Source organism: Streptomyces sp. NPDC002577 (genome assembly GCF_053594815.1).
In genome coordinates, this window is the sequence record NZ_JBSFWK010000007.1 from 1 (window position 1) to 56,057 (window position 56,057).

The window sequence follows — 56,057 nt, forward strand, 5'->3', positions numbered from 1 at the left end:
ACAAACGCTCACCCGCAGGCGACTTGACCTGCCCCACCCTCGCCACACCACAACCAACGAGGGCAGGACATCTAAGTCACCGGCATTGGGCCTAGGCCTCGGGCTCACCATGGCAGCGCAGAAGTGGGCCCGGAGGCGGAGGCTGTGGTGAGGGTCGTCAGCTTCCGGTCTCCGGGCCTATGGGCGTCGCTGTGTGGGCCTGAGCATCGTGTCCGCCAAGGGCATCTCCCTTCGTCGGGCCTGTGTGCCGTAGCGGTGTCGTCAATCGCACTCCCTTCTTCGCCGGTGCGTCCGAATCCGCTACCAATCGCAACTCCCTTCGATACGAGCTCCCTAGGCGACAGCGGCGCCCGCGAGCAGTTCGAACCGCACGACCTCGTCGAACCGCACGACCTCGCCCACGGCCGTCGTGCTGCTGCCCCAGCAGTGGGAGAGCAGCTCCAGGCAGGTGCAGGTGGCCCACTGGGGGGCCGGGCCACGCTGCGGGGTGCGGCGACGCGGTGCGATGGTGAGTGTCGAGTTCATGCCGTCGGTCCGTGATGCGTCCGAGGGGCCGGGATGACGCGCCCGTCGGGTTGGATCTCGCCGTCATCGGTGAAGACCACCACGCCGTTGCACAGCAGGCTCCAGCCCTGCTCCGGGTGGGTGGCCATCATCCGTGCCGAGCCGTGGTCGGGGGCGTCGGCGCGTGGGCACGGAGGTAGGTGGTCGCACATGGAACGGGCCTTCGTGGTCCTCCGCCGACCGGCGGAATCTTCCGGGAACGCAGTCAGCATCGTCCGCGCCGCGGAGCCCGGGGAGGGGAGAAATCCCCGAATGGGTACCTGACCCGCCGTGGGTAGATCATCCACCGTCGTCGACGCGGAGTCACGCACCTCTCACCCTGGGCTTCCGCATCCGGTCGGTCGCCCCGCGGTCACGGGTACGAAGGAGCAGCGTCGTGCAGCGCCCGTCCGACGGCCGCGTCCGGCGCCAGCTGCGCCCCCGACCGGAACACATCCTCGTACGCCTGCTCCCCGAGATCGTCGAGCAGCCGCGCCGCTGTCTGCTCGTGCCCGGCGGCCAGATGCCGGAAGCCCGACAGCGACGTGCCGATGGAACGCCACATCGCGGCAGCGGAGCCCAGCATCCGGGCGCTGGATTCGGGCTGCCCGGACGAGGCGGCGAACCAGGCAAGCACCTCCAGGCACTGCGCCATGCCCCATCCGTCCTGCACGGACCACCGCGTGCGCAGAGCGTCTCGTACGAGATCGGTCCCGCGCCGCGACTCGCCCTGGCTCCAGGAGTACAGACCCAGCGCCCACAAGGCGTACGAGCGGGCCCACTGGGCGCCGGCCTCCTCGCACAGCGCCAGACACTCCTCGCCGAAGAGGGCGGCCCGGTAGTCGCCGTTGAGGGCGCAGGCCATGGTGAGCTGATAGAGGCAGGTCATCACGCCGTTGCGGTCACCGGCCGCCCGGTGGCCCGCCAGCGCCTCCTGCAGGAGGCGCCCGGCCCGCGGGAAGTCGCCCTCGTACAGTGCGAGGACGCCGAGGTGCTGTGTGCACCTGGTCCGGGTCGGGGCATGGTCGAGGCGGAGCGCCAGCGTCCAGCACTCCTCGAGCCGCGGCTGCGCCGATGCGGTGTCGCCCTGGGCCGTCGCCAGCCAGGCGTCCACCCACAACGCCCGGCCGCGGGCCACGGTCTCCTCGGGCGCGAGCCGCAGCAGCCTGCCCAGCCAGTGGCGGCCCTCGCTGAGATGTCCGCCGCAGATCCAGTGCGGCCACAGCGCCGCGGCGATCTCCAGACCCGGTCCGGCCTGTGTGGGATCCGAGCAGCAGAAGTCCAGGGCCGCCCGGATGTTGGAGTGCTCGCTGCGCAGCCGGGCCAGCCACTCCTGCTGGCGCGGGCTCAGCCAATCGGCCTCCGCCCGGCGGGCCAGCCGGTGGTACCAGTCCCGGTGGCGGCGCTGCAGTGCGGGCCCGAGGCCGAGCCGGGCGAGGCGGTCCGCGCCGTACTGCCGGATCGTCTCAAGGAGCCGGTACCGCACCCGCTCCCCCTGCTCCTGCCGGACCAGGATCGACTTGTCGACCAGCCCTGACACCAGGTCGAGGACATCGTCGCGGGCGATGCCGTCCCCGGAGCAGACCTCTTCCGCCGCCTCCAGGTCGAATGTCCCGGCGAACACCGAGACCCGCGCCCAGAGGGCCCGCTCACCCGGGGAGCACAGGTCGAAGCTCCAGTCGATGGCCGCGGTGAGGGTCTCGTGTCGCGGCGGCGCCGCGGCCGCACCTGTCCCCCGCGCGGGCTCCAGCCGCTGGTCCAGACGGTTGAGGATCTGCTCGGCGGTGAGCGTCCGCAGTCCGACGGCGGCCAGTTCGATGGCGAGCGGAAGGCCGTCCAGCCGTCTGCAGAGCCGCACCACCGTGTCCAGGTTCTCGGGGCCCAGTACGAACCTTCGTACCGCCTCCTCGGCCCGCAGTGCGAAGAGCCTCACCGCTGCATAGTCGGCGAGGCGCTCCGGGCGGTACGGCACGTCGGGCGCAGGTACGGGCAGGGGCTCCACGCCCATCACCGACTCGCCCTCCAGGCGCAGGGGCTCGCGGCTGGTGGCCAGAACGCGCAGCCCTGGCGCCTCCCGCAGCAGCCGGTCGGTGAGCAGCGCGCAGCCCGTCAGCAGGTGCTCGCAGTTGTCCAGCACCAGCAGGGCCCGCTTGTCCCGCAGGTGGTCGACGAGCAGCCGCGTCGGGTGCGGCGCGGCCTGGTACCCGAGGCCGAGTGCGGCTGCGACCGTCTGCGGCAGCAGGCTGTCGTTGTCCAGCGGCGCGAGTTCGACCAGCCATACGCCGTCCGGGAAGGCCCCGCGGATCTGGTCGGCGACGCGGCGCGCCAGCCGGGTCTTGCCGACGCCGGCGACGCCGGTGAGGGTCAGCAGACGCGCGTCGGCGAGCAGCCTCCCGGCCTCGGACAGCTCCTGTCGGCGGCCGACAAGATCGGGTTCGCCGGGGAGGTTGCCCCTGTGCCGCATCGGCGCGTGCTCCGCCGCCATAGTGGTTTTACGTTAGGTCCGCCCAACGGACCGGGCAAATTCCGGTCAAATGGGGCAGAGCTTCGCTGGGACGCCTCCCAGGGCGGTGCGTGCCGGGCGGCCCGGGCATAGCCTTGAGGTGTCAGCCCGGCCTGAGCGGAGGAAACCCGCTGGCCGGGGCTGGTTAGAGGCATTCATGGGCACGGCGGCGACGAGCACTTCGGCGGGCGTACAGCCAGGCAGGCTCCCGGCCGAGTTGACCAGTTTCGTGGGACGTCGGCACGAGGCGGCCGACGTGAAGAGAATGCTGGGCACGTCCCGGCTGGTGACGCTCACCGGAGTCGGCGGGGTCGGCAAGACCCGGCTCGCGCTCCGCGTCGCCGACGATGTGCGCAGGGCGTTTCCCGACGGCGTATGGCTCGTGGAACTCGCCGCTCTGGGCGGTCCGGAGCTGCTCGTCCAGAGCGTCGCCGAGGCCCTGGAGATCCGGGACCACTCGTCCCGGCCGGCCATCGACGTCCTCACCGATCACCTCCGGGACAAGCAGGCCCTGCTGGTGCTGGACAACTGCGAGCACATGGTGGACGGCTGCGCGCTGCTCACCGACCGCCTCTTGCGGGAGGCGCCCTGGCTGCGCGTCCTGGCCACCAGCAGGCAGCCGCTGGGCATCGCCTGTGAGCAGAGCCTGCCGGTACCGACGCTGGAGCTTCCCAACCCCGGGGGCCGAGGGCTGTCCGCCGCCGCCCTGGCCCAGTGCGACGCGGTGCGGCTCTTCGTGGACCGTGCCGGGGCGATCCTGCCCGGCTTCACCGTCACCGAGGCCAACCGTGACGCGGTGGAACAGGTGTGCCGCAGGCTGGACGGGATTCCGCTGGCCATCGAACTGGCGGCGGTGCGGCTGAGAGCGCTCTCCGTGCAGCAGCTGCTGGACCGCCTGGACAACCAGTTCCGGCTGCTCACCACCGGTTCGCGGGCCGTGCTGCCGCGTCATCAGACGCTGCGTGCCCTGATCGGTTGGAGCTACGACCTGTGCACCGAACGGGAGCAGCTGCTGTGGGCCCGGATCTCGGTGTTCGCCGGGAGCCTCGATCTGCAGGCGGCCGAAGCGGTCTGCGCCGTGGACGGCCTCGCGGGCGAGGAGGTCCTTGACCTGGTGACCGGGCTGGTGGACAAGTCGGTGCTGCTCCGCGAGGAGCACCCCTCGGGAGTGCGTTACCGCATGCTGGAAACCCTCCGGCAGTACGGCAGGGAGAAGCTGGCCGAGGACGGCGAGGAGGCTGCCCAGCTGCGGCGGCACCGCGACTACTACCGGCGTCTGGCGGCGGACGCCCGCGCGGAGCTGTTCGGTCCGGGACAGGTGGCCTGGTTCTCCCGGCTCCAGCTGGAGCACGCGAATCTGCGGATCGCCCTGGAGTACAGCTTCGCCCAGCCCGACGAGGCGCCGGTCGGCCTGAGCATCGCCACCGACCTGCTCTACCACTGGATCACCAGCTACTACCTCGCCGAGGGGCGCCGCTGGCTGGACGAGGGGCTCACCGCATGCACCGAGCCCACCGAGGTTCGTGCCCGGGCACTTTGGACGGACGCCTGGCTGGCCATCATCCAGTCCGACACGGACGCCGCCGCCGCCATGCTGGAGGAGAGCCGCGACCTCGGGACCCGGCTCGGCTCGGACTCCCTCCTCGCCTACGTCGCGCTCTACTCCGGCATGGTCGCCATGTACCGGGGCGAGATCGAGTCTTCGATCAGGCTCTACAAGGACGCCGTGGCACGCCATCGGGCCACCGGCGATCCCGTCGGGCTCGCGCTGGCGCTGATCCGGCTCTCGCTCGCCTACTCCTTCTCCGGTGACTCACCGAGCGCCATCGCGCTGGGCGAGGAGTCGCTCCAGGTCTGCGACGCATACGGGGAGGGCTGGCACCGGGCGTACACGACGATGGCCCTCGGGATCGAGGTGTGGCGCCAGGGCGACACCGAGCGCGCGGCCGCGCTGGAGAAGGAGAGCCTCGCGTTCAACCGCTCGCTCGACGATCCGCTCGGTGTCGGGGTCAATCTGGAGGTGCTCGCCTGGATCGCGGCCACCGAGAAGCAGTACCGGAGGGCGGCGGGACTCCTCGGAGTCCTGCAGAGCATCTGGCAGGCGATCGGCGCGCCGCTCTCCGGATACGGGCACCTGGTGCACTACCACGAGGAGTGCGAGGCGAGCACGCGCCGCGGGCAGAGCGCGTCGGCCTTCGAGACGGCGTTCAGGCAGGGAGCCGGGCTGTCCTACGAGGAGGCGCTGGCCTACGCGCTCGAGGACAGGCTCCCGGCGACGGAACCGTCCGACGAGGCGGAGACGCCCTCACCGCTCACTCCCCGGGAAACCGAGATCTCCCACCTGGTCGCACAGGGTCTCAGCAACAAGGAGATCGCGGCGACACTCGTGATCGCCCAGCGCACGGCGGAGGGCCACATCGAGCACATCCTGAGCAAGCTCGGTTTCAACTCCCGCGCACAGATCGCGGTGTGGGCAGCGGAACAGCAACGGGCCACGGTCCCCGGCGACAGCTGACGGCCGGTGCCGGCTGACACGCCGGGTGCCAGGCCGCGACACGATGTGCGTGACCGCGTCCGGCAGGGCCTGACGTGCGGCGGGGCGGGGCCGGCCGGTGTCCGGCGGGCGCCGGGTGAGAAGACGATCACCCATCGGACAGGGGCGCGTGTGGACGCTGCTCTCCGAAGGCTGACGGGCGAGCCCCGCCCGACACTCATCCTTGTGCGATCTTGACGTTATTGCAAGTTAATCGCAATAAGCGAGTCGGGTGAAGCGCGCGATCAGACAGCCGCGAGGAAGCTCACGATCAGACAGGCCGCGACTCTGAGGACGCCCGCTGCGTGGGAATGAGGTGCGCCGGTGAGCGGCCCTCGTACGGTGTGCGCGCGGTGACCCGTGTCTGCGGGCCGCCAGCGGTGAGACGCTGCCACGCGGCGGGCAGCAGGACGGATCCCGCTGCCGCCGCCAGGCCGATCGTCCACCCCGCCGGGCCGAGCGGCCGGCTGCCGAAGAACTGGCTGAGGCCGGGGACGGCGACCACCAGCACGAGCGCCGCCAGCGATCCCACGGCCGCGGCGGCCACCACCGGGTCGCGGCCCGCGTCCGCGAGCGTCTGCAGCAGCTGCGACGCGACGAGGGCGACCAGGGCGACGGTGTCGGCCCGGCCTCGGGTACCGGTCGTCCGGGCGACGATCCAGGCGCTGCCCGCCGCGGCCGCGGTGATGGTGGCACGCAGTCGGATGTGGCGCGTGAGTGCCTTGCCGAGCGACGCCTCGGGGCCCTCCGCGAGCAGCCTTTCGGCACGGCCGGCCGGGGGCCGGGCCGCGATGGCCATCGCGGGCAGCATGTCCGTGAGGACGTTGACCAGCAGCAACTGACGCGCGTTCAGCGCGCTGCGTCCCGTCAGCAGGCTCGTCGCCAGGGTGAAGGCGATCTCCCCGAGATTCCCGCCGAGCAGGATGCCCAGTGCCTTGCGGACGGAACCCCACATGGCCCGTCCCTCGACGATGGCGTCGACGATGGTCTCGATACGGTCGTCGGTGACCACCACGTCGGCCGCCGCGCGCGCGGCGGGCGTCGCCCGGGAGCCGATGGCGATGCCGACGTCCGCGATGCGGATGGCGGGTGCGTCGTTGGCGCCGTCGCCCGTGACGGCGACGACCCGCCCTGCCGCGCGCAGTGCGGTGACGATACGTACCTTGTGGGCCGGCGTGACCCGGGCGAAGACCGCGACGTCCGGCAGTGTCCGGGCGAGGGCCGCGTCGTCGAGGGAATCGAGCTCGGCCCCGGTCATCATCCGCAGTTCCGCGTCGGGTTGCAGTTCGCCGGCGATCGCGGCGGCGGTGCTGGGGTGGTCGCCCGTGAGCATGACGATCCGTACTCCGGCCGCGGAAAGGCGGTTGACGCTCTCGGCGGCCGTGGCCCGCACCGGATCCGCCAGTCCGAGCAGGCCCAGCAGGCACAGCCCGTCGACGGCCTCGTCGACGAGAGCGGTCTGGTTCTGCGCGGCCTCCGGGGGCAGGATGCGCTCGGCGACCGCGAGGACCCGCAGGCCGCGCCGGGCATGGCGGTCGATCTCCTCGTCGATCCACTCGCGCAGCCGGTCGTCGAACGGTTCGGTGGTGTCGTTCCGGCGGACCCGGTCGCAGCGGGCCAGCACGACCTCCGGCGCTCCCTTGACGACCATCCGTGCCTGTGTGTCCGCCCGGCCGAGCACGGCGTGGTAACCGCGTCCCGGTTCGAACGGCAGCTCCGCCGCTCTCCGCCAGGTGTCCGAGGGCAGCCCGGCCGCCAATGCCGGGCTGGTGCCGAGCAGTTCGGCGCCTGCGGCGATGGCGCGGTCTGTGGGGTGCGTGAGCGTCTCTGCCGGACCCTCCGGACCCGCGAGAACCGCCGTGGCGACCACGCGGCGCAGCGCGGGTGTGAGCCGCTCGGGCGGTCGCCGTTCGAGACCGTCGGACACCTGCCGGAGGGTGATCCGCCCCTCGGTGAGCGTGCCGGTCTTGTCGAAGCAGAGCGCATCGGTACGGCCGAGCGCCTCGATGGTGGGAGCGCTGCGTACGAGCGTGTTGCGGCCGGACAGACGGCGGGCCGCAGCCAGTTCGGCGACCGTGGCGACGAAGGGAAGCCCTTCCGGTACGGCCGCGACGCACAAGCTCACGGCATTGCCGAGGGCTGCTCCCAGGGGCCGCATGCGCGAGAGATCGACGAGGAAGAGGACGACGCCCGATGCGATGGACAGCGGCAGGAACCAGCGGCCGAGGGCGTTCAGGCGGCGTTCCACGCCGCTTTCCGGGACCCCGGCCTCGGGCACCGCCTCCGCGGCGCTGCCCGCCTCGGTGGCGGCGCCCGTGGCGACGACCACGGCGAGCGCGCTGCCGGCCGCCACGGTGGTGCCCTGGTAAAGCATGGAAGTCCGGTCCGCGACCGCCCGAGCAGCCGTCGGCGCAGGCGACTTGGTGACGGGCTGGGACTCGCCGGTGAGGCTGGACTCGTCGACCTCGAGGCCCGTCGCGTGCACCACCCGGCAGTCGGCCGGGACCGCGTCACCGGCCAGCAGCTCGATCACATCGCCGCGTACCAGGCGGTCGGCGGACGTCTCCGTGACGCCGGGACGTCCGGCTCGGCGCAACCGCACCCGTGCCGCAGTCGCTTCGACGAGCCGGCCCGCCGCGCGCTCGGCCCCCACGCGCTGCGCCCCACCCACGAGTGCGTCGACACCGAGCACGCCGCCGATGAGCACCGCGTCGACGACGGAGCCGAGCGCCGCCGAGATGCCGCCTCCGATCGCGAGGATGGGTGTGAGCGGGTTGGCCAGCTCTTCCACGACCCTGCCGATCAGGGTGACGGCACCGGCCGGCCGTTCCGTCCCTTCGAGCTGGCGGCGCCGCGCGGCCTCGGCGTCGTCGAGTCCCCGGGACGACGTGCCGAGCCTCGCGATGACCTGGCGTACCGTCATGGCATGCCAGGGTGTGCGCTCGACACCGGCCGGGGCCGGACGGCCGCGCAACCGCCAGCCCACCCACGTCCCCGCCACCAGTCCGGCGATGGTCACGCCGTCCGCCACCAGACGGGCGCGCTCCCAGGCCCCGCGGCGCGGCACGGCAAGCGCGACGGTGGCGCCCACGAGCGCCCCGGCGGCTTCCATGCGGGCGCAGAGCAGGCTCAGTCTGCGCGCCTCCGGCATGGCGCTCAGCAGCAGGTGCGCCACCTGGGGCGGTGCGGCAACGTCCGCGTCCCACGGCACCTGGCGGGCTCCGGTCGTCACGCCGATGCCGAAGTCCGCACAGCCGAGGGCGCGGCGGGTCCGGGTGGTGACCACGGCGACACCGTGGCCCTCCTCCTGGAGGGAACGGACCAGCGCGGCCGTGCGGGTGCCGCCGGTGGGAACAGCCTCGTCCAGTCCGAACCTGCGGTGCAGCCCCGGCGCCCCTCCCACGAGCACAACCCGGCCGCACGCACGTGCCGCGTGCACCAAGTGCTCGGCGAGCGGGTGCAGTTGAGGGACCAGTCCGGCGACCGCAAGGGGGCTGCCGTGCCGGAGGACGAGCAGCACCCGCGCGCCCTCCTCGCCCCACTGTCTCGCCGATGCGGCTGCCTCCTGGGGCAGTTCGGCGTATGGCGAACCGGTTTCCTCGGCGGCATACGGCTGCAGCGCCCAGCCTGCGCGCTCCTGCGGCTGCGACGGGTCGGCGCCCTCTATCAACTCATGGACCCACGCATGGATTTCGTCGACGTCGGGACTGCCGGCCTCGCCGACGTCGGGATGACCGGCCGCCGCCCCTTCGGGCTGCTCTCCGGGCGGCGGCAGGCGTATCAGTGTCCCAACCGTCCAGGTGCCTGTGGCGAGCAGCCGGGCGTCGAGGACGACCGTGTCGATACGGTCGAGGCGGCGCAGCGCTTCGGGCCGCAGAATCAGCGCTCCGCGCGTGGAGGCGGTCTGTGCCACGGCGCACGCGAACGACTCCCGGCCGAATCTCGGGCTTCTCGGTGTGCCGGCGATCAGCAGGGCCAGCCCCCGGTCGTGGCTGAGCGTGCCGACGGCGGTGAGCCCGTACGCGGCGAGGGCGGCGGGGACGGCCACGTTGGCATAGCGCTCCCCCGGCCCGGGCGGCAGTGGAGCAGGCCGCTCGTAGGCCGGCGCCGCGTCATGGCGGTACGCACCCTCGCGGCCGGCCAGCCGCTGCGCCCAGTCGTGCCAGGCCTTGCGCCGGGCCTGGACCTCGACGTACCCGGCCCAGGCCAGGGCGGTGGCTACGGCGACGCCCAGCGGGCGGAACATCAGCGTCGTGGTGATCAGGTTCGCCGCGGCCCAGCCGCTCTCCGCGGCCGCGGAGCCGACTCTGCGGGCGACACCGTCGCGTACTCGCGGCGTGGCCTCGGCGAGCTGGATCGCCGCCGACGCAGCCGGGGGCAGGCCACGTATACCGATCGTCCGGCCCACCGCCGCCACGCCGAAGGCCACCATGCTCGCGCCGAGTTGGACGGCCGCACCGATCGCGGCCCGTGGGGCGCCGGGGTACCCGACGGCGCGGGGTGCCCGCTCGGCGTCGGCGCCGGCCTCGGGCCGGCCTGTTCCGTCTGCCGCCTCCGTGGCGGTGTCGGCGTCGGCTTCCGCGACGAGGCGGACAACGCCTTCAAGGTCGATTCGAGCCGGATCACAGCCGACGTACACACACCCGAGCGTCCCGTTGACCTCGGCGCGCCTCACTCCCGGTACGCCGGCCAGCCCGCTCTCCAGGTCTCGGGCCGCCTCGACCGTACCCGGCCGCCCCAGGTTGCGGACCTCGATCTGCACGCCGCCGGGGGTCTGCCATGCCTGTGCCGTGTGCGCCATCAGGCGCCCGAGCGCGGTCAGGCCCGCGGGCGCGGCTGCTGCCGCCCCCGTGACGCTCCGGACCGTCCCGGAAAGAAGTGACCGGATCACGCGGCCTCCATGGGCCGGCTGTGGTACCCCTCAGTGCCGCCCAGGGAGCGACACCCTCTCCCACCAGTATGACCTCGTCCCATCGGCACCGCCCTCCGACGGCACCGTCCTGCGCGGGCCGGACCGAACAGGCCGCTACTCGACCTTGGCCCAGTTGAGAGTGCGTTCCACGGCCTTCTTCCAGCCCTCGTACCCTTCCGCGCGCTGCGCGTCGCTCCACTGCGGATCCCAGCGCTTGGACTCCTGCCAGTGGGAGCGCAGTTCGTCCTCGTCCCGCCAGAAGCCGGTGGCGAGTCCCGCGGCATAGGCGGCGCCGAGCGCGGTGGTCTCGGCGACGACCGGGCGGCTGACCGGCACGCCCAGGGTGTCGGCCTGGATCTGCATGCACAGGTCGTTGGCCGTCACGCCGCCGTCGACCTTGAGCACGTCCAGATGGACACCGGAGTCCTGTTCCATGGCCTCCACCACGTCGCGGCTCTGATAGCAGATGGCTTCCAGAGTGGCCCGGGCCAGGTGGCCGTTGGTGTGGTAGCGGGCGAGGCCGACGATCGCGCCGCGCGCGTCGGAGCGCCAGTACGGGGCGAACAGCCCGGAGAACGCCGGGACGAAGTAGATGCCGCCACTGTCCTCCACGGTGGCGGCGAGCCGCTCGCTCTCGGCGGCATCGCTGATGATCTTCATCTGGTCGCGCAGCCACTGCACGGCGGAGCCGGTGACGGCGATGGAGCCCTCCAGTGCGTAGATGGGCGCACTGTCGCCGAACTGGTAGGCCACGGTGGTGAGCAGGCCGCTGCGTGACCGGACGAGTTCGGTGCCGGTGTTGAGGACGAGGAAGTTGCCTGTGCCGTAGGTGTTCTTGGCTTCGCCGGGTGCGAAGCAGACCTGGCCGACGGTGGCGGCCTGCTGGTCGCCGAGGACGCTCGTGATGGGAATGGCGGCCCGGAGCGGCCGCTGGGTGCGGGTGTGGCCGTACGCCTCGGCGTGGGAGGACGGATTGATGGTCGGAAGCATGGCCCGCGGGATGCCGAAGAAGGACAGCAACTCGTCGTCCCAGTCGAGGGTTTCGAGGTCCATCAGCATGGTGCGGCTGGCGTTGGTCACGTCGGTGGCGTGGATACCGCCCGCGGGCCCGCCCGTGAGGTTCCAGAGCACCCAGCAGTCGGTGTTGCCGAACAGGGCGTGTCCCTGCTCGGCGGCCTCGCGGACCCCGTCCACGTTCTCCAGAATCCACTGGATCTTGCCGGCGGAGAAGTAGGTGGCCGGCGGCAGTCCCGCCTTGCGGCGGATGACGTCTCCGCGGCCGTCGCGATCCAGCGCGGCGGCGATGGAGTCGGTGCGGGTGTCCTGCCAGACGATGGCGTTGTAGTACGGGCGTCCGTTGCGCCGGTCCCATACTACGGTCGTTTCGCGCTGGTTCGTGATCCCGATGGCGGCCAGGTCGGACGGCGACAGGTTTCCGTGCCGCAGGGCGTTCTGCATCACCGAGTTGGTCCGCTCCCAGATCTCCACGGGATCGTGCTCGACCCAGCCCGAGCGGGGCATGATCTGCTCGTGCTCCAGCTGGTGCCTCGCCACTTCGCCGCCGTCGTGGTCGAAGATCATAAAGCGGGTGCTGGTGGTGCCCTGGTCCACCGCGCCGACGAAATCCGCCATGGGTTACCGCCTCTCATCGGAGGATGCGCCGGATCCGGCGCCGACCGCTCAGGGAACCTCGTCAGGGACCCTCGTGGCTGGGGACGCTTCCGGTGGGCTGCCCTCCGGTGCCCTCGGGTTCTTCGGGGGGCGGCACGCGGCCCGGAGGCATTTCCTCCTCGTCCGGCAGGAAGCGGCCGACGACGGTCTTGTAGAACCAGGCGCCGATCAGGCCTCCGATGAGAGGTGCGACGATCGGCACCCACCAATACAAGACGTGGTATTGATCTCGCCACGCCAGGCTGTACCCGGTCATGTAGCTGGCGAGCCGCGGTCCGAAGTCACGTGCCGGGTTGATGGCGTACCCCGCCAGGGCGCCCCACGCCATGCCGATGGCCACCACGATGAGGCCGATGATGAACGGGGCGAGGTTCGCCTTCGGGGGCGTGTTCAGCAGATCCGTCACGGCGAAGATCAGCAGTACCAGGATGGCCGTGCCGATGATCTGGTCGCGGAAGGCTCCCCAGGTGCCGATCGGCAGGTTCGTGTTGCCGTTGGCCGGAAGGGTGGAGAACACGATCTGAGTCTTGAAGGTGTGGCCCGGGTCGGCTTTCGCCAGCGCCTCGGTGTAGTTCCAGCGCACGATCAGGGCCGCGATGAAAGCGCCCGCGGTCTGGGCGATCATGTACGGCGCGACCTTCTTCCACGGGAACCCCTTGAAGGCGGCGAGGGCCAGCGTCACGGCCGGGTTGATGTGTGCACCGCTGAGCCGCGCGGCTACGTACACGCCCAGCGTGACACCGAGACCCCATGCCCAGGCGATGCTGTCGTGGTTGCCCAGCCCGCCCGGCGGATTGGTGAGGGCCCCGGCCGCCACGACCTGGGCCACGACACCGCACCCGAAGAGGATAAGGACCATCGTGCCGGCGAACTCCGAGGCGAGCTCCCCCACAAGCCCTGACTCGCGCGATTTCTCAGCCATGGGACCACTTCCCGCCGGCCCGGTGATGGGACCGGCTTACTGCGTGCCAGAAAGATCCCGTGTATCACCATAAGTTGGTGGAGACCGATCTGCATACGCAGTGACTTCTGTGCCCCATGGGGCGGTTGGTGCAACAGCGCCCACTCGCCCCACTGCTCACCGGTCGCCCGCGGCAACTGGGCAGACCCGCCCCGAAAGGGCGGGCCGGGCCTGCTGCGGGAGGGCGCCAAGGGCTGGCCGAGGCGGCGTCCCCAGCCAGGTGAGCTTGCGAACGCCGCAGAACGGGCGTTACCTGGAAGTATCCGGCGGTGAACCACATATCACACCCGGGGCCACGGCGCAGCCCGACGGCCCTCGCCGGCCGGCGTCGCACGCTGCCTGTCCCGTGGCCGCGGTCCTGTCCGTCGCCGCCGGTCCCCATGCGTTCGGCGCGGAGGTGACCGAGGTGAAAGCAGTCGTCTACGAGGAGCCCTTCAAAGTAGCCGTGAAGGACGTCCAGGACCCTCGTATCCAGCACCCGAACGACGTGATCGTACGCGTCACATCGAGCGCGATCTGCGGTTCGGATCTGCATATGTATGAAGGCCGCACAGCGGCCGAATCCGGCATCGTCTTCGGCCACGAGAACCTCGGCATCATCGAGGAGACCGGCGAAGGCGTGGCCTCCCTGTCCAAGGGAGACCGGGTCGTCATGCCGTTCAACGTGGCCTGCGGATTCTGTAAGAACTGCCTTGCCGAATACACCGGATTCTGCCTGACGGTCAACCCCGGGTTCGCCGGCGGCGCTTATGGATACGTCGCGATGGGCCCGTACACCGGTGGCCAGGCCGAACGGCTGCGGGTGCCGTTTGCCGACTTCAACTGCCTGAAGCTGCCGCCAGGCGAACAGTTCGAGACCGACTTCGTGCTGCTGGCCGACATCTTCCCGACCGGCTACCACGGGTGCGAGCTCGCCCAGGTATCGCCGGGCGAGACCGTGGCCGTGTACGGGGCCGGCCCGGTGGGGCTGATGGCCGCCTACTCCGCGCTGCTGCGCGGTGCGGCGAAGGTGTTCTCCGTCGACCGCGTGCCCGAGCGGCTCGCGAAGGCGGAGCAGATCGGCGCCATCCCGATCGACTTCACCAAGGGCAATCCCGCGGAGCAGATCAAGGAACAGACCCAGGGCGAAGGCACCGACAAGGGCGTGGACGCCGTCGGGTACCAGGCTCAGGCCCATGACGCCAGCCACGAGGAGCCGGCGGTCGTACTCAACACACTCGTCGAGACGGTACGGCCGACCGGAATGCTCGGAGTACCGGGCCTGTACGTGCCCTCCGACCCGGGTGCGCCGGACGAGCACGCCAAGCACGGCCAACTGCTGGTCTCCATTGGCAGGATGTTCGAGAAGGGCCAGCGGATGGGCACCGGCCAGTGCAACGTCAAGCGGTACAACCGCCAGCTGCGCGACCTGATCATCGCCGGTCGGGCCAAGCCGAGTTTCGTGGTCTCCCATGAGCTCCCGCTCGACGAAGCGCCCAAGGCATACGAGAAGTTCGACAAGCGAATCGAGGGTTACACCAAGGTGGTGCTGCATCCGGCACTCGCCGGCGCCGCAGCATGAACAACCCGGTCCGGGCGCAGCAGCGCCCGGACCCCACACATGAACCCAAGCAGTTCTCCGTCAATTGCCAGGTGAGGTGACGGCGTTGCCCAGATCGAAGAGAGCCACTGCCTACAAGGGCACCTCGCCTGAAGCGATCCGCCACCACTACGACTTCCTGGGCGACTTCTACAAACTGTTCCTCGGTCCCGAGCTCGTCTACTCCTATGGAATGTGGCAGCCCGGCGACACACTGGAATCCGCCCAGTTGCGCAAGCTCGACCACCACGCCGAGGCAGCCCGTGCCATCGGCGCCGAGCGTGTACTCGACGTGGGCTGCGGATGGGGCAGTCTCCTGCACCGGTTGGTGGACGAGCACGACGTCAAGCACGCGGTGGGACTCACCATGAGTCCGGGCCAGGCCGCCTGGATACGCAACCAGGGCTGGCCGCACTGCGAGGTCCGGGTCGAGAACTGGTTCGACCACACGCCGGACGCGCCCTACGACGCCATCATCGCCATCGAGGCGATCGAACACTTCGCGGGCAGTGCCATGCGGCGATCACAGCGGATCGCCCGCTACCGCCTGTTCTTCCAACACTGCCATGCCTGGCTGCGGCCCGGCGGGCGGCTGTCTCTGCAGGCCAACGCCTGGGGTGACCGCGGCTGGATCGCATCCCTGCTGCTGCCCGCGCACGAGCGGACGGTGAACGACTCGTACGACAACCGGCCGAGACACCTCACCCCCAAGCACGTCTACCAGGACGTCCATGACGCGGTCACCAACATCCGCGAGGGCATCCACGCATCCCGGACCGTCTTTCCCGAATGCTTCCTCCCCACCCTCTCCGAACTCATCACCGCCGCCCGCCCCTTGTTCACGATCCAGCAGATACGCAACGACCCGGAAGACGGTGTGCTGACCGTCGAGAACTGGCTGGAGCGGTCCCAGGCGAACCGGGACCGAGGTGCCGAGCTCATCGGGGAGAAGGCTGTCTCGGACATCATCAGGGAACAGCGCATCGGACTGAAATTCCTGCGCGAGCAGCGCTACACCGTACTGCGCATGGTTTTTGAGAAAGCGTGACGTGAACCAGCGCGAAGGCCGGCCCTCACGAAGGTGAGGGCCGGCCTGGCTGAGGCCTGGTGACGGCAGTCACCAGGCCTCACGGCGTCATGGGCGGAGAATCCATCCTCTTCAGGAATACCCCCAGGGGGTATATGGTTCGGTGTGTACCGGGCTTCCGCATGGCCCACACTGGATCAGGGACAGGGAGAGCGTCATGGATCATCCGGCTCACGCGAACGCGCCCGCCCACGCCGGGCACGGCGATCACCGCGATCACGGCGGGCACACGCCCGGCGCCGCGTCCTGGAGCACCGCAGCGAAGGCCACCCTGCACTGTCTGACCGGCTGCGCCATCGGCGAGATCCTCGGCATGGCGGTCGGCACCGCCCTGGCGTGGGGCAATGTGCCGACCATGGTGCTGGCCATCGCCCTGGCGTTCGTCTTCGGCTACTCCTTCACCCTCTTCGCGGTGGTGCGGGCGGGCCTGAGCCTCAGGGCCGCAGTCAAGGTGGCCCTCGCCGCCGACACGGTCTCGATCGCCGTCATGGAACTGGTCGACAACGGCATCATCGCCGTGGTCCCGGGAGCGATGGAGGCCCAACTGTCCGACGGGCTGTTCTGGTCCACGCTGATCGGCGGGTTCGCGGTGGCCTTCGTGGTCACCACGCCGGTGAACAAGTGGATGATCGGCCGCGGCAAGGGACACGCCGTCGCCCACGCCTACCACTGACCACTGGGGCTCGTCTGCTCAGCCTCCCACTCCGGTCACATGGTGCGGCGCGCCGACAGGCTTGGACTCCGGGGAACCGCGCTGCCGCAGATAGATCGAGAGAATGGCCATGGACGCGATGGCGAGGAATTCGGACTGCCAGTTCTGCAGAGTCCGGCTCCAGAAATCAGCGGAGACGATGTATTCCGGCCAGCTGATGGGTGCCTGAAGCTGCCTCAGTTGCTCCCCGTTGTAGGCGGCCACGCCGGTGATCGACTGGGCAAGCCAGGAGAGTACGAAGATGGTACCCATGACCAGGCCCAGGGAGCTTGCGTACACCCTGAGGCGAAGGCCGCCGACCGCCGCCCAGCGGGGGGATTCCGGGCCCGCGTGAGGGCCGACGCGCTGCTCCTTGTCGGACTCCACACCGATTCTGTCCGGGCTCTTGGACTCCGGCGAACCGCGCTGCACCAGCCAGACGGTGAGCAGGACGTAGAGAAAGAACTGCAGATACTCCGACTGCCAGTTCTCCATGACGTCGACCGCGAAATCGGAGGAGGCCAGGTAGTCGCCGATGCCGATCGGCTGGAGATCGTCCGCCACCAACTGGTTGTTGAAATCGGCGTGTCCGGCGATGGCCTGTCCGATCAGGGCGAGAAAGAAGGCCGTGCCGAAAGCCAGCCCAAGGCCGTTGTCCCTCAGAAAGCGCCGGACTCTCATCGGCGCAGCACCCCCAGGGTGATGCAGTAGGCCAGACCGCCCGCGATCACGAGCAGGCACAGCGTGAACATGACGCGCATACGGCCCTCACCCGCCCTTGAGCCTGCACTGGTAGGGGCGTTGCGTGCGCGGGGTGCAACCGGCCGCGACGATCTTCCAGCCGCCGGGGAACTCCGACAGGAACAGGGTGTCCGCCGGGAAGACGACACGGGCCTGCCGTCCGGCGACATCGACGCTCTGGACGGCCCCCGGTACGGCGTCGGCGGACGGGACCTCCTCGTCCAGGACGCCCTGCGCGCACGGCTTCATGGCGGACTGTACGACTTCCTCGCGGGTTCCCGGCGCCAGCACCTGGCATACGGCGCCGCCGTCCCGGACACGCAGGGCCCGTTCGAAGTCGAAGGCTGCCGCCATGGCTGCCGTGCGCCGCTCGCCCACCGCCCCGCAACCCGTCGTCAGCACCATGGCGGCTCCCGTCGCCGCCGCCGCCCCCCCATTCCCATCGCTCCCATCGCCAGGGCATCCGCATGGCCTCCCGTCCGGCGCTCCGCGGCCGTACCGACGGACGGTAACCTCGCTCAGCCGCAGGCCGGCCCGCCGCGCACGAGGCGCCGCGGCCGAGTCCCTCCGGTGGCGGACACGGGCGCCGATGGTGGCGACGGTCTGGGTCACAGTCGCCCTTCGGCCACGCGGACGGGCACGGGCGGCTGATCGTCCAGTGGATCTGACGACCGCGGGAGGTTGCGCGTCGTCAGCGGGTCACCTCCTCCATCAGCCGCTCCCAGTCGTGCAGGAAGCGCTTGAGTCCGTACCGGTCGAGGGCCGCGCGGCGGGCCCGTGCTCCCGCCTCCGCCGCGGCTTGGGGGTCGTTGAGATACGTCCGGGCGGCCCGGGCGAGGACGTCCGGGCGTGTCGACAACACACCGGCGCCGGGCGGCACCGCCTCGACCGCTTCGGTCGTGGCGAGGGCGACGACGGGCATCCCGAGGTGCATGGCCTCGAGGAGGGAGAGTCCGAGCGAGGTCCAGCGCACGGGGTGCAGGTAGAGGCGGCGCTGCGCCATGGCCGCGTGCAGCTGTGCCTGCGGCAGGTCCTGGGCGCGGCAGCGGTCGGGGGGCAGTCCGAGATGCCCTGCCAGGGCGTCGGTCCGCATGCCGAACACGTCGAGCGGTGCCGCCTCGCTGAGGGCGGCCAGCAGGTCGGTACCGGTGTAGCGGCCGCGCCGTACGGGCTCGTTGACGACGACGGCCGCACGTTCGAGCCGCCCCGTGTACTGGTGGCCCGGGTCGACGATGCCGTGCTCGATGACGGCGGTGCGGGTGCGGCCGTTGTCCCAGAAGAGCCGGTTGAAGTGGGTGACGTGTACGAGGACGAGGTCGTCGCGGTCGGCGCAGGGGTGGCGGCTCTCGGGGACGTTCCGGTCAGGGGCGTTGTGCTCGACGTAGACGGCGGGCACGTCGCGTCCCGGGCGGCGGCCGCCGAGCCAGCGCTCGGCCAGGGCGGCCTCGTGCGGCCTTTGCAGAATGACCAGGTCGACAGGCGTTTCGCGCAGTTGTTCCGGGGCGATTTCGACGGCGGACGAGGGCCAGGAGAAGGTACGGGCGCGGCCGCGGCCTTCGGGTCCGCGGTCCGGCAGGACCGGCAGCAGATAGGTGTGCGGTCCCTGGACGAACGCCGTCGTCCAGGAGCCGTGCACGTGCCAGATCAGGATGTTCATGCGGTCACCTCCGGATGGCTGCCGGACCGCCTTCCGCCGTCACCAGCGCGGCGACGGCATCGAGCACGTCCGCATCGGTCACCGAGTCGAGGCACGGATGTCCCGGGAGCGGGCAGATGCGGGCGCCGGCGCACGGGGCGTCCTGGCGGCCGAGCAGGACCTGCGGCACGGGGCCCGGCGTTCGGCCGGTAACACGAGCGCGAAGAGGCGGACGAGGACGACCGGGGTGCCGACGGCCGCGGCGAGATGCGAGGGGCCGGTGTCCGGGGCGGCGGCCGGGTCGTGGACGAGAGCGTTGTTGCCGAGAACGCGCATAGGGGTGCCCTTTCGGCGGCCCGGTGGCCGCGGTCAGTCATCTGACGGCGTGTGGGGCGCGGCTCGGCGGATCACCCGGCCGTCTGCCCGCGGTACCTGCCGAAGCGGCCGGCGGAGGCGGATCCTGCGAGTTCGATCGGTTCGACGGCCAGTGCCTGGCGGACGAAGGCGGACACCGCGCGGCCGTCGTACCCGCGCATACGCGGGCCGTAGGTGTCGAACAGCCGCACGATGCCCGTTGCGGTGCCGTGCACCCCCGCCTCGACTGTGGTGAACGCCGCGCCGAAGCCCTCGGCCTCGTCGTACACAGCAGTTCTCCGGGCGCTCAGCGTCGTGCACAGGTCGGAGCCGGTACAGCCGGCTCCGCCGGTGACCACGGCGTGTTCCCAGCGAGGGGAGGGTGCGGCAGCCATGGAATCTCCCTCCGGCGGTGGTGACTCAGGTGCCCGTGCCCCTGAAGATGGCCTGCTGGACCTTGTCCGGTCCGTCGAACTCCTTCTCGCGCAGATGAGAGATCGTCTCGACGACCTTCTGGTCGGCCTTGTTCTTCTTGGCGAGCTCGGTCAGGTGTTCCCGGTCAGTGGGGTACGTGGCACCTTTCAGAGCCTTCTGCAGATCGGTCGGGTTGATCTCGGCCATGACGTCCTCCGAGAGTGCGGTCAGTGCGCGCCGGGCGGACCATGAAGTTCCGCTACGCGCCATTGCGTACCGCCGGGTACCCCCACCTATGTCATGAAATCACGCTTCTGCCACTTCTACCCCTTAGGCCACTTGTGCACCGATTTCACGGCGTGCTCGTGGAGGTGCTAGACGGTGAAGGCCCGCCGGATGACCGGCTGGGCGGACCCAGGTCGGCACCCGCCGACGCGTACAACCGGCACGCAGCACGTACATACGTACGACTGGCGGGTACGACCAGCCGGCGAGCTGCCCGCGGGAGGATTGGGAGCACCGGATGGCGGCTGCGACGTCCGCCGCCATCCGATGATGCGGAATTGCAGGCTCCAGGGAGGTTTCGCACGATCGCGGCAGGCAAGAAGCGGGCCGTGAACAACACCCATGAACCCATGCCCGTAAGCGACCCCTACGACAGAGGCCGCTCCTATCCTCCTCCTCGCCGGGACGGCACCGGAGCAAACCGGGCAGCCTTGATCATCCATACCGTCGCGGACATCGCCGCAGCCTTCCTCGTCCTGTGGATCGTGCTGTACCTGCTGGACGCCAACAGTGCGAACGTGTTCGTCGGCTTCGTTCACGATGTGGCGAACTTCCTGGCCGGATGGTCCCAAGACATCTTCACCATGGACACCGAAGGGCTTCGTGTACTGCTCAACTACGGCCTGCCCGCTGTGATCTACCTGCTGATCGGGCACGGCCTGGCAGCCCGTCTCCGTCGCCTGTGAGCCTGTGAGCCTGTGAGCCTGTGAGCCTGTGAGCCGTGGAGACTACTGCCGCCGTGTTCTCAGACCTCGAGTTCTGACTCGATCTTCTTCAGCTGGTGCCGGGCCATCGCCAGGTTCGCGCGCCCGGCGTCCAGCACCAGGTAGAGGAAGAGGCCGTTGCCGCCACGCCCCTTGAGCAGCCGGATCAGGTGGTACTGGCTGCCCAGGGTGATCAGGATGTCCTCGATCTCGTCCTTCAGACCGAGGTGCTCCATGGTGCGCAGCTTGGCGCGTACGACATCGGTGTTGCCGGCTGCGGCGACATTGAGGTCGAAGGTCTTGCTGCCTCCGATCGTGCCCAGCGCCATTCCGCTCGTGTAGTCGACGAGTGCCGCTCCGGTCGCTCCCTCGATCGAGGTCATCGCGTCCTTGAGGGCGGTCTCGGTGTTGGCCATGAGGTGTCGTTCCTTTCAACGGTTCTTGTCAGCAGTGCTTGCCGGTTGAGTTCTTGCCGGTTGGCTCGGTGGCGGTCCGGCCGGAGGCCGCCCTGGGTGGTCGTCCGGCCGGAGGTCATTCGGTCGCCGGTCGTCCGGTGGCCGGTCCTTCGGATGTCCGCTGTGCCGCCGGTGTCCTCCTGCGTGGCGGCGTGGCCGGCGAGGACGCGGCCCGGGCAGAGGCCGCCGGTTCCGTGCCGGCGGCGGGCGTAGGCGTGCGCTGGGGTTCGGTCCGGGCCATGGCCGCATCGATCAGCTCCCCGATCCGGGTGCCGGCCCGGCGCCCCTCCAGGTGGAGCCGGCCGACGTTCACGCGGTCGTCGGCCAGCAGCGTCAGTACGGCGGACGAGCCCGCTGCGTACGTCGCCACGTAGCCGTTCACACCGCGGATGAGGAGCTCGCGGAAGTCACCCTGCCCGGTGGCGTCGGCCATCCGTACGGCCACTCCCAGCGCCGCGGCGGTGAGTGCCGCAACGCCGCCGGGCTCGGTTCCCGGGGTGTCCTGCGCCAGTACAAGGCCGTCGACGCTGGCCGCGAGTGCGCCGGTCAGCTGGGGCACGCGGGCTCTCAACCGGTGCAGTTCGTCGAGGACTTCGGCCTCGGCCGCCATGAGCTGTCTCCTCTCGGCACGCTGGCGTAGCGCGCGGATCACAGGGCCTCCAGTGCGTCTCTGAGCCGGCGCAGCAGGGTGATGTCGGGGTCCGCCGGCGCCTGGACGCGCGCATCCACGTGCCAGCTGGCCGTGGCGACGGCGTCCGGGGCCCGGCGAGCGGTCGTCGTCACCATTCCCGCGGCGGCGAGACGGCGGAGGTCGACGAGGGTGTGGAAGGCGGGCCTGCCGATGACGGCGGAGATGTCCGAGGCCGTGCGTGCCCCGTCCACGTGGTCCAGGACGGTGCGCCGGCGCCGGGGGACGGCCACGTCGACGGGACGTCCGGTCCGTACGAGCGGCTGGGTGTCCGTCGCCGGTTCGGGCCAGATGCGGTGCAGCAGCTCGCGGCGCCGGAGCGTCTCGCGCTCCACCGCGTCGACGGGCACCGGGTGGATGGGGCCGAGCCAGTGCGCCACTCCGTACCGGAAGCGGCCCGGAGCGCTGGTGGGCCCGAGCGTGAAGAACGCCGCGTCGTACAGGGCCCCGAGGTGGCACAGTTCCAGCGCGCCCTGGGGCACGCGGCCGCTGTCCACCAGGAACCGTCCGACGCGCCGCCCCGGCCCTGCCTGTGTGAGGGCCTCTCCCCAGCTTTCGGGGCGCAGGGCGCCACGGGCGGTGAGCAGGACCTCGAGCCCGGGCGAGGCGGGGCTCTCGGCGTGCACCACCTGGCCGTCGGAGAGGAAGAGCGTGCCGCGTTCGCGCATCAGGACGCCGGTGGCCCGCTCGGCGGCGAGCCGGCTGAGCATGGGCGAGACCCCGGGCTGTGTGCCGTCGCGGCCCTTCGCACGGGTCGCCGGGTTCCGGGCGGGCAAGCGGTTGGGGGAAGGGGTGTGCACCGCCGTCATCCCAGGACCAGTCGTTCCGCGATCTCGCCCAGCCGTATCCGGGCGAGCGCGAGGTTGCCGTCCGTGCGGCCCAGCCACAGGTGCAGGAAGACGCTGCTGTCGAAGGTCGTGCGGACGAAACGCAGGACGTGGTAGCTGTCGCGGTTGCTGACGATCAGGTCCTCGACCGGGGTTTCGCCGTCGGACCAGTCGGAGCCCTCGGCGGGGGCGAAGGCCAGGTTCTCCGCCGCGGTCCGGGCGAGCTCCGCCGCCTCCGCCGCCGTGGCCTCGTGGTCTCCGTTGGGCGACTCCCCGGCCGTGCCCAGAGCCAGCCCGCTGGTCCAGTCGACCACCATGGCGCCCCGCGCGCCGGGCACCCTCATGGCCTCCAGCAGGCTCTCGTCGATTCCGGGCACACCTCGGCTCCCTCCCGGCCCAGTGATGCGGATGAGTCATGCAGAAACTACGGAACGTGTGCGCTCTGCGGGTGGATTCTGGCAAATTCCCTTGGAACATGCGGCAGTTGACTAGGGTGGGGCGATTGTCCCGAGGCCCGACCGCTCGGACCACCGGCGACGACACAAGGGGAAGCCCATGATCAGGGGGTCCCATGACCGGATTCCACCCCCGCAGGGGCGCGTTTGCGCATGTGCGCGGTTCCAATAGGGTGCTGGTGGGAACTCGTGTCGACGTCACCGGTGAGGCGAAGGTGGTGGACACGATGGAGTTGCCGCTGGTCGTGGGCGTCGACGGATCGGACTCCAGCCTTCGCGCCACGGACTGGGCAGTGGACCATGCACTGCGCCATGGACTGCCGCTGCGCCTGGTCAACGCCTCCCTCTGGGAGCGCTATGAGGTCGCGGCCGCGCAGGAGCGCGGCAGGCGTCCGTCCGGCCAGGTGCTCGCCGAGAACATCGTCGCAGCCGCCGCCGAACGCGCCCGGTACCGCAATCGTGACCTGAAGATATCGACCGAGGTGGTGCGCGAGGACCCGGCGCGGGCGCTGCTGGAGGCGGGCGAGGACGCCTCCGCGCTGATCCTCGGCTCGCACGGCCGCGGCGAGGTCGCCGATCTGCTGCTCGGCTCGGTCGGCCTGGCGGTGGCGGCGCGCGCCCACTGCCCGGTGATCGTCGTCCGCGGCGACGACTTCAGCGTGCGGTCCGGGCACGGGCACATCCTGCTCGGTGTCGGAGGCCGCTCGGCACCGGCGGCCGTGGAGTTCGCCTTCCGTGAGGCCGAGGCCCGCCGCTGCGCCCTCGACGCCGTACGCGCCTGGCGCACCCCGGCCCTGGAGGCGCTGGAACACCCACTCGAGGGGGCCGCCGGGCATCCTCACTCCGGCGACCAGCACGCACGGCTCCACGAGAGCCAGGCGTCGGCCCGGCTCGACGAGGCGCTGCGGGATGCGGCCCGGGAGCATCCAGGGGTGCGTGTGCGCCGCGCCACCATAGAGGGCCCGGCCCGCAAGGTGCTGGTGCGCCGCTCGGCGGCGGCGGACATGCTGATCGTCGGCGCCCAGCGCCGCCCGGGCCATCTCGGTCTCCAGCTCGGTGTGGTCGGCCATGCCGTGCTGCACCACGCCGAGTGCCCGGTCGCCGTCGTACCTCAGCCGGCGTGACGGCTCCAAGAAGGGAATGCGGCCATGCGACAGAGCGGAACGGTCGGGTTCTGGCGGTGGCGGCGCAATCCGCTCAAACGCCGCTCCGACGTCGTCGAGGCATGCGTGGTCCTCGTCGTCACCGTGCTGATGGTGTGCGGTCTGCCCCTGGCCGGGGTGCTCGCCGGGCTGCACATCGACAACGAGCTGCAGCACCAGCGTGAGCAGCGGCAGCGCACCACCGCGGTGCTGGCCGAGGACGCGAGCACGTGGCAGACCGGCAGATACGTACGCTTCCAGGCGACCGTGCAGTGGAAGGCACCCGACGGCACGAAGCACACGGCCAAGGCGGATGTCGGGCCCGAGAGCAAGGCCGGTTCCACGGCGCTGATATGGACCGACCAGAGGGGCGAACTCACCGGCGAACCGCCCACCGAGGCCCAGGCCGCGAGCGCTTCCGCCCTGGCAGGAGTGCTGGCCGTGGGCGCGATGGGTGCGGTGGTGCTGGGTGCGCGCTGGGTCGTGCAGCTCGGCATCGACCGGCACCGTGCCGTCGCATGGGAGCAGGAGTGGGCCCGTGTCGGGCCGCAGTGGGGCACGCGACGCGCCTGAGTGTGCGGTTGCCCGGCGGCCGGGCAGGGGTCAGAGCCGGGCGAACACGGGCGCCAGGGCCGTGCTGAGCCGTTGAAGCCAGTCCGCTGCGGTTCCCCGCACGCGGGAGTGGTCCGTGCGAAACGCCGCCCAGTCGGTTTCCTCGAACCGCACCATGTCCAGGCGGAAATCCCCGGGCCTGATGGTGGTCGCGGAGTGGCGAAGAACCGTCCGCAGGAGCCGTGGTGAGAGTTTCGTACGCCCGCCCTCGGCCAGAAGGACGGCGTCGTACAGGTCCTTGCACTGCGCTGTGTCGCCGGCTGCGCCGTCGGCATGCAACCACAGCAGCTTCCAGGCGAGTGAGAGTTCCCGGCTTGCCGTGCGGACGACGGTCGGGGCACCGCCGCTCCCTCGCGGCACCTTCGTCCACACCGGGGGCTGGGGAAGCCTCTCGTCCAGGGCGAAATCGAGCTGCACCTCACCGGGAGGCAGTCCGTCCGCCTGCCAAGGGATGACGACGCGCATCCCGGGGGTGCCGTAACCGCTGTAGGCATACGCCCAGTTGCCGTCCGAGCGGGCGCTGTCCGCGTCGAGCACCAGCCCTGGTGCCGCTTCCGGTCGCCCGCCGACCAAGTCGATCAGATCGTCGAACGAGGGGACCGACTCCCCCGGGTCCGGGGCGATGTCCCAGCGGAGTCCCTCGGGCGGAACGACCGGCCGCATTCCCCGCGTCTCGAACTCTTCGTCGCCGTCCCTCCAGATCTCGTACTGCGCTGCGCCGTCGGCCGCTTCCGGCCACTGCTGTATGACGTCCATCCCCTCCACGTGGGGATAGGGATGCAGAGGATCGATGGGGACGGCCAGTTCCGGCAGGACCACGAAGTCGAGGTCGCCCGGCTCGCGCGCCGCGCTGCCCGCCCACGCCGGCATGACCATGCTGCCCCGCAGCACCAGACCGTCGCTCCACGGGGCATCCGCGATGAGGCTCAGCACATGGTCAAGAGCGGCACGGCGGGCTGTTCGCCGGCGGACTGCACTCTCCACAGCGGAGAAGTCTTGCACGGGTCGATCCCTGTGCTCGCGCCGCGCAGTCCGCCACCCGTTCGGTCGTATACCGCAGGAGGCCGTGGTGACGCGGTACCAGAGTGTTCAGCACACACCTCTGCGCGGGACGGCACGACGCCGACCGCGTTGATAGCGAAGGGGCCCGCACCATGGCCGAGCGTGCAGCCGACATAGTCAGCCCGATCACCGACAGCGTCCTGCCTCTGAAGGTCACTCCCGAGCAGGCGCGTGCCGCCGGGCGGGTCGGCTACGACAAACCCACCCCGCAGAACGCGGTACTGCTGCTCATCGACCACCAGATCGGGCTGGTCAACAGCACCAGGGACTATTCGTCGCTGGCAGAGTTCCGGGCCAACGCGGTCGGCCTCGCGAAGATCGCGAAGGCGCTGGAGATCCCGGTGATGCTGAGCACCTCCAACGCGCAGTGGCAGAACGGCGACACGCTTCCCGAGATCAAGGACCTCTTCCCGGACGTGGCGATCCACCGTCGCACCGGCATCATCAACTGCTACGAGGACCCGACGTTCCGCTCCGCCTTCGAGGGCCTGCTGGCCGACACCGGGCGGACCCATGTCCTCATCGCCGGCGTCACCATCGGCACCTGCACCGCCATGCCGACGCTGGCCATGCTCAACGACGGCTACCGGGTGTTCCCCGTGGTCGACGCCTGCGGCGCGTGGAACCACTACGAGGCCGACGCCGCCATGTCCAGGATGGCCCGCGCCGGTGCGGAGCTGGTCACCACCTACGCCCTGGCCTGCGAACTCCAGGCGGACTGGAAGCTGCCGAGCGGTGGCCCGCTGTTCACACCGTTCCTCGAAGACCTGCCCGAGTACGGCTATGTGATCCAGAACTTCTGGAACAACGCGGGCGGGCATACCGTCCCCGACCCCTTCGGCCAGGTCAAATAGGCTCAGCCGACGTCCGAGGCTGCGTGAACTGGCGGGAGTCCGCATCCGTGACGGCCTCTCAGGAGCGGCCGCCTCCACGGTAGATGTCGAGTTCGCCGTCGAGTTCCACGGCGAGCACCGTGGCGTGCTCGTCGAGGTCGGCGGCGGCCGGAGCATCGATCCACAGCACGCCGGGCGCCTCGTGCAGGCCTCCGATGACCTTGTGGCCGAGTTCGGTGCCGGTGCCGAGCACGCTCACGCGGTGAACGGGCGTACGCAGGCCGCGTACGCCGATGGAGCCGCGCGGGATGTCGAAGACCGTCAGGTAGAGGGTGCGGCGGTCGGCCGACAGGGTGCTGGGTCCGTAGTGGTGCCCGGCGGGCAGGCCCCGGACCGTGCCGTACACCGCCTCCGCGTGCCTGTCGATCCAGGCTCCCAGGCCGTGCAGGCGCTCGACCTGCTCGGCCGGGATCGTGCCGTCCTCCTGAGGCCCCACGTCGAGGAGCAGATTGCCGCCCGCTCCGATGGTCTCGGTGAAGTAGCGGATCAGCTGGCCGGTGGACTTGTGGTTGTGGTCGTGGTGTTGGTAGCCCCACGAGTCGTTGATCGTCAGGCACAGCTCCCACGGGCCGTCCGGGGGAACGATCGGCACGCCCTGCTCGGGTGTCGCGTAGTCGCCCTGGCTGAGCATCCGTGCATTCAGTACGCAGTCGGGAACCTCGGAGCGGATGAGCTCGGCCAGCTCGCGAATACGCCACTGGTCCTCGGTGCGCTCCCACTCGCCGTCGAACCAGAGGAGGTCGGGACGGTAGCGGGTGCACAGTTCCCGGACCTGTCCGTCGCGGTAGTCGAGATAGCGGGACCAGGCCGCCAGGTCCTCCTGTTCCTTGGGGACTTCGGCGTACGGGTTGTCCTCCTGCTCGGGCGGCCGTCCCTCGTAGCGGGTGGAGGCGTAGTCGGGGTGGTTCCAGTCGCTGTGGGAGTAGTAGAGGCCGACCTTCAGGCCCTGCTCGCGCAGGGCCTCGGCGTAGGGGCCGACCAGGTCGCGGCCCGCCGGTGTGTGCCGGACGACGTTCAGGTCTCCCTGGGCGGTGTCCCACAGCGCGACGCCGTCGTGGTGACGGCTCGTCAGCACGGCGTAGCGAGCACCGGCACGCGCGAACAGCCCGGCCCACTCTCGGGGGTCGTACTTGGCCGCCGTGAAGCCGTCGAGCTGCGCCATGTACTGGTCGTGCGGGACATCGCCCTCGAAGAACGACCACGACTCCTGTACACCGTCGACGGCGTAGATGCCCCAGTGGATGAAGATCCCGAGCTTCGCGTCCGGAAACCACGGCTGCATGCCCATACGTCAGCCCCTCCCGAACCGCAACGTGAGGACCTGGAAGGGGCGAAGGTCGACCGTGACGCCGCCGTCGCCGTCGGTCGTCAGCGGCTGGGCGTCGGCGAGCGGGCGCTCCAGCAGGTCGGTGACCGTGGCACCGGTGTGGGCGAAACCGGGGCGCACCGTGGTGCGGGTGCGGCCGCCGAGCGACTCGTAGAGGCGGACGATCACGTCGCCCGAGCGGTCGTCGGCGAGCTTGACCGCCTCGACCACGGCGGCCGGGCCGTCCGTGGTGACCAGCGGGTCCACGGCGGCTCCGGTTTCGGCGACGCGGAGCGGCAGGTTGAGCGCGTAGCCTTCGGCGATCGCGTCCTGGACAGTGGCGCCGGGCAGGAGCGCGTACGTGAAGCGGTGCTTACCCTGATCGGCCTCGGGGTCGGGCACACGTGGGGCGCGCACCAGGCTGAGGCGGACCGTCGTCGTCGTGCCGCCGTCCTCGCGGGTGGTGCGGCTGACGTCGTGCCCGTACGTGGAGTCGTTGATGATCGCGACGCCGTAGCCGGGCTCGGCGACGTGCACCCAGCGGTGGCTGTAGACCTCGAAACGGGCCGCTTCCCAGCTGGTGTTGGTGTGGGTGGGGCGGTGGACGTGGCCGAACTGGATCTCGGCCGTCGACCGGTCGGCGTGGATGTCGATCGGGAAGCCCGCCTTGAGGATCTTCTCGGCCTCGTGCCAGTCGATCTCGGTCTCGACATCGATACGGCGGCTGCCGGCGCGGACCGTGACCGTCTGCACGATGCGGGAGCCCTTGCCGAAGGCGCGCTCGACGCGTACGGCGCCGAGCAGGGGGCCGCTCTCGGTGACGGTGACCGAATCGGCGTCGAGGAGGTCGGTGAAGCGGTGCTTGTAGTGCTTGTCGATGTCCCAGGCGTCCCAGTAGTTGGGGAGGTCGGTGTGGAGGCGGAGGAGGTTGCCTGCGGCGTCCGGGGCGAGGACCTCGCGGTCGGCGACGAGGTCGCGTACGGAGGCCAGGGTGCCGTCCTCGGCGAACTCGACTCGGATGAGGCCGTTGTCGAGGACTCCGTCCTCGGTCACCGTCACCCTGTGAGGGGGCTCGGCGTTGCCCAGCGGGGCGGTGCCGCTGGCGGGGACCTCCACGTAGGCCGGGGTGCCCTCTGGCGTGCGGATGACCTCTGCTCGGGCGAATGGGCTGGTGTTGAACGTCCGGCTGCCGTCAGACGTGGGCTGTGCCCAGCCGTTCCGCCCTGCGGAACGATTGCCCACAGCGGTAGCGGCGGCGAGAGCGGTAAGCGCCTCTGCCGTAAGCGCCTCCAGCTCCTCCGCCACCCTCGCGTACTCCGCCTCCGCCTCCCGATGCACCCACGCGATCGACGAACCCGGCAGGATGTCGTGGAACTGGTGGAGGAGGGCCGTCTTCCAGAGGCGGTCCAAGTGCTCGTACGGGTAGGCGTAGTCCGGGTTGTGCAGGGCCGCCGCCGTCGCCCACAGTTCGGCCTCGCGCAGGAGGTGTTCGCTGCGGCGGTTGCCCTGCTTGGTGCGGGCCTGCGAGGTGTACGTGGCCCGGTGGAGCTCCAGGTACAGCTCGCCCGACCACACCGGCGCGTCCGGGTACTCCGCGCGGGCGGCGGCGAAGAAGTCGTCGGGGTGCTCGACGACGACCTTCGCCGAGCCCTCCAGGTTCGCGAGGCGGCGGGCGCGCTCCATCATCTCGCGGGTGGGGCCGCCACCGCCGTCGCCATGGCCGAAGGGCGCGAGCGAGCGCGTGCCGCGGCCCTTGTCGGCGTAGTTGCGGACGGCGTGCGCCATCTCCTGGCCGGAGAACTCGGCGTTGTAGGTGTCGACGGGCGGGAAGTGGGTGAAGATGCGGGTGCCGTCGATGCCCTCCCACCAGAAGGTGTGGTGGGGCAGCTTGTTGGTCTGGTTCCAGGACAGCTTCTGGGTGAGGAACCACTCGTTGCCCGCCAGCTTCGCGAGCTGCGGGTACGCCGCGGTGTAGCCGAAGGAGTCCGGCAGCCACACGCCCTTGGTCTCGATGCCGAACGCGTCCATGAAGAACCGCTTGCCGTGGACGAGTTGGCGGGCGAGGGCCTCTCCGCCGGGCAGGTTGCCGTCGGCCTCCACCCACATGCCGCCGACGGGCGCCCACTGGCCGTTCTTCACGGCCTCCTGGATGCGCTCCCAGACCTTCGGGTAGTTGTCGCGGACCCACTCGTACTGCTGCGCCTGCGAGCAGGCGAAGATGAACTCCGGGTACTCCTTCGCCAGCGCGGTGACGTTGGAGAAGGTCCGGGACGTCTTGCGCTTGGTCTCACGGATGGGCCAGAGCCAGGCGCTGTCGATGTGGGCGTGGCCGACGGCCGACATGGTGTGGGCGCTGGCGTGCGCGGGCCGCTCCAGGACGGCCTTCAGCAGCTCCCGTACGTCCGCGGCCGTGCCTGCGACGTCGTCCAGGTCCAGGGCGTCGAGAGCGCGGTCCAGGGCGTGCATGATCTCGTGGCGCCGCGGGTCGTGCTCGCCGAGTTCCAGCATCAGTTCGCGCAGGACCTGGAGGTCGAGGGAGAGGTGCCAGACGTTCTCGTCGAGGACGGCGAGGTCGGCGCGGGCGAAGGTGTAGAGGGGCTCCCGGCCGGCGGTGGTCTTGTCGCCGAGCGGGGTGGGGCGGAAGCCCTTCGCCAGGATGTCGGGGTTCGAGGCGGCCTCGATCAGGAAGTCGACCGGCTCGCCGCCCGCGGCCGGGTCGGCGATCGGTACGTACTGGTTCTGCGGGTTGACCGCCTTGACGGGGCTGCCGCCCGGCGTGTGGACGAGTGCCTCGGCCTGGTTGCCCGGCCAGTCGCCCACGAAGCCGAGGTCGAAGACGGCCTCGACCCGCTTGCCCGCCCACTCGGCGGGTACTTCGCCACGGACCTTGAACCAGGTGGTGCCCCAGGGCGGGCCCCAGGGGGTGCCCATCGTGAAGGGCTCGTACGTCGCGGACTGCGCCTCGGCGAAGGGCACAGGCTCGTCCGGTACCTCCCAGGCCTCGACCTCGAAGGGGACGGAAGCGGCGTGAACGGCAGGCTTGATGCGCTGGTCGAGGACGCGCTCCACGCGCTCCTCGATGCGCCGGCGTTCGTCGTGCATGGTGGGGGGCTCCTACTTCCGGTTCAGGTAGGCGAGGCCGGGGTGCTCGCGCGTGTAGCGGTCGACGAGACGGCGGGCGACGGTGACGGAGTCGACGAGCGGGTGCAGGGCGAAGGCCTTGACCGCTGTGGTGCGGGACCCGCTCTCGGCGGCGGCCATGACCTCGCGCTCGACGGCCTTGACGCTGGAGACGAGGCCGGTGGCATGGCCGGGCAGAGGGGACACGGACACGGGGTGGGCACCGCCGGCGTCGACGAGGCACGGCACCTCGATGACGGCGTCCGCATCAAGCACGGACAGAGTGGTGCGATTACGGACATTGAGGATGAGGGTGGTGCGCTCGTTCCTGGCGATGGCGCGCATCAGCGAGAGCGCGACCTGCTCGTAGCCGCCGGACTCCAGGTCGCAGGCGTCCCGCTCACCGACGCCCGCGACCTCGCGGTTCTCCGCCATGTATGTGGCCTCGCGCTCGGCGCGGGTCCGGTCCCAGGTGGCGAGGGCGGGCGCCGCGGGGTCCTTCATGTCCTCGTAGAACCGCGACTGCTGCTCGTGGAGGAAGGCGCCGCGGGTCTGTTCGGCGTGCTGGTAGGCGCTGACGGCTTCCCGGTTGAAGTAGTAGTAGTGCAGGTACTCGTTCGGGATCATGCCGATGGACTGGAGCCACTCGGCGCCGAAGAGCTTGCCCTCCTCGAAGGACTCGAGGAGCGCCGGGTCGGCGAGCAGGCGGGGCAGCTCGTCGCGGCCGTCGAGGTACAGGCCGCGCACCCAGCCGAGGTGGTTGAGGCCGACGTAGTCGATCCACGCCTTGTCGGGGTCCCCGCCGAGGACGCGCGCGATGCGGCGGCCGAGGCCGACGGGCGAGTCGCAGATGCCGATGACGCGGTCGCCGAGATGGCGGGACATGGCCTCGGTGACAAGACCGGCCGGGTTGGTGAAGTTGATGACCCAGGCGTCGGGCGCCAGCCGGGCCACGCGCTGGGCGATGTCGACGGCGACGGGCACCGTGCGCAGGCCGTACGCGATGCCTCCCGCGCCCACGGTCTCCTGGCCGAGGACGCCCTCGGCCAGTGCCTCGTGTTCGTCGGCCGCCCGTCCCGCCAGGCCGCCGACGCGGATCGCGGAGAAGACGAAGTCGGCGCCGGTGAGCGCCTCGTCGAGGTCGGTGGTGACGGTGACCTCGGGTGCGTCCGGGATGCCTTCGGCCTGTTCGGCCAGCACGCGCGCGACGGCCGCGAGGCGTTCGGCGTCCAGGTCGTGGAGGGTGACATGGGTGACGCGGCCCTCGGCATGATCGCCGAGCAGCGCCCCGTAGACCAGCGGCACACGGAAACCTCCGCCGCCCAGAATCGTCAGCCTCATGCCTGAACCACCTTTACGCCGGCCTCCTCGAACGCGGCACAGGTGGCCGCGTCCGAGGATGCGTTGGTCACTACTACGTCCAGTGCCTCGGGCCCGCAGACCTTCGCCATGCCCGTACCGGGGAACTTCCCCGAGTCGGCGAGGAGCACCACTCTGTCGCTGGCCTTGATCATCGCCCGTTTGACCGGGACCTCGACCACCGTGGTGTCCATGACCTGACCGCCCGGACGGACTCCGCTGGTGCCCATGAAGAGCCAGTCCGCGTGCAGCTGGCGGAGGTTGTCCTCGGTGAGGAAGCCGACGAGGGAGCGGTACTCGCGGCGGACCATGCCGCCGAGCAGCACCAGCTCGATACCGGTGTCGTCGGCCAGCTCCTCGTACACGACGAGGTTGGAGGTGATCACGGTCAGCCTGCGGCCGTGCAGCCGGCGGGCGAGGCGGTAGGCGGTGGTGCCGATGTCCAGGAGCACCGACTGGCCGTCCTCGATCATCTCCGCCCCGCGCGCCGCCACCGCATCCTTCTCGGACACGCGGATCTCGGCGACCTCGGCGAAGGGCTGGTCGCCCTCCTCGACTACCGCGCCACCGTGGACACGGGTGAGAAGCCCCATTTCTTCCAGCTTGACCAGGTCGCGCCGCACTGTGGCGGGGCTCACGCCCAGTTGCTCGGAGAGATCCGCGACGGCCGCGGGGCCGCCGGATCGCAGGGCACGCAGGATCAGTTGATGTCGTCGCTCAGCCAGCACGCGATGAACACTACTCGTCAATCGCAATCATTTCTATGCTCATCTTCGCTCAACTCTTGCCAAGCAAGCGCGCAGGGCGCACGATCCTGTGCACGCACTTGCAGATAGTTGACGAGAGGATGCGCTCGTGCATGAGCAGCCCCTGCTTTCGGACCGGGCCGTGCAGGCCCGGCCGGACGTGCTTCTCACCGGGCTGCTCTTCTACGACGTCGTCATGACAGGGCTGCCCAAGCCGCCGACTCCGGGCGAGGAGATCTGGACGGACGGCATGGGTTCCGGCCCCGGCGGCATCGCCAACCTCGCGGTCGCCGCCGCCCGTTACGGCCTCGCCACCTCACTGGCCACGGTGTTCGGCGACGACTTCTACGGGATGTACTGCCGGGACGTCCTCGCCGGGCAGGAGGGCATCGACCTGTCGCTGTCCCGTACGGCACCGGGCTGGAACACACCCGTCACCTTCTCCCTGGCACAGGACCACGACCGGGCCCTGGTCACCCACGGCCAGGAACCCCCGTACACACAGGACGAGTTGATGCAGGGCATGCCGCCCGCCCGGACCGCGATCGTGCACATCGGCTCCGAACCGCAGGAGTGGATCGCAAAGGCGGCGGCCGCCGGGACCCGGATCTTCGCCGACGTCGGCTGGGACCCCACCCAGCAGTGGTCCAGCGACCTCCTGGACCAGCTCTCCCTCTGCCACGCCTTCATGCCCAACGACGGCGAGGCGATGGCCTACACGCGCACGGACACCCCGGGCGCGGCACTCCGCCGGCTTGCCGAGCTCGTGCCGGTGGCCGTGGTCACCTGCGGCCGCGACGGCGCCCTCGCCATGGACCAGACCACGGGCGAGTTCGCGCAGGTCCGGGCCCTGGACATCAAGGCCCTGGACGCCACGGGCGCCGGCGACGTCTTCGGTGCGAGTTTCGTCGCCGCCACCCTGGGCGGCTGGCCGCTCGCCGACCGGCTGCGCTTCGCGGGGCTGGCGGCAGGCCTGTCCGTCCGGCACCACGGCGGGGCGCTCGCCGCGCCCGGTTGGTACGGCATCGACCAGTGGTGGCGGACCACCGGCAGCGAAGACCCCGAACTCTCCCGCGCCTACGGGTTTCTGGCCGACCGCATCCCGGCGGATCCCGGCAGCCCCGTGGCCCACGCACCTGTCACCCCCCGCACCCCATAGAGATCCCTCTGTGCCGACCCCCCGGACCCCCGAACCCTCCCCGCCGCAAGACCAGCAGGTCCCTGCCCCACCCAAGGAGAAGACCGTGGACCTTTCCCGCAGACGATTCCTTCAGGCCGCCGTGCTCACCGCCGCAACGGCCGGTGCCACCGCCGCGTGCGGCGGCGGCACCGGATCGTCCGGCAGCAAGGACAGCAAAAACCTCACGCTCTGGTATTGGTCCGGCGGTCTCAGCGACAAGGTGGTGGCCGACGCCAAGAAGCACTTCTCCTCCGCCACCCTCAAGTCCTCCGTGGTCGGCGGCGACTACAAGACCAAGCTGCTCACCGCGATGAAGGCCGGGAAGTTCGCCCCGGACATCACCGGACTCAAGGGCGAGGACATCGCATCCTTCCTGCCCAACGCGGACCGCTTCATCGACCTGAACACGGTCGGCGCCAAGAAGATCTCCGATCAGTACCTGTCGTGGAAGCTGAAGCAGGCGACCACCGCGGACGGCAAGCTCATCGGCTTCCCCATCGACATCGGCCCCTGCGCGATGTTCTACCGCGAGGACCTGTTCGCCAAGGCAGGGTTGCCCACGGACCCGGCCAAGGTCTCGGCCGCCATGTCGACATGGGACGACTACTTCGCGGCCGGCGTCGAGCTGCACAAGGCCGAACACAAGACTTACCTGATCAACAACATCGGTGCCGTCTTCACACAGATCATCGGCCAGGGCACCCAGCGCTTCATCGACTCGGACAACAAGTTCATCGGCGACCAGGACCACATCCGCGCCGCCTGGACCACCGCGGTCAAGCCCTACAGGCTCGGCATCGACGCCAAGATCAACGACAACAGCTGGAACGCCGCCATCAGCGGCGGCACCCTCGGCACGGAGCTCGGCGCAGCCTGGCACGCGCTGGACATCCAGAACGGTGCCCCGAATCTGAAGGGCAAGTGGCGGGTCGCCAGCCTGCCCGGCGGGCCCTCCAACCTCGGCGGTTCCTTCCTCGCCCTGCCCAGCACCTGCGCCAATCCCGAACTGGCCTTCAAGATGATCACCTGGATACTGAGCCCGGAGAACCAGGCCCGTGGCTTCACCGACGCGGCCCTCTTCCCCACCGCCCCTGCGGCTTACGAACTGCCCGCGCTCACCGGCGGCGACCCCTACTTCGGCGGCCAGAAGACCATCGAGATCTTCGGGCCGGCCGCCAAGAAGATCCCGGCCGCCTACGAGGCCCCGGCGGACGCGGCCGTCGCCGCGGCGTACTTCAACGAGCTGACCAACATCGAGAGCAAGGGCAAGAAGCCCGACGCCGCCTGGAAGGACGCGGTGAGCCAGGCCAGGCAGATAGCCCAGCGGCAGGGAGTGAGCTGATATGGCGTCAACCCCGGTCGCAGGCCCCGCCGCCACCGGAACCACCGCCGGCTCCGCACGCGACGCAGATCGCGGGCGGAGCCGGCATGGCCGCCGCTTCCGGCCGGTGTACTCGGGAGCCGGGCAGCCGAAGCGCGGGCCGCGGCACGGGATCGCGAAGTACTGGCCCCAGTACGCCGCGATCTCGCCGTTCTATCTGATCTTCGCGGTGTTCATGCTCTTCCCCGTGATCTTCTCCCTCTACCTGGCCTTCCAGCACTGGGACGGCGTCGGGGAGATGAAATACGTGGGGGTTCAGCAGTTCAAGTTCCTGTGGAAGGACCCGGTCTTCTGGCTGTCCGTACGCAACACCCTTGTCATCTGGGTGCTGTCCACGGTCCCGATGCTCTTCATGGCGCTGATCATGGCCACGCTCGTGAACTCCACGCGTCGCCTCACGGGCTTCTACCGGATCGCACTGTTCATCCCGAGCATCACCTCACTGGTGGCCATCGCCATCTTCTTCAGCGCGATCTTCAGCAACAACTTCGGTCTGATCAACGCGGCGCTGAAGCTGGTGCATCTGCCAGAGGTGCCGTGGATGAGCAACCAGTGGACGATCAAGGTCGTCATCGCCTGCCTGATGACCTGGCAGTGGACCGGATACAACGCCATCATCTACCTGGCCGGCCTCCAGGGCATCCCCTCGGAGATCTACGAGGCGGCCAAGATGGACGGCGCGGGAGCGGTACGGATCTTCTTCCGCATCACGATCCCCCTGCTGCGTCCCATCATCCTGTTCACGGTGGTCATCTCGACCGTCACCGGCCTTCAGAGCTTCACCGAACCCCAGGTCCTCTTCGGCAGCGAGGCCGCCACCAACCCCAACTCAGGCGGCCCCGGCCAGGCCGGCCTCACCACGCTGCTGTACTTCTACCACCAGGCTTTCGACAACAACGACTTCGGCTACGGCGCCGCGATCGTCTGGGCCTTCTTCCTGCTCATCCTGCTGATCGTCGCCGTCAACTGGCGCCTGGTCCAGCGCCGCAAGGAGCAATGACCGGTGAGTCTCCCGCAACTGACGAAGCTTCCGAACCTCCTCAGCCGCAGGCGGACCCGTGGACTGAGCGTCCACATCATCCTGATGGCAACGGTGCTCGTGTCGGTGTTCCCGTTCTACTGGATCATCGTCATGGCGACGAACACCTCGCAGGACATCTACCGCTACCCGCCGAAGCTGTGGTTCGGCTCCCACCTGCTCACCAACCTCCACCACCTCTTCCAGAACGTCGACTTCTTCGGGTCGATGCTCAACACGCTGATCGTCGCTGTCTGTACGACCGTCCTCGTGCTGTTCTTCGACTCGCTGGCGGCCTTCGCCTTCGCCAAGTACGACTTCCCGGGCAAGAAGGCGCTGTTCGGCCTGCTGCTCGGGATGTACATCCTGCCGACCCAGCTGGCGATCATCCCGCAGTACGAGATCATGGTCCAGCTCGGCTGGGTGGGCACCCTGAAGGCCCTCATCGTCCCCGCCGCAGCCAACGCCTTCGGCATCTTCTGGATGCGCCAGTACACGATGACCGGCGTCCCCGACGAACTGCTGGACGCCGCCCGCATGGAGGGCTGCGGCTTCTTCCGCCAGTACTGGTACGTCGTCCTGCCGTGCGTCCGCCCGGCACTGGCCTTCCTCGGCATCTACACCTTCATCGCCGCCTGGAACGACTACATCCTGCCGCTGGTCATGCTCGTCGACCCGAGCCACGTCACCCTCCAGGTGGCCCTCGCCCAGCTGTACGCCGGCCACTACACCGACTACAGCATGGTGATGTCCGGTGTCCTGCTGGCGGTCATCCCCCTGGTGCTGGTCTTCACGTTCTTCGCCCGCGGCTTCATCGCCGGCTCCACCGAGGGGGCGTTGCGTGGCTGAGCGGAACGACGGGCTGAGAGGCGCCGACCTGGCCAAGTGGGCCATCAAGGGGGCCATCCGCTGATGGAAGCACAGCCGCGCATGGACATGGGGCAGCTGATGGGCGTACGTCCATGGGAGTCGCCCGAGATCACCGGGTGGCGGCGGCTGCCCATGCACACGGTGGACCGCAGGCCCGGCGCCCTGTCACTGGACGGCAGCTGGCGCTTCCAGCTGCTGCCCGCCCCCGATGCGCCGCTCGCCGAGGACTGGTCGGAGCTGGTGGTGCCGGGCTGCTGGACGATGCAGGACCCGCGCGACCTACCGCAGTACACCAATGTGCAGATGCCCTGGCCCGAGTACCCGCCGTCCGTACCGGCCGCCAACCCGACGGGCGTGCACGAGACTGATGTCGACGTTCCGGCCGACTGGGCGGACCGCCGCATCGTGCTGCAGGTCGGTGCCGCCGAGAGCGTTCTCATCGCCCAGGTGAACGGTCAGGCCGTGGGCATCGGCAAGGACTCGCACCTGGCGAGCGAGTTCGACGTCACCGAGGCGGTACGTCCCGGTGAGCGCAACACCGTACGGCTGACGGTGGTCAAGTGGTCGGACGCCTCGCACATCGAGGACCAGGACCACTGGTGGCACGGCGGCGTCACCCGCTCCGTCCTCCTGTACGCCACGGATCCGCTGTACCTCGCGGATGTCAAGGTGCAGGCCGACCAGGGCGGTTCGCTGCAGGTGGACTGCCAGGTGCGCGACGCGCGGGGGCCGCTCCCCCAGGGCTGGTACCTCACCGGTGATCTGGACGGCGTCACGCTGGCGCAGAACGCCGAACTCGACCGCGTCAACCGAGAGACCGAGCGAGTCTCGGACTTCCTCGGCGAAGCCCAACTCCGCGCGGGGATGGAGGATGTCAGGCCCTGGTCGGCCGAGACACCCACCCTGTACGGCCTGACAGTACGGCTGCACCGCGCCGACGGGAGCATCGCCGACAGCTCGTACCACCGCATCGGTTTCCGAACGGTCGAGATCCGAGGCCGTGATCTGCTGATCAACGGTGAGCGGGTGTTCATCCGGGGCGTCAACCGGCACGACTTCCACCCGCTCACCGGCCGCACGGTCACGCCCGCCGAGATGCGCGCCGACCTGGAGACGATGAAGCGCTTCGGTTTCAACGCCGTCCGCACCTCGCACTATCCGAACGATCCCGCCCTCCTCGACCTCGCCGACGAGCTCGGCCTGTACGTCGTGGACGAGGCGAACATCGAAAGCCACGACCACGCCCACGAGATCGCCGACGACCCGCGCTACCTGCCCGCCTTCGTCGACCGCGTCTCGCGCATGGTGCTGCGCGACAAGAACCACCCGAGCGTCGTGATCTGGTCGCTGGGCAACGAGAGCGATTACGGCGCCAACCACGACGCGGCCGCGGGCTGGGTGCGCCGCCACGATCCGACGCGCCCGATCCAGTACGAGGGAGCGGCGAAGACCGACTGGTCGTCGCGCGACATCGCCAGCGACATCGTCTGTCCCATGTACGCCTCGATCAGCGAGATCGTCGAGCACGCCACCTCAGGCGAGCAGACCAAGCCGCTGATCCTGTGCGAGTACTCACACGCCATGGGCAACAGCAACGGCAGCCTTGCCGACTACTGGGAGGCCATCGAGTCCACTCCGGGGCTGCAGGGCGGATTCGTCTGGGAGTTCTGGGACCACGGCATCCTGCAGGACCTGTCCGACGGGCGCCCCGCAGGGCCGGGCAGCGAGAAAGCTTTCAGCGAGGGCGTCACCGCTCCCGGTTACCGCTGGGCGTACGGCGGCGACTTCGGCGACACACCCAACGACGGCGCGTTCTGCGCGGACGGCCTGGTCTTTCCCGACCGCACTCCGAAGCCCGCGATGTACGAGCACCGCGAACTCGCCGCTCCCGTAAGGCTGTCGTACGACGGCGGACAGCTGCGGATCCACAACCACCAGCATTTCCGCGATCTGTCCTGGCTGACCGCGGAGTGGGTGCTCTCCTCCGAGGAGTCGGGCACGGCAGGCACGCGGAGGGCGCCGACCGAGCTGCCGCACGTACCGCCCGGCGGCTCGGCCGTCGTCGAGCTGCCGGCGGAGCTGGGTGGGGAGCCGGGTGCAGACCAGCGGGACGGCGGCGAGACCTGGCTGACGCTGCGCGTGACGACGGCGGGCGAAGAGCCGTGGGCGGGACCGGGTACGGAGGTATGCACTCCGCAGGTGCGGTTGCGCGAACGCCCCTCCGCGGACGTACGCGTACCGGCCCCGGCACTTTCCGGTCGCGCGGTCGACATCGACGCGGAGGGCCATCTGGTCCATCCGCTGCTGACCGCCCCGCCCGTACTGAGCCTGTGGCGCGCGCCCACGGACAACGATCTGCTGGGCGGCGCGGCTGCCCACTGGGAGAGGCTGGGCCTCGACAGACTCGTCCGCAAGCCGTTGTCGGCGGACCGCCAAGGTGATCGCATCACGGCCCGCAGCGCGTACGACACCGGCGCCGGCACCGTCGAGCACCTGCAGGTCTTCACCCCGCTCCCCGACGGCGGGCTTCTCATCGAGGAGACCGCCCTTCTCCCCGAGGCGCTGACCGATGCCGCACGGGTGGGCACGGTCTTCGAGACGGTGGAGGGCCTGGACCGGATGGAGTGGTACGGGCAGGGCCCCTGGGAGACGTACCCGGACCGGGCAGCGGGCGGGCCCGTAGGCCATTACGGAGACCGCGTGGACGAGCTGTTCACCCCGTATCTGCGGCCGCAGGAGAGCGGCGGACGGCACGGCGTGCGCGGCTTCTCGCTGCTGTCGGAGGCGGGCGCCGGTCTGTCCGTGCGGTTGGACGCCCCACGCCAGGTGTCGGTCACGCGCTACCGGGCCGCTGACCTCGCCGCCGCCGCGCACCACGACGAGCTCGCGCCGCTGCGGCGCTGCGTGGTCCACGTCGACGCGGCACACCGCGGCCTCGGCACGGCATCCTGCGGCCCCGACACCCTGCCCCGCCACCGGGTCGGCGCCGGTGTCCATCGTTGGGCGTGGGTGCTGCGCACGCTGTGAAGGTGAAGGCCGCGGTCCGCGGCAGCCCCGGTCAGGAATGAAATTCGCGTACCGGGTGATGCGCATACTGGAGGAAACAGACATATCCCGCATTCGTCTTTTACAAGAGTGAGGCGGCGATCATGAAAAACAGCCCGGTGGCCCTGGCTTTCACCAGCGGCTACCTCTTCGGGCGCAACCACAGGATGGGATGGGCGCTCGCCCTTGCCGGTGCGGCAGCCGGCAAGCGCCTCGCCGCCGGCCACAACCCGTTGGGCTCCGAGAAGCTGGTGTCCTCCGAGGTCGGCCGTCTGACCGAGGATCTCCGCAACCAGTTGGTGTCCGCGGGCAAATCGGCGGTCGTGGCTGCGGCCAGCCAGCGCATGGAAGCGCTGAGTGACCGGCTGGAGGAGCGGACCTCGGCGCTACGCGCCGAAGGGGGCGGCGGAAAGGCCGGGAAATCGAAGGCACACGGCACGGAGCAAGCGGAGAAGTCAGGGCCTGAGCAGGTAGCTAAGTCCGGGGTCGAGCAAGCGAAGAAGACGTCGCTTGGCCAGGCGGAGAAGCCACGGCCCGCGGAACGGGCCACGAGCGTGAAGCGCTCCGTCGGCAGCAAGCCGAGGAAGGCTGCCGACCGTCCTGCCAGGCCCGCCAAGAAGGCCGTCCCCGAAGGAGCACAGCGGCGAAGCCAGGGGTGAGGACCATGGCTGACCAATCGGACGGACAGGGCGCGGTCGGCGGGCTCGGCACCCTTGCCAGGGAACTGCCCACCGAGCGTCTGATCCACGACACGCAGGATCTGCTCGCCGCGCTGAGCGGGCGAGCCGTGAGCAAAGTGACCGAGCGAGTGACAGGCGGCACGTTGGCGGGCAGGGCGCTACTGAAGCCGCTCCTCAAAGTCGGCGTGCGCAAGGCCGCAGACAAGGTCAAGGAGGCCGTATCGGGCGGCCTGCCTGGTCGCACCGACAAGAGCGTATTCAAGGCCGCCAACATCGTCGAACAGATCGATGTCGGCGTGCCGATCTCCGTCGCCTACAACCAATGGACGGAGTTCGAGCAGTTCCCTTCCTTCATGAAGAAGGTCCAGAAGGTCGAGGAGACCTCCGACACGGAACTCGAATGGAAGGCCAGGGTCTTCCTCTCCACCCGCGAATGGCATTCCGAGATCATCGAGCAGGTGCCTGACAAGCGGATCGTGTGGCGCTCGAAGGCGGTGAAGGGATATGTGGACGGTGCGGTCACCTTCCACGAAGTAGCCCCCGAGCTCACGAGGATCCTGCTGGTTCTCGAGTACCACCCCAAGGGGCTGTTCGAGCACACCGGAAACCTCTGGCGAGCCCCGGGGCGTCGGGCGCGTCTCGAGATGAAGCACTACCGCCGTCACGTCATGACCCGGACCCTGCTGCACCCCGAGAAGGTCGAGGGCCGGCGGGGCGAGGTGCACGAGGGAAAGGTCGTGCGCCGGGCCGAGGAGGCACGCGAGGAGCAGGAACCCGCGAAGGATTACGAGGAAGAAGCGGAAGAACAGGAAGAGGAAGAGGAGCCCGAGGAGGCGCGAGCCGAAGGAGAGCCGGAGCCCGAGGGAGAAGGGCCGGAGGAAGAGGAAGGCGAATCCGAGGAAGAGGCCGAGGGCGAATACGAAGAGGAGCCGGGGGACGAGGCGGAAGAAGACGAGTACGAGGAAGTGCAAGAGGGCGAGGGACAGCCTGAGGACGAGTACCCCGAGGAGGAATACGCGGAGGAGGACGAGGAGGACTACGTCGAGGACCACGAGCATCGCTGACGGACAACTGGCGCAGCGGTGCTGGGCAGGTGGTCTCCGCCTGCCCAACACCGCGCCACTCGGACCGGCCGGCCACATGGGCCGTGGTCGCGCGTCCGCGGTTCAGTCGGCGGCAGCGAACGCGTCCACTCCGGTGAGTTCTGCGGAGAGTGCCCACAGGCGCGCGGCCTGCTCGGTGTCGGTCGCGTAATCGCGTACGCCGACCCACGCGCCGTCGTTCGAGGCGGGCTCGGCGATGTCGCAGTCCTCGCAATACACGCCGCCCACGCCCTGCAGTCGGGGGGAGGTCGCCGCCCACACCTGTGTCGCGGCTCCCTGCTGGGTCGTCTTGAACGCCGTCGGGTCGACCAGTTCGCCGGTCTCGTCGATCCAGCCGCGGTCGATCATCTCCTGCTTGTCGAGGTGACGCTGCAGCGGCGTGAGGATGCCGCCGGGATGCAGTGCGAACGCCCGTACTCCGGCGTCCCGGCCGAGGGTGTCGAGATGCACGGCGAACAGCACGTTGGCCGTCTTCGCCTGACCGTAGGCCTGCCACTTGTCGTAGCCACGCTCGAAGTGGATGTCGTCCCAGCGGATGCCGGAGGCGTGGTGGCCTGCGGACGACACGGAGACGATGCGGGCCCCGCCCGGCGCGATCGCGGGCCAGAGCCGGTTGACGAGCGCGTAGTGGCCGAGGTGGTTGGTCGCGAACTGGGCCTCCCAGCCGGGGCCGACCCTGGTCTCGGGACAGGCCATGATCCCGGCGTTGTCGATGACGAAGTCGATCGTGCGGCCGGAGGCGAGAAAGCGTTCGGCGAAGGTGCGCACGCTGTCGAGGTCGGCGAGGTCCAGTTCGTCGACCTCCGCCCCCTCGATGTCCGCGACCGCGTCACGGGCGGTCGCGGGACGCCGGGCTGGTACGACGACATGGGCGCCCGCGCGGGTGAGCGCACGCGTGGTCTCCAGCCCCAGACCCGAGTAACCGCCCGTGACGAGCGCGAGCTTCCCGGAGAGGTCGATTCCCTGCAGGACGTCGTCGGCGGTGCTCCGCGCTCCGAATCCCGATCCGATCTTGTGCTGAGGAGTTGCCATGTCCCGGATGCTACGAATGTGAGTGCACTCCAGGGCAAGCCGACACCGGCGCCGCGGATATCTCAGACGTCTCAGGGCTCTCAGGCGTCAGGCGCCGCGTACACCCGGCGGCCGTCCACGAAGGTCTGCAGGACCCGGGCCGCAGCGATCTCCACAGGCAGCCCGGCGAAGGGGTCCCGGTCCAGGACGACGAGGTCGGCGAGCTTGCCCACGGCGATGCTGCCGGTGGTGTCGTCCAGGTGGTTCGCATACGCGCTGCCGGCTGTGTACGCGGCGATGGCGGCCCCCAGGTCGATGCGCTGCTCGGGCAGGAACACCCCCGTGCCGTCGGGCGCGGCGGGGGCGATCCGGTTGACGGCCACGTGGATGGCTGCCAGCGGGTCGGGGCTGCTGACCGGCCAGTCGCTGCCCGCCGCGAGGGTGGCGCCGGCGCGCAGCAGATCGCCGAACGGATACTGCCAGGTGCCGCGTTCGGCGCCGAGGAAGGGCAGGGTGAGCTCGTCCATCTGCGGTTCGTGCGCGGCCCACAGCGCCTGGATGTTGGCGGTGGCACCCAGGGCGCGGAAGCGTCGGACGTCGTCGGGGTGGACGACCTGGAGATGCGCCAGGTGGTGCCGCGTGTCGCGCCATCCGTTGGCGGCGCGGGCGGCCTCGACCGCGTCGAGTGCCTCACGCACCGCGCGGTCGCCGAGTGCGTGGAAATGGACCTGGAAGCCGAGGGCGTCGAGTTCGGTGACGTACTTCTTCAGCTCGGCCGGCTCGACGAAACTGATGCCGCTGTTGTCGGAGGCGCAGCCGCAGCCGGTGAGGTACGGGTCCAGCATGGCGGCGGTGTGGTTCTCGGCGATGCCGTCCTGCATGATCTTGACGGTCGTGGCCTGGAACCGGTCGCGACTCAACTCCTTGCGCAGTTCGACCAGTTCGGGGATCTGCTCGGCACCCCGGCCGCGGTCCCACCACAGTGCGCCGACCACCCGGGCGGTGAGCAGCCCGTCGGCCAGGGCGGCGTGGTAGGCGGGGGCAGGGTCGGTCATGTTGGTGTAGGTGCCGATGATGGCGTCCTGCCACGCGGTGACCCCCTGCGAGTGGAGCACGGCCTGGGCGCGCAGCAGGGCGGCGGTCTGCTCCTCGGGCGTCGGGTCGGGCACCAGCCGGCCGACGACGTTGGCCGCGCCTTCCTGGAGCATGCCGGTCGGGTTGCCGTCGGCATCGCGTTCGATACGGCCGTCGGCGGGGTCGGGGGTGCGGGCGTCGATGCCCGCCCGTTCCAGGGCCCGGGTGTTGACCCAGGCTCCGTGGTGGTCGCGGTTGGGCAGGAAGACGGGCCGGTCGGGGACGATCGTGTCGAGGAGGGCGGCGGTGGGCGTGCCGCCGGGGAATGCCTCCATGGACCAGCCGCCACCGGTGATCCACTCGGCGTCCGGGTGCTCGTCGGCGTACGCCTTGATGCGCCGCAGGTACTCCGCCGGGTCGACGGTGTCGCCGAGGTGGCACAGCCCCAGCTCGAGGCCCGCACCCTGGGGGTGGACATGCGCGTCCTGGAAACCGGGCAGCAGCAGCCGCCCGGCGAGGTCGACGACCTCGGTGCGGGGGCCGATCAGCTCGTGGACCTCGTCGTGGCCCACGGCTGTGATCCGCCCGCCGCGCACGGCCACGGCGGTGGCACGACTGCGGGCGGGGTCGACGGTGTGGACGGGTCCGCCCGTGAGGACCAGATCGGCGGCCTGGAGGTGGGACATGAAAGTGGACTCCAAGGTGGGTGCGGGCCGGACAGCCGTGCGGCCATGGGCGGGGAGGGGGTCGGACGGCCGCAGCGAGGTGCCGTGCGCAAGGTGACGCCGGACGGCCGTACGACCCGAGGGCAGGACGGAGCTGGACGGCAACACGCTGCCATGCGGGGCCGGCGTCAGATGGCCGTTCGGTCCATGGGCAGCGTGAGGGCGTCGGCGTCGGTGCCGCGTCCGGTGGCGAAGTACGGCGAGCGGCGGGCGTACTTGGCGACGGCAGCCATGACGAGCCCGGTGACGACGATGGTGGCGGGCAGCGAGAACATGAACCAGCCGTTGTCGGGGCTGAGTTCGAAGTGGTCGCTCATCGTGAGGTACGAGTACCCGAGGTAGGCGCCGAGGCCGAGCAGGACCAGGCCGGACGCGGCAGGGACACCGACCGCGAGCAGTGCCTCACGGAGTCCGTCGCGCAGGGCGGTGCGGAAACGGACGGCGCAAGCGAGGGCCGTGAGGCCGTAGTAGAGGGCGACGACCAGACCGATGGCGTTGACGGCCGCGAGCAGCATGTCGCTCAGCTTGGGGATGGCCACGGCCAGCAGGGCGATGCCGGCGGAGATCGACATCACGATGACGGTTCCGGCGGCGGGCGTGCCGTACTTGGGGTGGACCCGGGTCCACACCGGGCCCAGGGTGCGGTCGCGGCCCATGGCCAACAGCCCGCGGGCGGTGGGGATGACGGAGGCCTGAACGGAGGCGACGGCCGAGAACATCAGCGCGAGCAGGGGCAGGCTCGCCCATGGTTCGGCGGCCAGCTTGGCGCCGAGGTACGGCAGGGCCTGGGGGCCGTTCTTGATGAGTTCGGTCAGGCTCATCTCCCGCTGGAAGGCGACGGAGGCGAAGAGGAACAGGCCGAGCATGGCGAACAGGGCGATGAAGCCGCCGCGGGCCGAGTCCTCCGGGCTCTTGGTCTCCTCGGTGACGCTGAAGGCCGCGTCCCAGCCCCAGAAGAAGAACACCGCCAGGACGAGTCCCTGGGCGAATGCCGTGCCGCTCGACATCGCGAACGGGTTGAACCACGACAGCGAGAACTCCTGCGAGCCCGTGACCAGGGCCCACGTACAGAAGCTCAGCAGCACGGCGTACTCGAAGATCAGGAGACCGAACTGGAACCGGGTGGCGCTGCGCACGCCGGTGACGGCCAGGACCGTGACCGCGGTCAGCGTCACCAGTCCGACGACGGTGCTGACCGCGGTGGACGTCGGATCGAGGCGCACCCCCGCGACGCTGTTCAGGCCCGCCTTGTTGGCGAAGATCAGCACGACCGAGCCGGTGACCGCGCTGGTGTAGGCGAGGAAGATGATCGATCCGACGAGGGTGACCCAGCCGGTCAGGAAGCCGGGCCAGGGGCCGAGGGACTTGCCGACCCACGTATAGCCGTTGCCGCAGTTGGGTTCCGAGCGGTTGAGGCGGGCGTAGGCGGTGGCGATGCCGAGCACGGGCAGGAACGCCAGCAGCAGGAGGGCGGGGCCCTGGAGCCCCACGGTGGCGGCGATGGTGCCCATGCCGATGGCGATGCTGGTGGTGGCCGCGGTGCTGGAGGCGGCGATGGCGACGCCGTCGAGGACGCCGAGGGAGCGGCGCAGTGGGGCGGGAGAAGCTGACTGTGCTGGTCTGGGTGCGGTCTGGGACATCGGGAGGGCTCCTCGCGAGGACGGGGACGGGCGGGGAAGAGCCGTGCGGGAATGCGGTGGAGCAGCAGATGCGATGGAACATCCGAGGTCCATCCGGCGTCAACGGTGTTGACATAAGCCTGTGCCGGGCCGTTCACTGCAACCGGCCGGCACAGACCGCGACCGGCCCGCACAGAGCGAGAGGAACCGGTATGCCCACCCGTGTCCCCCAGGAGAGCAGACGCCGTCGCCCCACCCGCTCGGGTGTGCTCCTGTCCCAGGACCTGATCGTGGAGACCGCGCTGCGGCTCATCGGCGAGCACGGCCCGGAGGCACTGAGCGTACGTCGTCTCGGCAGCGCCCTGGGATGCGACCCGAGCGCGCTATACCGTTACTTTCGCAACACCGACGACCTGTTGCTCGCCGTCGCCGACCGGATCATCGGCGACGCCATGGCGGGGTTCACGCCCGGTCCGGACTGGATCGCCTCGCTCCACGAGATGGCGCTGCGGGTGCGCGCCGGGTACCTCGCCCATCCGCGGGCGGCCGCCATGGCCTCGTACCGTGTGACCCGCCGCGAGAACGAGTTCCGTGCCGTGGAGACCGGCGTGGCCCTGCTGCTGTCGGCGGGGTTCGCCCCTGATCGCGCCGTCCGTCTCTACCTGGCGTTCATCGACACCGTCCTCGGTCACGCGGCCATGGACGCCGCCTGCCTGGCACTTCCCCGGCAGCAACGCGAGGCCGACCGGCAGGCGTGGACGGAGGTGTACCAGGCCGCGGACGCCGAGGCGTACCCGGCCCTCAGGACGGTACGCGGCGAGCTGCACGCCATGGGGGAGAGCTCCTTCGAGGAAGCGGTGGACCTGCTGCTGGCCGCCCTGGCCGCCCGCGCCCCCGCCGCGCAGCCCTGATGACAACCTGACCGGGGTGGATGGCGGTTCGGACGCCCGGTACCGCTGTGTTCCGCCAGGTGCCGCGCCGAGGGCCTACGGCGGCCCGGCACGAGCGGTAGGCCGACCCGAGCGGCAGGCCGCCACATCAGACCGGCAGAGGGTGGTCCGGCAGCCGCTGTTCCGCCCAGATGATCTTGCCGGTGCGCGTCTGGCGGCTGCCCCATCGGTCGGCGACCTGGGCGACGAGGAGCAGCCCTCGGCCTCCTTCGTCGAAGGCGCGGGCCCGGCGCAGATGCGGGGCGGTGCTGCTGCCGTCGGACACCTCGCAGATGAGGGTGTCGTGGCGGATGAGCCGCAGCTGGATCGGCGGGCTGGCGTGGCGGATCGCGTTCGTGACCAGCTCGCTGACGATCAGCTCGGTGGCGAACGTCACCTCCTCCAGCCCCCAGGCGGCGACCTGCTCGACAGCCGCCTTACGGGCCTCCGCGACGGTCGTGGGGTCCGGTCGCAGAGGCCAGGTGCACACCCGGCCGGAGTCGAGTGCCCTGGTCCTGGCCAGGACCAGGGCCACGTCGTCGGCGGGGCGGCCCGCCAGTACGGAACCCAGCACCGAGTCGCAGATCGTCTCCAGCGAGCGGGCGGGGTCGCGGAGCGCCTGCCGCAGCAGGTCCATCCCGGTGTCGACGTCCCGGCCGGCGGCCTGGATCAGGCCGTCGGTGTACAGGGCGAGCAGGCTTCCCTCCTCGAGTTCGATCTCGGCGGCTTCGAACGGCAGGCCGCCCAGGCCCAGCGGCGGTCCCGGCGGCAGGTCCAGGAACCGCACGGTGCCGTCCGCGGTGACCACGGCCGGCGGCGGATGGCCCGCACGCGCGAGGCTGCAGAGCCGGGTGACGGGGTCGTACACGGCGTACAGACACGTGGCGCCGACCTCGCCCGTGGTGCCCTCCGCGGGCCCGCGCACATCCGGCCCTTCCTCCCGGTCCAGGCGGATGACCAGGTCGTCGAGGCGGGTGAGCAGCTCGTCGGGGGCCAGATCGACATCGGCGAGGGTCCGTACGGCGGTCCGTAGCCGGCCCATGGTGGCCGACGCGTGGATGCCGTGGCCCACCACATCACCCACGACCAGGGCGACCCGCGCGCCCGCCAGCGGGATGGCGTCGAACCAGTCCCCGCCGACGCCGGTACCCGAGCCCGCAGGCAGATAGCGGTAGGCGACCTCCACCGCCGCCACACCGGGCGGCCGCTCGGGCAACATGCTGCGCTGGAGCGCGAGCGCCGTCCTGCGTTCGCGGGTGTAACGGCGGGCGTTGTCGACGGCCACCGCCGCCCTGGCGACGATCTCCTCCGCGAGCAGCATGTCGTCCTCGCTGAAGTCCTCAGCGGTTCGGTGCCGCAGCAAGAGCACCAGCCCCAGGGTGGTCCCGCGGGCACGCAGCGGCACCAGCATCACCGAATGGATCAGGTACTTGCGGTGGCTCGCGGCGCGGGCCGGGTACTCCTTGACCCACCGCAGCAACAGGGGATCGTCGGCGTGATGCAGGGCGGCCCTGCCGGTGGCCAGTGCCTGGACCGGTGAGGAGTCCGGCGGGTAGGTCTCGCTCTGTCCGGGCTGGGTGGCGGACTCCGGGCAACCCTCCAGCACCGACCGCTGTGCGGCCCTGCGGAAGACGACCGGCCCGGCGCGCGGCACCGGTTCCGGCTCGTCGCCGCGCTCGACGGACTCCAGGAGGTCGACCGCGACGAAGTCGGCGAGCCGCCCCACGGCCACGTCCGCGAGTTCCTCGGCCGTTCTGATCACGTCCAGCGTGCTGCCGATGCGCACGCCGGCCTCGTTGAGCACCGTCAGGCGGCGCCGGGCCCAGTACTGGTCGGTGCTGTCGAACACCACCGCCGACACCCCGTGCACGGCGCCGGTCTCGTCCCTCAGCGGGAAGAAGAACATCGACCAGGAGTGCGCCCGGGTCTCCCCCGGCGACTTGCCGTACGCCTCGTGGATCACCGTCTCACCGGTGCGCAGCACCTGACACTGGAGACGGTCGAACTCGTCGAACGGCTGGCCGGCTTCGATCTCCCGCAGGCGCAGACCCAGCATCTCCTCCACGGACCTGCCCATCAGGCGGACCATGCCGTCATTGGCACCGACCATCCGTGCCTCGCCGTCGTAGACCGCCACGGGAAACGGGAGCTGAACGAGCGTCCGGTCCCAGAGCACCGCCGCCTCCGGTTCGGAGGGAGCCGTCGCCATGGAAAACGTCTCGCCGGTCACCAGCCACAGGCCCTGGCTGCCGGTTCCCACCAGCGGTCCGACCTGGAGCCGCACCACGACGCGGCTGCCGTTGCGGTGCCGCAGCGCCACCTCACTGGCCCATACACCGGGCCCGGTGACGCGGCGCCGCGCAGCGGCGGGCAGACCGGCGGCGAGCAGGGTGTCCGCGGCCCGGCCCACCACCTCGTCGGCCTCGTATCCGAGCAGACGCCGAGCGCCGGCACTCCATGCCGTGATGACTCCGCGTGCGTCGATGACCACGGCCAGGTCCCGTGGTACTCGCTCCTCCCCCGGCCGCCGAGTGGTGACGGGCTCCTGGTCCATGAGGTGCTCACCCTCGTTCTCGCCGCTGCCGGCCCCCTGGGGCCGTGTCTGCGAACGCCGCACATCAGGCGCTTCCTCCAGGGTCCTGCGGCGAAGGCCCGGTATCAAATGACGGCGGTCCCGTGGTGAGGCCTGTGGTGCGTCAGGGCGCTGCCTCGCAAAGGGCTGCGAACACGTCGCGGCTCTCGCCGCCGTCCGTCAGACGCCAGCCTGCTGTGACGTGTCCCTGGGCATCGTTCACGTCCGAGTGGGACGGCTGGTCCGACCGCAGGAGGCGCGTCACCTGGATGGTCCAGCGTCCCGCGGACCCGGCGTCCGACCCGGCTGCCGTCGTTGTCTCCAGTACGAGATCGGTGCGGTGCGCCCCGTTGTCGACGGCTGTCGGCTCAAGTCCGACGGGGACGCCGGATCCGGCGAAGTACGCGGTGACGGACGGGTCGGGGGTGTTGCTCACGCTCTGTGCCTGCGGCTCGGCACGGCCCTGGAGAAGTGCCAGCAACTGGGCGACGAGCACGGGATCGTGGGTGCCGTCGTACACCCAACGCCGTCCCAGCACCCCGTGCTCGGACGTGCCGATGAGGGCGTGGTCGGCTCCGTCGAGCGGTGCCCCGCGGTAGGTGAGCGGTACGTGGTACGACATCGGCCGATCGCCGGACTCGTCCGTCACCACCATGAACTCGATCCCCACTTCGCCTTGCGGGTCGTCGAGCCGGAAGCCCCCCGTCTTGGACAGCCGCGGCTCGTGCCCCGGGCCGACGTACCACGGCTGGGTGGGAAGCCAGGGCTCCAGCAGCTCCAGCTTGGTGGGCTTCATGGTGGTGTGGTGGATGAGTGACATGCCTGCTGAACGCCTTCCGTCGGGGTGCGCCTGTGCGCCGTCGTCCGTGCCTTCGTGTGTCGTCCGTGCCTGTGTGCGTCGGCACGGTCAACTCCCGGGCGAGCGCCAGCCTCTCGTATCCGACGGGCACGGCGCGAGCGCTTTCACGGGGGTGGTTCCCTACTCAACGGCCTCGTTGCACGCCGCTCCCGCCTCCGCTTGGATGCCGCCCATGACACCAACGGAGCACGCCGGACCCGGAACCCGCCCCGAGCCCACCCACCGTTTCGCCGACCCGAAGGCCTGGACGGCGTGGCTGGAGGAGCACCACGACCGGAGCACCGGCGTGTGGCTGCGCATAGCCAAGAAGGGCACCGGCGAGACGACGGTCACCACGGCCGAAGCTCTCGATGCGGCCCTGTGCTTCGGGTGGATCGACGGGCAGCGCAAGCGGGAGGACGACACGTACTTCCTGCAGCGGTACTGCCCGCGCCGGCCGAGCAGCACGTGGTCGCAGATCAACCGGGAGAAGTTGCGGGTCCTCACCGAGCAGGGCCTGATGCGGCCGGCGGGGCTGCGGGATGTGGAACGAGCGAAGGCGGACGGCCGGTGGGACGCCGCGTACGCCGGTCAGGCCACGGCGACCGTCCCCGAGGATCTGCAGGCCGCGCTGGACGCCGACCCTGTGGCGGCGGGGTTCTACGCCGGCCTCGACAGCCGCAACCGTTACGCCCTGTACCACCGCCTGCAGACGGCGAGGCGTCCCGAGACGCGGGTCCGGCGTCTGACACAGTTCATGGAGATGCTGCGTGAGGGCCGGAAGTTCTACGACCAGTGACGCCCGTTCGCGCTTCACAGCGCGGCGCGGGCCCTGGTCACCGCCGCGGGGACCCTGCTGACCGCCGCCGGGAGGACGAGCGAGCTCGCGGTCGCTCCTGTCGCGGCGGTCAGGGCGATGGCCCAGCCGACCGGGCCGAGTGGGGTGCAGCCGAAGAAGTGGCTGAGGCCGGGGGTCTGGACGACGGCCGCGAGTGCGGCCATGGAGCCGAGGGACGCGGCGACGATCGTGCGGCTGCGGCCGCCTGCCAGGAGCGTCTGCCCGAGTTGCGTGCCCACGAGCGCGACGAGGGCGACGGTGCGGGCGCGGACGGCGCGGCCCGTGAAGCGGGCGGCGAGCCAGCCGGCGGTGGCGCCGAGAGTGGTGGCCACGGCACGTACGACGGTCTCCTCGGTGAGGGCCGAGCCGAGGGACGCCTCGGGCCCTTCGTGGAGCATGCGCCCGGCCGCCTCGGGGTGGGGCGGGCGCAGCACGACGGCCATGGCCGGGGCGAGGTCGGTGAAGAGGTTGACCAGCAGGAGTTGACGGGCCGTCAAGGGCACGTCTCCCACGGCCAGTTCGTCGGCCGGGACGCTGGTCTCCCGCCCGTCGCGTACCGCTGAGGCCATGACGGCCGCCTCGCGGCGCAGCCGGGCGACGGCCCGGTCCGTCGAGTTCCGCTGGATCGCTCCGATCAGCCCGGACACGGCGGTGACGGCGATGATCAGGCCTGCGTCGAGGACCGCGCCGACGGCCGCCGACAGGGCCGCTCCCGCGCCCAGGATCGGGGTGAGCGGGTTGGCCATCTCCGTGAGATAGGCCCTCAACATGTCCCGCGCGAGCAGCGCCGCGTCGTCCTCATTGCGGTCACGCAGCCCGCGTACGGCGATATGGATCCGCTCCTCGAAGAACCGCGCCCGCCGCGGCTCAGCGGGGCCACCGAGCACACCGGTAGCGGACGACACGACGGCGCGCAGCAGTCCGCTCCCCGGAATTCCCACTGTGCGTCACCGGCTTTCTGAGCTCGGGCGTGTCTCATCAGCCGTACCACGGGTAGCCGGGAATCACAGCTTCAATCGACGCACTTTCGGCGGCTCCGTGCGTCCGAGGGCGCGCCAGAATTGAAGGTGACGCGTGACGCACCCTTCTCGGACGAAAAGGAGGAGACGCATGCCCAGGACAGCGGGAACCACGCGGAAGACCACCGCGTCGCGACCCGCGCCGCGTAAGAGGGTCGCAGCGACGCAGGTCGAGGATCAAGCGACGCAGGTTCAGGACGAGACCGAGAGGACCGAAGACACGCAGGTCCATCGTGGGCCGGGGGGTCTGACCCTGCACACGCACACGTACCACCCCCCGATGCCGGTTCCGTATCTCACCCGGAAGGACCTGACCGCCACAGCCCGGGCGGCTACGTCGATGCTGCCCGGCATGCCGGGACGCCCACGAGCCAAGGACGTCGCCTTCTACGGCGGCCTGGGAGCGCTCACCGTGGCCGGGGCGCTGGAGTGGCCGGTCGCCCTGGCCGTCGGCGGAGCCACGTGGCTGGTGCGCAGCACGGGAAAGGAAGCGCGTAGGGAAATCATGGAGTCGCGGCAGGAGAGGGGCTCCCGAGAGGTCGGTTCCGCCCGCCGGGCTGCCTGACCGCCATCACGATCCGGCGCGCGGCGGCCTCAGCCTGTCGTGCGCCGGGGAACCAAGGCGGCGGCTGTGAGGGATCAGGCCATTACCGGCGCCGTGCGCAGGTGATGCGAGTACGTCGTCCACAACTGCCACAGAAGGCGAAGGATGATGGCCTCGGCGACCGCGACGCCGACCTTCGCGAGTACTGCCACAAGAAACGCGCCCATGGTGCTGTCTTTCTGTGCTTCGGAATGCGAGTGTCCGCTTCCGAATGTGGCCGCTTCGGTGACCACAGGGCCGTCGTTCAGGGGTATGTCCGATGTCGCTTAGGTGAACGGAAGGTGTTGCGGGATTCCCCGTGGCGGTGCGTGTCGCGGCAGGCACCGAGAGCATTCCGCGTGTACCGAGAGCGCTCCCGTCGTACACGGAGAGCGCTCCTGTCGTACACGGAGAGCGCTCCTGTCGTGCACGGAGAGCGCTCCCCCGTCACTCCGCGAGCGAAATACAGATTCCGACCGTCCCGCTGACGCCGCGTCGCAATCGGCTGCCGAACAGCGTCAACCGGCCGATGAGACCGTATTTCCGAGCGATCAGCGCCCGATAACGGGCCGTGTCGGCCGCGTCACAGATCTCGGCGGTGGCCGGCACCTGGTCGCCGGTCGGATTCCCCCGCATATCGCAGGGCCCCACCAGCACATCGGCGCGGTGGCGGATCCGCTTCACCTTCCAGGAGTCCGCGGCCGTCCACACTCCGAGGGCGCTCCCGTCCCGGATCACCCAGACGGGCGTGGACACGGGAGTGCCGTTCCTGCGGAAGCTGGTGACCAGAAGGTACTTACCGTGTGAGAGCCGTGTCAGCAGTGTCTCGTCCATGGCCGCCTGGCATATCACATACCGGCGAGTACGGGACCCATGCCTGCGAGTACGCCTGGCCAGCCCCGGCCCATGCCGTCCAACGCCGCCTTGCCGATCGGAGAGTCGAGGTCGAACCCGGCGTGCTCGAGGAACAGCCTGGTGCCGCTTCCCTCGGGCTCCAGACGCCAGGTGATCGTGGTGTCGAGCGAGCCCTCGGCAAAGGTGTAGCTGATCATGCGCTCCGGTTCAACGGCGGTCACTTCGCACTGCTGCGAGCCCCAGGGGCCCATGTCCAGGGTGAAGCGGTGCCCGACGACGGGCCGTACGTCTCCCTCGGCCCACCACCGCGCATGCAGCTGCGGGTCGGTCAGGACCTGCCACACCTTCGCCGGTGGGTGGGCCAAGAACTGGTCGCATCGGATCACTGTGGGATCGGCCTTGGCATCGTCCTTGGGATCGGTCACGGGTTTTCCTCATCGAGCAGGTCACGGAGCGAGCGCATCCGTGCGCGCCAATAGTGTTCGAAGGGGTGAAGCCACTCGCGGACCTCGTCGAGCGGTTGCGGCTCGAGGTGGTAGTACCGCTGCCGGCCCCTGGGCTCCTCCCGCACCAGGTTGGCCTGGCGCAGGACCTGAAGGTGCTCCGAGACGGCAGGCCGGCTCAGCTCGAACTCGCTCACGAGGTCGTTGACCGCGCGCGGACCGTCGCGCAGCGCGTCGAGCAGCCGACGGCGCACCGGGTTGGCCAGCGCGCTGAAGACGTCGTGTGTCGGCACACGGAGAAAATACGTCGGAAATCTCCGACACGTCAAACGCGGTACGCGGCGCGGGCGGCATGGACGGTCGTCGCCGCCCGGGGTTCGCCTAGCGATCAGCGACCAGGCACGTGACCATGGGGATGGGCCTCGGCACGGCCGGCCCACGAACCATCCGACCCGTGGGGGGATGGCGTGGACAGGAGAAGACAATGGACGGCTACACGTACCTCGCGTACGACTACCCGGTCCTGGGTGCGTTCTGGACCATGATGTGGATCTTCCTCTGGGTCTTGTGGTTCTTCCTGCTCTTCCGGATCGTCTTCGACATCTTCCGCGACGACAGCATGAGCGGGTGGGGTAAGGCGGGATGGCTCGTGTTCGTGCTGATCCTTCCGTTCCTCGGCTGCTTCGTGTACCTCCTCGCCCGCGGCAAGGACATGGGCAAGCGTGAGATAGAGCAGGCACGGGCCCAGCAGAAGGCGTTCGACAGCTACATCCGCGAGACCGCCGGCGGTGCGGGCAAGCCGAGCGAGGTCGAGGAACTCGCGAAGCTCTCGGAGATCAAGGCCAGGGGCGACCTCTCGGAAGAGGAGTTCCAGCGGGCCAAGCAGAAGATCCTGCACTGAACCCGCGGGGTGTCCGCCGCGCCGCGGGTGGCCGACGACGCTCCTCGCGGGCCTGACGCCCCGCTCGACCTCCCGTGTCAGCGACCGCGCCTCA

General features: G+C 70.2%; 50 protein-coding genes and 1 pseudogene (1 of these 51 running past the window's edge). 19 read left to right on the forward strand and 32 right to left on the reverse strand.

Translation table 11 applies throughout. The annotated features are described in order from the left end of the window. Positions 1 to 333: 333 nt before the first annotated feature. The 3 genes from ACWD4J_RS12250 to ACWD4J_RS12260 form a co-directional block, all read right to left on the reverse strand. A complete protein-coding gene (locus tag ACWD4J_RS12250; protein ID WP_451395269.1) occupies positions 334 to 525 on the reverse strand; it encodes a hypothetical protein in 192 nt (63 codons plus the stop codon). Then, entirely contained in the window at positions 522 to 716 is a 195-nt protein-coding gene (locus tag ACWD4J_RS12255; protein ID WP_451395270.1) for a DUF5999 family protein, read from the reverse strand. Before ACWD4J_RS12255 ends, ACWD4J_RS12250 begins: the two co-directional genes overlap by 4 nt. Positions 717 to 916: 200 nt before the next feature. After that, positions 917 to 3,028 (reverse strand): ATP-binding protein, encoded by a 2,112-nt coding sequence (locus tag ACWD4J_RS12260; protein WP_451395271.1) that lies wholly within the window; start codon positions 3,026 to 3,028, stop codon positions 917 to 919. A 283-nt stretch (positions 3,029 to 3,311) separates the two neighbouring features. On the opposite strand from ACWD4J_RS12260, the gene ACWD4J_RS12265 reads away from it, so the two are divergent. Then, complete coding sequence (locus ACWD4J_RS12265; RefSeq protein WP_451395506.1) at positions 3,312 to 5,561, forward strand: ATP-binding protein; 2,250 nt, start codon at positions 3,312 to 3,314, stop codon at positions 5,559 to 5,561. 289 nt (positions 5,562 to 5,850) lie between these two features. Here ACWD4J_RS12265 and ACWD4J_RS12270 read toward each other — a convergent pair whose 3' ends face one another. From ACWD4J_RS12270 to ACWD4J_RS12280, 3 genes are all read right to left on the reverse strand, one after another. After that, entirely contained in the window at positions 5,851 to 10,470 is a 4,620-nt protein-coding gene (locus ACWD4J_RS12270) for an HAD-IC family P-type ATPase (protein WP_451395272.1), read from the reverse strand. 135 nt (positions 10,471 to 10,605) lie between these two features. Then, positions 10,606 to 12,123, reverse strand: a complete 1,518-nt coding sequence (gene glpK / locus ACWD4J_RS12275; RefSeq protein ID WP_451395273.1) for a glycerol kinase GlpK — start codon at positions 12,121 to 12,123, stop codon at positions 10,606 to 10,608. A 61-nt stretch (positions 12,124 to 12,184) separates the two neighbouring features. Next, positions 12,185 to 13,084 (reverse strand): MIP/aquaporin family protein, encoded by a 900-nt coding sequence (locus ACWD4J_RS12280; RefSeq protein WP_451395274.1) that lies wholly within the window; start codon positions 13,082 to 13,084, stop codon positions 12,185 to 12,187. A 445-nt stretch (positions 13,085 to 13,529) separates the two neighbouring features. Here ACWD4J_RS12280 and ACWD4J_RS12285 point away from each other — a divergent pair, with 445 nt between their 5' ends. The 3 genes from ACWD4J_RS12285 (at position 13,530) to ACWD4J_RS12295 (ending at position 16,462) form a co-directional block, all read left to right on the forward strand. Further along, a complete protein-coding gene (locus tag ACWD4J_RS12285; RefSeq protein ID WP_451395507.1) occupies positions 13,530 to 14,684 on the forward strand; it encodes a glutathione-independent formaldehyde dehydrogenase in 1,155 nt (384 codons plus the stop codon). Positions 14,685 to 14,760: 76 nt separating this feature from the next. Next, positions 14,761 to 15,750 (forward strand): SAM-dependent methyltransferase, encoded by a 990-nt coding sequence (locus tag ACWD4J_RS12290; protein WP_451395275.1) that lies wholly within the window; start codon positions 14,761 to 14,763, stop codon positions 15,748 to 15,750. A 196-nt stretch (positions 15,751 to 15,946) separates the two neighbouring features. Beyond that, the gene (locus tag ACWD4J_RS12295) at positions 15,947 to 16,462 is read left to right on the forward strand and encodes a DUF4396 domain-containing protein (RefSeq protein ID WP_451395276.1); all 516 of its coding nucleotides are present in this window, start codon (positions 15,947 to 15,949) and stop codon (positions 16,460 to 16,462) included. Positions 16,463 to 16,480: 18 nt separating this feature from the next. On the opposite strand, the gene ACWD4J_RS12300 is transcribed toward ACWD4J_RS12295, so the two are convergent. The 6 genes and pseudogenes from ACWD4J_RS12300 to ACWD4J_RS12325 form a co-directional block, all read right to left on the reverse strand. Beyond that, positions 16,481 to 17,161 carry a DUF6766 family protein gene (locus ACWD4J_RS12300; RefSeq protein ID WP_451395277.1) on the reverse strand — a complete coding sequence of 227 codons (681 nt, stop codon included), beginning with the start codon at positions 17,159 to 17,161 and terminating at the stop codon, positions 16,481 to 16,483. An 87-nt stretch (positions 17,162 to 17,248) separates the two neighbouring features. Next, positions 17,249 to 17,626 carry a hypothetical protein gene (locus tag ACWD4J_RS12305; RefSeq protein WP_451395278.1) on the reverse strand — a complete coding sequence of 126 codons (378 nt, stop codon included), beginning with the start codon at positions 17,624 to 17,626 and terminating at the stop codon, positions 17,249 to 17,251. A gap of 286 nt (positions 17,627 to 17,912) precedes the next feature. Continuing rightward, positions 17,913 to 18,878: a glycosyltransferase gene (locus ACWD4J_RS12310; RefSeq protein WP_451395279.1), complete on the reverse strand. Its 966-nt coding sequence runs from the start codon at positions 18,876 to 18,878 to the stop codon at positions 17,913 to 17,915. 4 nt (positions 18,879 to 18,882) lie between these two features. After that, a pseudogene (locus ACWD4J_RS12315) lies at positions 18,883 to 19,142 on the reverse strand (glycosyltransferase family 9 protein); the annotation flags it as partial. Positions 19,143 to 19,264: 122 nt separating this feature from the next. After that, a complete protein-coding gene (locus ACWD4J_RS12320; RefSeq protein ID WP_451395280.1) occupies positions 19,265 to 19,606 on the reverse strand; it encodes a hypothetical protein in 342 nt (113 codons plus the stop codon). A 25-nt stretch (positions 19,607 to 19,631) separates the two neighbouring features. Continuing rightward, positions 19,632 to 19,832 (reverse strand): DUF2795 domain-containing protein, encoded by a 201-nt coding sequence (locus ACWD4J_RS12325; protein WP_451395281.1) that lies wholly within the window; start codon positions 19,830 to 19,832, stop codon positions 19,632 to 19,634. Between the two features lie 428 nt (positions 19,833 to 20,260). Here ACWD4J_RS12325 and ACWD4J_RS12330 point away from each other — a divergent pair, with 428 nt between their 5' ends. Then, on the forward strand, positions 20,261 to 20,596 hold the full coding sequence (locus ACWD4J_RS12330; protein WP_451395508.1) for a hypothetical protein: 336 nt from the start codon (positions 20,261 to 20,263) through the stop codon (positions 20,594 to 20,596). 59 nt (positions 20,597 to 20,655) lie between these two features. On the opposite strand, the gene ACWD4J_RS12335 is transcribed toward ACWD4J_RS12330, so the two are convergent. From ACWD4J_RS12335 to ACWD4J_RS12350, 4 genes are all read right to left on the reverse strand, one after another. Then, on the reverse strand, positions 20,656 to 21,030 hold the full coding sequence (locus ACWD4J_RS12335; RefSeq protein WP_451395282.1) for a hypothetical protein: 375 nt from the start codon (positions 21,028 to 21,030) through the stop codon (positions 20,656 to 20,658). A 115-nt stretch (positions 21,031 to 21,145) separates the two neighbouring features. Further along, positions 21,146 to 21,679: a roadblock/LC7 domain-containing protein gene (locus tag ACWD4J_RS12340; protein WP_451395283.1), complete on the reverse strand. Its 534-nt coding sequence runs from the start codon at positions 21,677 to 21,679 to the stop codon at positions 21,146 to 21,148. A gap of 38 nt (positions 21,680 to 21,717) precedes the next feature. Continuing rightward, positions 21,718 to 22,467 carry a transcriptional regulator gene (locus ACWD4J_RS12345; RefSeq protein WP_451395509.1) on the reverse strand — a complete coding sequence of 250 codons (750 nt, stop codon included), beginning with the start codon at positions 22,465 to 22,467 and terminating at the stop codon, positions 21,718 to 21,720. 95 nt (positions 22,468 to 22,562) lie between these two features. Beyond that, the gene (locus ACWD4J_RS12350) at positions 22,563 to 22,961 is read right to left on the reverse strand and encodes a hypothetical protein (RefSeq protein WP_451395284.1); all 399 of its coding nucleotides are present in this window, start codon (positions 22,959 to 22,961) and stop codon (positions 22,563 to 22,565) included. Positions 22,962 to 23,266: 305 nt separating this feature from the next. On the opposite strand from ACWD4J_RS12350, the gene ACWD4J_RS12355 reads away from it, so the two are divergent. Next, positions 23,267 to 24,163 carry a universal stress protein gene (locus ACWD4J_RS12355; RefSeq protein WP_451395510.1) on the forward strand — a complete coding sequence of 299 codons (897 nt, stop codon included), beginning with the start codon at positions 23,267 to 23,269 and terminating at the stop codon, positions 24,161 to 24,163. Positions 24,164 to 24,187: 24 nt separating this feature from the next. After that, positions 24,188 to 24,754, forward strand: coding sequence for an Rv1733c family protein (locus ACWD4J_RS12360; protein ID WP_451395285.1), 567 nt, complete (start codon positions 24,188 to 24,190; stop codon positions 24,752 to 24,754). Positions 24,755 to 24,784: 30 nt separating this feature from the next. Here the strand turns inward: ACWD4J_RS12360 and ACWD4J_RS12365 are convergent, their stop codons facing one another. Next, complete coding sequence (locus ACWD4J_RS12365) at positions 24,785 to 25,777, reverse strand: nucleotidyl transferase AbiEii/AbiGii toxin family protein (RefSeq protein WP_451395286.1); 993 nt, start codon at positions 25,775 to 25,777, stop codon at positions 24,785 to 24,787. 170 nt (positions 25,778 to 25,947) lie between these two features. Here ACWD4J_RS12365 and ACWD4J_RS12370 point away from each other — a divergent pair, with 170 nt between their 5' ends. After that, complete coding sequence (locus ACWD4J_RS12370; RefSeq protein WP_451395287.1) at positions 25,948 to 26,709, forward strand: isochorismatase family protein; 762 nt, start codon at positions 25,948 to 25,950, stop codon at positions 26,707 to 26,709. Between the two features lie 58 nt (positions 26,710 to 26,767). On the opposite strand, the gene ACWD4J_RS12375 is transcribed toward ACWD4J_RS12370, so the two are convergent. From ACWD4J_RS12375 to ACWD4J_RS12390, 4 genes are read right to left on the reverse strand one after another with little or no spacing between them, the layout of a single operon-like run. Further along, entirely contained in the window at positions 26,768 to 28,036 is a 1,269-nt protein-coding gene (locus tag ACWD4J_RS12375) for an alpha-L-fucosidase (protein WP_451395288.1), read from the reverse strand. A gap of 3 nt (positions 28,037 to 28,039) precedes the next feature. Next, positions 28,040 to 31,156: an alpha-mannosidase gene (locus ACWD4J_RS12380; RefSeq protein ID WP_451395289.1), complete on the reverse strand. Its 3,117-nt coding sequence runs from the start codon at positions 31,154 to 31,156 to the stop codon at positions 28,040 to 28,042. A gap of 12 nt (positions 31,157 to 31,168) precedes the next feature. Continuing rightward, on the reverse strand, positions 31,169 to 32,515 hold the full coding sequence (locus ACWD4J_RS12385; protein ID WP_451395290.1) for a 6-phospho-beta-glucosidase: 1,347 nt from the start codon (positions 32,513 to 32,515) through the stop codon (positions 31,169 to 31,171). After that, a complete protein-coding gene (locus ACWD4J_RS12390) occupies positions 32,512 to 33,282 on the reverse strand; it encodes a DeoR/GlpR family DNA-binding transcription regulator (protein WP_451395291.1) in 771 nt (256 codons plus the stop codon). Before ACWD4J_RS12390 ends, ACWD4J_RS12385 begins: the two co-directional genes overlap by 4 nt. Before the next feature lie 193 nt (positions 33,283 to 33,475). On the opposite strand from ACWD4J_RS12390, the gene ACWD4J_RS12395 reads away from it, so the two are divergent. The 7 genes from ACWD4J_RS12395 (at position 33,476) to ACWD4J_RS12425 (ending at position 42,517) form a co-directional block, all read left to right on the forward strand. Further along, on the forward strand, positions 33,476 to 34,438 hold the full coding sequence (locus ACWD4J_RS12395; RefSeq protein WP_451395511.1) for a carbohydrate kinase family protein: 963 nt from the start codon (positions 33,476 to 33,478) through the stop codon (positions 34,436 to 34,438). Between the two features lie 85 nt (positions 34,439 to 34,523). After that, positions 34,524 to 35,801 carry an extracellular solute-binding protein gene (locus ACWD4J_RS12400; RefSeq protein WP_451395292.1) on the forward strand — a complete coding sequence of 426 codons (1,278 nt, stop codon included), beginning with the start codon at positions 34,524 to 34,526 and terminating at the stop codon, positions 35,799 to 35,801. A gap of 151 nt (positions 35,802 to 35,952) precedes the next feature. Further along, positions 35,953 to 36,840, forward strand: a complete 888-nt coding sequence (locus tag ACWD4J_RS12405) for a carbohydrate ABC transporter permease (protein ID WP_451395512.1) — start codon at positions 35,953 to 35,955, stop codon at positions 36,838 to 36,840. A gap of 84 nt (positions 36,841 to 36,924) precedes the next feature. Next, positions 36,925 to 37,707 carry a carbohydrate ABC transporter permease gene (locus tag ACWD4J_RS12410; RefSeq protein WP_451395513.1) on the forward strand — a complete coding sequence of 261 codons (783 nt, stop codon included), beginning with the start codon at positions 36,925 to 36,927 and terminating at the stop codon, positions 37,705 to 37,707. Between the two features lie 63 nt (positions 37,708 to 37,770). Further along, a complete protein-coding gene (locus tag ACWD4J_RS12415; protein ID WP_451395293.1) occupies positions 37,771 to 40,755 on the forward strand; it encodes a glycoside hydrolase family 2 TIM barrel-domain containing protein in 2,985 nt (994 codons plus the stop codon). 122 nt (positions 40,756 to 40,877) lie between these two features. Beyond that, positions 40,878 to 41,432 carry a hypothetical protein gene (locus tag ACWD4J_RS12420; protein WP_451395294.1) on the forward strand — a complete coding sequence of 185 codons (555 nt, stop codon included), beginning with the start codon at positions 40,878 to 40,880 and terminating at the stop codon, positions 41,430 to 41,432. Between the two features lie 5 nt (positions 41,433 to 41,437). Next, positions 41,438 to 42,517, forward strand: coding sequence for an SRPBCC family protein (locus ACWD4J_RS12425; protein ID WP_451395295.1), 1,080 nt, complete (start codon positions 41,438 to 41,440; stop codon positions 42,515 to 42,517). Positions 42,518 to 42,619: 102 nt separating this feature from the next. On the opposite strand, the gene ACWD4J_RS12430 is transcribed toward ACWD4J_RS12425, so the two are convergent. From ACWD4J_RS12430 to ACWD4J_RS12440, 3 genes are all read right to left on the reverse strand, one after another. After that, positions 42,620 to 43,588, reverse strand: coding sequence for an SDR family NAD(P)-dependent oxidoreductase (locus ACWD4J_RS12430; protein ID WP_451395296.1), 969 nt, complete (start codon positions 43,586 to 43,588; stop codon positions 42,620 to 42,622). Positions 43,589 to 43,668: 80 nt separating this feature from the next. Continuing rightward, positions 43,669 to 45,327: an amidohydrolase gene (locus ACWD4J_RS12435; protein ID WP_451395297.1), complete on the reverse strand. Its 1,659-nt coding sequence runs from the start codon at positions 45,325 to 45,327 to the stop codon at positions 43,669 to 43,671. 167 nt (positions 45,328 to 45,494) lie between these two features. Continuing rightward, positions 45,495 to 47,006 carry an APC family permease gene (locus ACWD4J_RS12440; RefSeq protein WP_451395298.1) on the reverse strand — a complete coding sequence of 504 codons (1,512 nt, stop codon included), beginning with the start codon at positions 47,004 to 47,006 and terminating at the stop codon, positions 45,495 to 45,497. A 191-nt stretch (positions 47,007 to 47,197) separates the two neighbouring features. On the opposite strand from ACWD4J_RS12440, the gene ACWD4J_RS12445 reads away from it, so the two are divergent. Further along, positions 47,198 to 47,896: a TetR/AcrR family transcriptional regulator gene (locus tag ACWD4J_RS12445; RefSeq protein ID WP_451395299.1), complete on the forward strand. Its 699-nt coding sequence runs from the start codon at positions 47,198 to 47,200 to the stop codon at positions 47,894 to 47,896. Between the two features lie 127 nt (positions 47,897 to 48,023). Here the strand turns inward: ACWD4J_RS12445 and ACWD4J_RS12450 are convergent, their stop codons facing one another. Further along, positions 48,024 to 50,468 carry a SpoIIE family protein phosphatase gene (locus ACWD4J_RS12450; RefSeq protein ID WP_451395300.1) on the reverse strand — a complete coding sequence of 815 codons (2,445 nt, stop codon included), beginning with the start codon at positions 50,466 to 50,468 and terminating at the stop codon, positions 48,024 to 48,026. Positions 50,469 to 50,610: 142 nt separating this feature from the next. Then, a complete protein-coding gene (locus ACWD4J_RS12455) occupies positions 50,611 to 51,306 on the reverse strand; it encodes a maltokinase N-terminal cap-like domain-containing protein (protein ID WP_451395301.1) in 696 nt (231 codons plus the stop codon). A gap of 211 nt (positions 51,307 to 51,517) precedes the next feature. Here ACWD4J_RS12455 and ACWD4J_RS12460 point away from each other — a divergent pair, with 211 nt between their 5' ends. Then, entirely contained in the window at positions 51,518 to 52,123 is a 606-nt protein-coding gene (locus ACWD4J_RS12460) for a YdeI/OmpD-associated family protein (protein ID WP_451395302.1), read from the forward strand. Between the two features lie 14 nt (positions 52,124 to 52,137). On the opposite strand, the gene ACWD4J_RS12465 is transcribed toward ACWD4J_RS12460, so the two are convergent. Beyond that, positions 52,138 to 53,103 carry a cation transporting ATPase C-terminal domain-containing protein gene (locus ACWD4J_RS12465; protein WP_451395303.1) on the reverse strand — a complete coding sequence of 322 codons (966 nt, stop codon included), beginning with the start codon at positions 53,101 to 53,103 and terminating at the stop codon, positions 52,138 to 52,140. Positions 53,104 to 53,461: 358 nt separating this feature from the next. On the opposite strand from ACWD4J_RS12465, the gene ACWD4J_RS12470 reads away from it, so the two are divergent. After that, the gene (locus ACWD4J_RS12470) at positions 53,462 to 53,746 is read left to right on the forward strand and encodes a hypothetical protein (RefSeq protein ID WP_451395304.1); all 285 of its coding nucleotides are present in this window, start codon (positions 53,462 to 53,464) and stop codon (positions 53,744 to 53,746) included. Positions 53,747 to 53,820: 74 nt separating this feature from the next. Here ACWD4J_RS12470 and ACWD4J_RS12475 read toward each other — a convergent pair whose 3' ends face one another. The 4 genes from ACWD4J_RS12475 to ACWD4J_RS12490 all read right to left on the reverse strand — a co-directional run bounded on the left by ACWD4J_RS12475 (position 53,821) and on the right by ACWD4J_RS12490 (position 55,355). Then, positions 53,821 to 54,018 (reverse strand): hypothetical protein, encoded by a 198-nt coding sequence (locus ACWD4J_RS12475; RefSeq protein WP_451395305.1) that lies wholly within the window; start codon positions 54,016 to 54,018, stop codon positions 53,821 to 53,823. A gap of 193 nt (positions 54,019 to 54,211) precedes the next feature. After that, positions 54,212 to 54,598, reverse strand: a complete 387-nt coding sequence (locus tag ACWD4J_RS12480; protein ID WP_451395306.1) for a PPOX class F420-dependent oxidoreductase — start codon at positions 54,596 to 54,598, stop codon at positions 54,212 to 54,214. A 14-nt stretch (positions 54,599 to 54,612) separates the two neighbouring features. Further along, on the reverse strand, positions 54,613 to 55,044 hold the full coding sequence (locus ACWD4J_RS12485) for an SRPBCC family protein (protein WP_451395307.1): 432 nt from the start codon (positions 55,042 to 55,044) through the stop codon (positions 54,613 to 54,615). Continuing rightward, the gene (locus tag ACWD4J_RS12490) at positions 55,041 to 55,355 is read right to left on the reverse strand and encodes an ArsR/SmtB family transcription factor (RefSeq protein ID WP_451395308.1); all 315 of its coding nucleotides are present in this window, start codon (positions 55,353 to 55,355) and stop codon (positions 55,041 to 55,043) included. Before ACWD4J_RS12490 ends, ACWD4J_RS12485 begins: the two co-directional genes overlap by 4 nt. Positions 55,356 to 55,546: 191 nt before the next feature. On the opposite strand from ACWD4J_RS12490, the gene ACWD4J_RS12495 reads away from it, so the two are divergent. Beyond that, entirely contained in the window at positions 55,547 to 55,963 is a 417-nt protein-coding gene (locus tag ACWD4J_RS12495) for an SHOCT domain-containing protein (RefSeq protein WP_451395309.1), read from the forward strand. A gap of 91 nt (positions 55,964 to 56,054) precedes the next feature. Here ACWD4J_RS12495 and ACWD4J_RS12500 read toward each other — a convergent pair whose 3' ends face one another. Continuing rightward, on the reverse strand, positions 56,055 to 56,057 hold the 3' portion of the coding sequence (locus tag ACWD4J_RS12500) for an acyl-CoA dehydrogenase family protein (protein ID WP_451395310.1). Its footprint extends 1,173 nt past the window's final position; 3 of the gene's 1,176 nt are visible here — the last part of the coding sequence; the start codon falls outside the window, past its right edge — the gene reads right to left on this strand; it ends in the stop codon at positions 56,055 to 56,057.

What these genes read in the sequence shown, in the direction of transcription:
- ACWD4J_RS12320 (WP_451395280.1), bottom strand. Translation starts at nt 19,606, where the DNA reads ATGGCTGCCGCACCCTCCCCTCGCTGGGAACACGCCGTGGTCACCGGC.
- ACWD4J_RS12450 (WP_451395300.1), bottom strand. Translation starts at nt 50,468, where the DNA reads ATGGACCAGGAGCCCGTCACCACTCGGCGGCCGGGGGAGGAGCGAGTA.
- ACWD4J_RS12335 (WP_451395282.1), bottom strand. Translation starts at nt 21,030, where the DNA reads ATGGCCAACACCGAGACCGCCCTCAAGGACGCGATGACCTCGATCGAG.
- ACWD4J_RS12380 (WP_451395289.1), bottom strand. Translation starts at nt 31,156, where the DNA reads ATGCACGACGAACGCCGGCGCATCGAGGAGCGCGTGGAGCGCGTCCTC.
- ACWD4J_RS12455 (WP_451395301.1), bottom strand. Translation starts at nt 51,306, where the DNA reads ATGTCACTCATCCACCACACCACCATGAAGCCCACCAAGCTGGAGCTG.
- ACWD4J_RS12430 (WP_451395296.1), bottom strand. Translation starts at nt 43,588, where the DNA reads ATGGCAACTCCTCAGCACAAGATCGGATCGGGATTCGGAGCGCGGAGC.
- ACWD4J_RS12255 (WP_451395270.1), bottom strand. Translation starts at nt 716, where the DNA reads ATGTGCGACCACCTACCTCCGTGCCCACGCGCCGACGCCCCCGACCAC.
- ACWD4J_RS12445 (WP_451395299.1), top strand. Translation starts at nt 47,198, where the DNA reads ATGCCCACCCGTGTCCCCCAGGAGAGCAGACGCCGTCGCCCCACCCGC.
- ACWD4J_RS12360 (WP_451395285.1), top strand. Translation starts at nt 24,188, where the DNA reads ATGCGACAGAGCGGAACGGTCGGGTTCTGGCGGTGGCGGCGCAATCCG.
- ACWD4J_RS12495 (WP_451395309.1), top strand. Translation starts at nt 55,547, where the DNA reads ATGGACGGCTACACGTACCTCGCGTACGACTACCCGGTCCTGGGTGCG.
- ACWD4J_RS12415 (WP_451395293.1), top strand. Translation starts at nt 37,771, where the DNA reads ATGGAAGCACAGCCGCGCATGGACATGGGGCAGCTGATGGGCGTACGT.
- ACWD4J_RS12340 (WP_451395283.1), bottom strand. Translation starts at nt 21,679, where the DNA reads ATGGCGGCCGAGGCCGAAGTCCTCGACGAACTGCACCGGTTGAGAGCC.
- ACWD4J_RS12370 (WP_451395287.1), top strand. Translation starts at nt 25,948, where the DNA reads ATGGCCGAGCGTGCAGCCGACATAGTCAGCCCGATCACCGACAGCGTC.
- ACWD4J_RS12375 (WP_451395288.1), bottom strand. Translation starts at nt 28,036, where the DNA reads ATGGGCATGCAGCCGTGGTTTCCGGACGCGAAGCTCGGGATCTTCATC.
- ACWD4J_RS12440 (WP_451395298.1), bottom strand. Translation starts at nt 47,006, where the DNA reads ATGTCCCAGACCGCACCCAGACCAGCACAGTCAGCTTCTCCCGCCCCA.
- ACWD4J_RS12420 (WP_451395294.1), top strand. Translation starts at nt 40,878, where the DNA reads ATGAAAAACAGCCCGGTGGCCCTGGCTTTCACCAGCGGCTACCTCTTC.
- ACWD4J_RS12435 (WP_451395297.1), bottom strand. Translation starts at nt 45,327, where the DNA reads ATGTCCCACCTCCAGGCCGCCGATCTGGTCCTCACGGGCGGACCCGTC.
- ACWD4J_RS12310 (WP_451395279.1), bottom strand. Translation starts at nt 18,878, where the DNA reads ATGAACATCCTGATCTGGCACGTGCACGGCTCCTGGACGACGGCGTTC.
- ACWD4J_RS12305 (WP_451395278.1), bottom strand. Translation starts at nt 17,626, where the DNA reads ATGGTGCTGACGACGGGTTGCGGGGCGGTGGGCGAGCGGCGCACGGCA.
- ACWD4J_RS12330 (WP_451395508.1), top strand. Translation starts at nt 20,261, where the DNA reads ATGCCCGTAAGCGACCCCTACGACAGAGGCCGCTCCTATCCTCCTCCT.
- ACWD4J_RS12385 (WP_451395290.1), bottom strand. Translation starts at nt 32,515, where the DNA reads ATGAGGCTGACGATTCTGGGCGGCGGAGGTTTCCGTGTGCCGCTGGTC.
- ACWD4J_RS12425 (WP_451395295.1), top strand. Translation starts at nt 41,438, where the DNA reads ATGGCTGACCAATCGGACGGACAGGGCGCGGTCGGCGGGCTCGGCACC.
- ACWD4J_RS12325 (WP_451395281.1), bottom strand. Translation starts at nt 19,832, where the DNA reads ATGGCCGAGATCAACCCGACCGATCTGCAGAAGGCTCTGAAAGGTGCC.
- ACWD4J_RS12295 (WP_451395276.1), top strand. Translation starts at nt 15,947, where the DNA reads ATGGATCATCCGGCTCACGCGAACGCGCCCGCCCACGCCGGGCACGGC.
- glpK (WP_451395273.1), bottom strand. Translation starts at nt 12,123, where the DNA reads ATGGCGGATTTCGTCGGCGCGGTGGACCAGGGCACCACCAGCACCCGC.
- ACWD4J_RS12250 (WP_451395269.1), bottom strand. Translation starts at nt 525, where the DNA reads ATGAACTCGACACTCACCATCGCACCGCGTCGCCGCACCCCGCAGCGT.
- ACWD4J_RS12300 (WP_451395277.1), bottom strand. Translation starts at nt 17,161, where the DNA reads ATGAGAGTCCGGCGCTTTCTGAGGGACAACGGCCTTGGGCTGGCTTTC.
- ACWD4J_RS12345 (WP_451395509.1), bottom strand. Translation starts at nt 22,467, where the DNA reads ATGCTCAGCCGGCTCGCCGCCGAGCGGGCCACCGGCGTCCTGATGCGC.
- ACWD4J_RS12265 (WP_451395506.1), top strand. Translation starts at nt 3,312, where the DNA reads ATGCTGGGCACGTCCCGGCTGGTGACGCTCACCGGAGTCGGCGGGGTC.
- ACWD4J_RS12395 (WP_451395511.1), top strand. Translation starts at nt 33,476, where the DNA reads ATGACAGGGCTGCCCAAGCCGCCGACTCCGGGCGAGGAGATCTGGACG.
- ACWD4J_RS12260 (WP_451395271.1), bottom strand. Translation starts at nt 3,028, where the DNA reads ATGGCGGCGGAGCACGCGCCGATGCGGCACAGGGGCAACCTCCCCGGC.
- ACWD4J_RS12410 (WP_451395513.1), top strand. Translation starts at nt 36,925, where the DNA reads ATGGCAACGGTGCTCGTGTCGGTGTTCCCGTTCTACTGGATCATCGTC.
- ACWD4J_RS12280 (WP_451395274.1), bottom strand. Translation starts at nt 13,084, where the DNA reads ATGGCTGAGAAATCGCGCGAGTCAGGGCTTGTGGGGGAGCTCGCCTCG.
- ACWD4J_RS12355 (WP_451395510.1), top strand. Translation starts at nt 23,267, where the DNA reads ATGGAGTTGCCGCTGGTCGTGGGCGTCGACGGATCGGACTCCAGCCTT.
- ACWD4J_RS12460 (WP_451395302.1), top strand. Translation starts at nt 51,518, where the DNA reads ATGACACCAACGGAGCACGCCGGACCCGGAACCCGCCCCGAGCCCACC.
- ACWD4J_RS12480 (WP_451395306.1), bottom strand. Translation starts at nt 54,598, where the DNA reads ATGGACGAGACACTGCTGACACGGCTCTCACACGGTAAGTACCTTCTG.
- ACWD4J_RS12470 (WP_451395304.1), top strand. Translation starts at nt 53,462, where the DNA reads ATGCCGGTTCCGTATCTCACCCGGAAGGACCTGACCGCCACAGCCCGG.